Origin of the sequence: Vibrio proteolyticus NBRC 13287, assembly GCF_000467125.1 — a bacterium.
In the GTDB taxonomy this organism is placed as follows: domain Bacteria; phylum Pseudomonadota; class Gammaproteobacteria; order Enterobacterales; family Vibrionaceae; genus Vibrio; species Vibrio proteolyticus.
In genome coordinates this window covers 57,672-110,357 of the sequence record NZ_BATJ01000020.1, presented here as the reverse complement: position 1 = coordinate 110,357, position 52,686 = coordinate 57,672, and the positions used below count along the sequence as shown (strand labels likewise).

Below are 52,686 nucleotides of genomic sequence, written 5' to 3'. Positions count from 1 at the left end.
CGTTTTTCCCCGTTATTTTGGTCTTCGAGCAAACGAAGCCCGGTTGCTTGAAATCCCTACGGCTTTGCCACCTCTTTCAGACCCCAGCCATCATGCTGGGGTCTTTTTGTTTGTGGGCCATCCACTTCTCCGCCACGGATTATAAGCCCAGGTTTAAAAATTTGGGCTTTTTGACGTTTTGATAAAGTTCCGGCCTTGGGTCGAAAGCGTTCCACCGAAATGGTTATCTCACCGCCCTGATTGATTTTGGAGCTCTTTAGGAGCGTGTGTACGTAGGTGCTACTTCAGAACTGCTATCCAGTTTTGTATGCGTCTTTGTATGCGTCCTACTGAACGCTGTTCCAGTTGACCCTTTCTATGGGAGATTCTGATGTGTACGATGGGGGGGGGGGGCGATAGGCGCACAATCCAGGCACATTCGTTAGTGGAGCTTGTCCCATATCGAGGGAGCTAAAGTAAGGCTTAGTTAGCGGTTTATTCGAGCTGTCTATGAGTGAGAATAAACTCTATGCAGAGATAAGCGTAGAAGAGAATAGCAAGAGTAGGTTAACTGTAGGTACTGGTGTTGGATATTGATAGGTAATAAAAAAGCAGCCAAGAGGCTGCTTTGTTTATGTCGAGTTACGATTCCGTTTGCTGCGTGGACGCTGCGGCTTGCCGCTCTTGCTCCATTTTCTTCTCTTCAGCTTTGGCTTTTTCGATCATCGGGGTGATGGTTGACCCCTGAACCAGAATCGAGAACACCACCACGGCATAGGTCATGACCAGGATGATCTCTTTAACATCAATTAACTTATCTTGAATCACCCAAATGCCTGACGGAATTGATAGCGCCATCGCCAACGCCAGGCCTCCTCGTAAGCCTCCCCAAGTCAGAATGTTGATCGACCAAGGGTTGTATTTGCGGTAGCGTTTAAAACCAATGTAGGACAGAAACACACTCAGGTAGCGTGCGCACAGGACCAAAGGAACGGCAAACGCCATCATGATCCAGTCTTCTTTGTGGAACTCAAACAGCAGCATCGACATACCGATCAACAAGAACAGCACACCATTTAAGAACTCATCCACCAGTTCCCAGAAGTGATCCAAGTGGTCTTCACTCTCCTTTGAGAAACCAATAAAACGTGTCCAGTTACCGATCATGATGCCAGAAACTACCATCGCAAGTGGGCCTGAAACGTGGATGTATTCTGCAAAAGCGTAACCGGCGGTTGGGACGCCGATCGTCAACAGCAGTTCCATTGAGTGGTCGTCGGTCGCGCTGATCAGGTAGTGGAATAGCAGTCCCAGAGCAAACCCGTAGGCGATACCGCCGAGCGCTTCCTGAACAAACAACATGGTCACACTGCCAACCGTCGGTGTTTCTGAACCAAAGGCGATGGTAAACAAGGTAACGAAGATCACCAGACCAAAACCGTCGTTAAACAAGGATTCGCCTTCAATCTGGGTTGAAATGCGCTTTGGCGCATCAAGCTTTTTCACAATCGCCAATACCGCTATCGGGTCTGTTGGGGAGATCAAAGCGCCGAACAGCAGGCAGTAGACTAATTCGAAGTGAATACCGATAAACTGGCAGAAGCCATAGAGAACGAAGCCAATGAAGAAAGTCGAGAATAGCGTTGCACCCAGAGCGAGAATGGTGATTTCCCACTTTTGATCTTTCAGATTTGGCAACTTGATGCCGAGACCACCAGCGAACAGCAGAAATCCGAGAATGCCCTTAAGTAGAAAATCTTCAAAGTTGATACTTGAGACCGTTTTTGTGGCGATCTCAGTCAGGTGAAACCAGTTATTCTGACCAGCAATCAATATCAATAATGAAAGGACCATGGACCCGGCGGTGATCGCGATAGTAGTTTGCATTTTGCCAACCTTGCTGTTGACAAACGCTATCATCATCGCTGCTGCCGAAAGAAAGCAAAGCGTGTAATAGACCGACATTAGACTTCTCTTGATGTAACAAATTATGAACGGGAATTTTCGGCTGATGCTGACTAAATAGCAAACACTTTTTGGCCTTTCTGAGTGATTTGAAAGATAGTTATAGAATAGTCATATTTTGTATTTTTAGACGTCTAGATTTCTATTGTGGCTGTGATAGGATGACAAAATAACAACAAGGAATGAGGCGGTATTGTGGGAAGCAACGTAAGACAACAGATTGAAACTCAGTTAGCACAGCGAATTCTGCTGATCGATGGTGGTATGGGCACCATGATCCAAGGGTACAAGCTGGAAGAGCAGGATTACCGGGGAGAGCGTTTTGCAGAGTGGCACAGTGATCTGAAAGGGAACAACGACCTGTTGGTGCTTACACAGCCTCAGTTAATTAAAGAAATTCACTCGGCTTATCTTGAAGCCGGAGCAGACATCCTCGAAACCAACACGTTTAATGCCACCACCATTGCTATGGCTGATTACGACATGCAGTCACTGAGCGAAGAGATCAACTTCGCGGCGGCTAAGCTGGCGCGTGAAGCGGCCGATGAGTGGACAGCGAAAACACCGGATAAGCCGCGTTTTGTCGCCGGGGTGCTGGGCCCAACTAACCGCACCTGTTCTATTTCGCCGGATGTGAATGATCCGGGCTATCGAAATGTCACCTTCGATCAGTTAGTGGCAGCCTACTCAGAGTCGACACGCGCCCTCATCAAAGGAGGGAGTGATCTGATCCTGATCGAAACCATCTTTGATACGCTCAACGCGAAAGCCTGTGCGTTCGCCGTAGAAAGCGTGTTCGACGAATTGGGGATGCAGTTGCCGGTGATGATTTCCGGCACCATCACTGATGCTTCCGGACGCACACTGTCAGGTCAGACAACCGAAGCCTTTTACAACGCGCTGCGTCATGTCCGTCCTATTTCGTTCGGCCTGAATTGTGCCCTTGGGCCGGATGAATTGCGCCAGTATGTTGAAGAACTGTCACGCATTTCTGAAAGTTACGTCTCTGCTCACCCGAACGCGGGGTTGCCGAATGCTTTCGGTGAGTACGATCTTTCGCCTGAAGACATGGCGCAGCACGTCCAGGAGTGGGCGCAGAGCGGTTTCCTTAACCTGATTGGGGGGTGTTGTGGTACCACGCCGGAGCATATCCGTCGTATGGCGAAGGCGGTCGAGGGCGTCACTCCGCGCGCGCTACCCGAACTGAACGTGGCGTGTCGTTTGTCAGGGCTAGAGCCACTGACGATTGAAAAAGAGACTTTATTTATCAACGTTGGTGAACGCACTAACGTGACGGGCTCAGCCCGCTTCAAGCGACTGATCAAAGAAGAGTTGTATGACGAAGCGCTAGACATCGCCCGCCAGCAGGTTGAAAACGGTGCTCAAATCATTGACATCAACATGGACGAAGGAATGCTGGAGGCTGAGGCTTGCATGGTCCGTTTCCTCAATTTGTGTGCTTCGGAGCCGGAAATCTCGAAAGTGCCGATCATGGTCGACTCTTCCAAATGGGAGGTGATTGAAGCGGGTCTGAAGTGTATTCAGGGCAAAGGGATTGTCAACTCCATCTCACTGAAGGAAGGCAAAGCGAAATTCGTTGAACAAGCGAAACTGATCCGCCGTTACGGGGCTGCCGTTATCGTGATGGCCTTCGATGAAGTGGGGCAAGCCGACACCCGAGAGCGCAAGCTGGAGATCTGTACCAATGCGTATCGGATCTTGGTCGATGAAGTTGGCTTCCCGCCAGAAGATATTATCTTTGACCCGAACATCTTTGCCATTGCAACGGGGATTGAAGAGCATAACAACTACGCGGTCGACTTTATTGAGGCAGTGGCCGATATCAAACGTGATTTGCCGTACGCGATGATTTCTGGCGGTGTGTCCAACGTTTCGTTTTCTTTCCGTGGTAATAACTATGTGCGCGAAGCGATTCACGCGGTGTTCCTCTACCACTGTTTTAAAAATGGTATGGACATGGGCATCGTGAATGCCGGCCAGCTAGAGATTTACGATAACGTTCCGGACAAGTTGCGTGAGGCGGTTGAAGATGTGGTTTTGAACCGACGTGACGATGGTACCGAACGCTTATTGGATATCGCCGCCGAATACGCCAACAAAGGTGTTGGTAAAGAGGAAGACGCTTCAGCGCTCGAATGGCGCAACTGGCCAGTGGAAAAACGTCTTGAACATGCGTTGGTTAAAGGGATTACCGAGTACATTGTCGACGATACTGAAGAAGCGCGTGTGAAGGCGACAAAACCGCTAGAGGTGATTGAAGGTCCATTGATGGATGGCATGAACGTGGTCGGTGATCTGTTTGGCGAAGGCAAAATGTTTCTGCCGCAGGTGGTGAAATCCGCGCGGGTAATGAAGCAGGCAGTGGCCCACCTTGAGCCGTTTATTAACGCCGAGAAGCAGGCCGGGTCTTCCAACGGTAAGATCCTGCTGGCCACGGTGAAGGGCGATGTTCACGACATCGGAAAAAACATCGTCGGCGTGGTTTTGCAGTGCAATAACTACGAGATCATTGATCTGGGGGTCATGGTGCCGTGTGAACAGATCCTCAAAGTCGCCCGTGAGGAGAACGTCGACATTATCGGGCTGTCCGGTCTGATCACGCCGTCATTGGATGAAATGGTTCACGTGGCTAAAGAGATGGAACGTCAGGGGTTCGAGCTACCCCTATTGATTGGAGGGGCGACCACCTCGAAAGCGCATACGGCCGTCAAGATCGAACAGAATTACCATCAGCCTGTGGTGTACGTCAACAATGCGTCGCGAGCGGTCGGGGTATGTTCTTCGCTGCTTTCTGATACCTTAAAACCCGCGTTTGTGGAAAAATTGCAAGCCGACTACGACGTGGTGCGCGATCAGCATGCCCGCAAGCGTCCCCGCACTAAACCCGTGGCGCTCGACGCGGCGCGCGCCAACAAAGTGGCCATCGACTGGGAGAGTTACACGCCGCCGGTACCGGCTAAACCCGGTGTGCATGTGTTTGATGATTTTGACGTGGCAACGTTGCGTCGTTACATCGATTGGACGCCGTTCTTTATGACGTGGTCATTAGTGGGGAAATATCCGGCGATTTTAGAGCATGAAGAGGTAGGGGAAGAGGCTAAACGCCTGTTTAAAGACGCCAATGACTTACTCGATCGCGTGGAAAAGGAAGGGTTGCTCAAAGCCCGTGGGATGTGTGCGCTGTTTCCTGCGGCCAGTATTGGTGATGATATTGAAGTGTACACCGATGAGTCGCGTACTGAGGTGGCGAAAGTCTTGCACAACCTGCGTCAGCAAACGGAGAAGCCGAAAGGGTTTAATTACTGTTTGTCGGATTACATTGCACCTAAATCGTCGGGTAAAAAAGATTGGATCGGTGCTTTTGCCGTGACGGGCGGTATTGGCGAACGTGAACTGGCGGACAAGTTTAAAGCGCAGGGCGACGACTATAATGCGATCATGATTCAGGCCGTCGCGGATCGCCTGGCCGAAGCGTTTGCCGAATATCTGCATGAACAGGTTCGCCGCGAGATCTGGGGCTATGCGCCTGGGGAAAATCTCAGTAATGATGAGCTGATACGGGAGAAGTACCAAGGCATTCGGCCAGCGCCTGGTTATCCGGCGTGTCCGGAGCACACCGAAAAAGGCACTCTGTGGGAACTGCTCAATGTCGAAGAGATGATTGAGATGTCTCTGACGACGAGTTACGCGATGTGGCCTGGTGCCTCGGTCTCTGGCTGGTATTTCTCTCATCCGGACTCCCGTTATTTTGCCGTCGCTCAGATCCAGGATGATCAGGTCCAGAGTTACGCAGAGCGTAAAGGTTGGGATACCGTGGAAGCGGAGAAGTGGTTGGGGCCGAATATCAACGGTTAAATCGAGAAAAGGTCACCATCAGGTGACCTTTTGTTTGGTTACGCTTGATGTTCGAACAAATCATGATGCAGTTTCTGGATCACACTGCGTGACTCATGAGCATCCACTAAAAAGCAGAGGTTGTGGTCGCTGGCGCCGTAACAGATCATCCGCAGATTGTAATCTCCCAGCGTACTGAACACTTCTTTTGCATAACCCTTGGTTTCCATATGATTACCAATCAGGGCAACCAGACACAGGTTCTGCTCCACTTCCACCGTACATAACTCTGCCAGCTCTTCACGAACATCCTGTGGCAGTTGCGGTGCACCGCCGGCGGTATCCGTTTTATCCAGCGTCAGAGAGACGCTGATCTCCGAGGTGGTGATCAGATCGACGGAAATTTTGTGTTTGGCCAGGATTTCAAATACTTTCGCCAGAAAGCCGTAGGCATGGAACATCTTAGCGCTGCGCAATGTCACCATGGTTTGATTGCTGCGCAGCGCCAGTGCCCGGAACTGCGGAGAGCTTTCGACTTGCTGACGAATCCAGGTGCCACCTTTTTCTGGCTCTTTTGATGAGCCGACAAACACCGGAATACCGTGTCGCAAGGCCGGCAGCAAGGTGGATGGGTGGAGTATCTTGGCGCCGAAATTGGCCATTTCAGACGCTTCGCTGAAGCTGATCTCCGCAATCGGTGCGGCCTTTTCTGCGATGCGTGGATCTGTGGTGTAGATCCCCGGGACATCGGTCCAGATTTCCAGGCCTTCCGCTGCCACGGCCTCGGCAATCAATGCAGCGCTGTAATCACTGCCACCGCGGCCAAGAGTGGTAGTATTGCCGTCCTGATCCGCGCCGATAAAACCCTGAGTGACGACAACATGCTCCGCGCACAGTGGAACCAGATGCGTTTTAGCCAGTGCGGCAATCGTGGCGACGTCAGGTTCAGCGCGGCCATAGTGGCTGTCGGTGCGCAGGACATCGCGAATATCAAAACGCACTGCTGGGATCCCACGCTCACGCATCAGTTGAGCCAATATATGCGTCGACATCAGTTCGCCACAGGCCACCAGATGATCGGTCAGTTTAGTGGTAGCCTGAATGGACGCCGCTTCGGCAAGGCTGGTGATAGTATCCAACAGGCTGTACACCTCGGATGCCACTTCGGTTGGCTGGCTTAACTGGGACAGTATCGCGTCGTGAATAGCCGCCAGTTGTTGTAGTAAATGGGCTCGGTGTTCTTGGTCCTGAACGCCATGCGCCAGCTCCACCAATAAATTGGTGACGCCAGAGCAGGCGCTACTGACGACCAGTTTGGTGTTCGGATTGTTTTCGATGATGGCCGCACAGCGGCTCATGGCTTCAAAGTTTGCGACACTGGTTCCGCCAAATTTGGCAACGTTAAATGCGCTCACAGCATTTCTCCCACGACTTCCTGAAAAATTATTCACTGATGACTGCCAATGGCAATCGAACATCCTGTATCTGAAGAGAGTGGTAGAGCCAAAAGAGAGGTAAAATTATAATGAATTGATGACCTCAGAAGCTCTTCACCAGACGGTGCTGGTGACAGTTGCTGGGACTCAACCCAAGTCAACCGACAGATCTGATCCACAACTCAGAACTACCTCGGCACTGCTCCCCCTGAGTATGTCGTGTTGGAGTTGAGGCTCCACAACATACCTGCCTGGGCAGTGCTCCTCTTCTGCATAAAGCTTAATCATTGAACGGGTTTGCTGAAACAATGTCAATCAATAATTCAACCGGAATGAAAATTTTTGTTAACGAATTTGTGACACTGGTTTGACCTGCCGGAAAGAGGGCGGATTGCTGCCGATGACTATTTCGATTAAGGTGAAAAGTCATGACCAGTCACGCAAGGAGCGAGCATGTCGATTCAAAGCTTTATTCCCCCTCACCGTATTCTGATGGGCCCGGGGCCGTCGGATATTTCTCCACAGGTCTTGCAGGCCTTGAGCCGCCCGACCGTCGGCCATTTAGACCCGCTGTTTATCCAGATGATGGATGAGCTCAAGCAGCTGCTCAAATACGCTTTTCAGACAGAGAATGACTTTACTATTGCGGTATCGGCCCCAGGCAGTGCCGGGATGGAAGCGTGTTTCGTCAACCTGGTCGAGCCCGGAGACAAAGTGATTGTCTGCCGCAACGGGGTCTTTGGTGAGCGTATGCGCGAAAACGTGCTGCGTGCTGGTGGTGAAGCGATACTGGTGGACGACGAATGGGGCTCGCCCGTGTCGGTAGATAAAGTGGCGCAGGCACTGAGCGATCATCCTGATAGTAAAATTCTGGCGTTTGTGCATGCAGAAACCTCAACCGGTGCCCTGTCGGATGCTGAGGCGTTGGGACGCCTGGCCAAGCAACATGGGGTATTGACCATAGTCGATGCGGTGACGTCGCTGGGTGGTGTGCCGTTGAAAGTGGATGAGTGGCAGTTGGATGCGGTCTATTCCGGGAGCCAGAAATGCCTTTCTTGTGTACCCGGCTTGTCGCCGCTGACGTTTTCACCCCAGGCGATTGCGAAGATTCAGTCGCGTCAGACCCCGATTCAGAGTTGGTTCCTGGATCAGAGTCTGGTGTTGGGGTATTGGAGCGGAGAGGGGAAGCGCAGCTACCACCACACAGCCCCCGTGAACAGTTTGTATGCGCTGCATGAAGCTTTGCTTATCCTCAAAAATGAAGGGTTGGAGCAAGCCTGGCAGCGTCACCGCGTAATGCACGACAAACTGAAATCGGGCTTGGAAACGTTGGGCTTTGAGTTTGTGGTTGACGAAGCGCACCGCTTACCCCAACTGAACGCGATATATGTGCCGGCGCACATTGATGAAGCTAAAGTCCGGGCACATCTGTTGCAACAGTACAATCTCGAGATTGGGGCTGGTCTTGGTGCGCTGGCAGGAAAGGCGTGGCGGATTGGTCTGATGGGCTATGCTGCCCGCAACGAGAATGTTGCGTTATGTCTGCGGGCTTTAGAAGAGTCACTCACTGTGTGACGGATGACGGAACGTAAAAAAGGGCGGTACATACCGCCTTTTTTATTCTCTGCTACCTTGTGTGGCAACGGAATCAGACCTTGTCTGGTGGGACTGGAGCTGGTCGAAATCCTGGAGAGGAAACAGGTACAGCGCTTCGTTTAAGGTTTGTTTGGCCCGGCTGTCGTCGCCCAGCCCCTGATAGGCCAGGATCAGATTGCGGTAAAATACCGGGCGGGGTTTGTGCCGGATGATTTGTTGTGACCACTGAATATACGGGGTGATCAGCGCGGGATCCTGACGTGTCAGACCAAGCTGGAGATAGCTGCTGTAAACGTCCCAGTCAAATCTGTCTTTCCATACCACAGGGTTACTGATCCGGCGCAGAATCTCCGGGTTTTTCGGCTTGGAGTGTTCAAACTGCGTCAGAATGTAGTTGGTGTGCAGGGCGCTGAGCATGTACACGCAGGTGACCACCGGCAGTACCAGACTGCTGACTCTGAGCAGTGCTTTGGTGATATTGCTAAAGCGAATGGCTTTATAGCGGGCAACGCGTTGATCGACCCAGAACAGCAGGATGACAAACGTCAGCCAGTGAATTGCTGAATGATAAAACGGGTATTCGAGTTGAGAGTGCAGCACTATCGGCACAAACAGAGCAAACATCGCAGTGCGGGTGCCCTTTTTGGCGGTATAGATACGAAACAGCACCATCCCTGCGGCAAACACGATGCCTATCAGTGGCAGCAGCCCGCCTTCAGCCGACCAGAACAACAGTTCATTGTGCGGATGATCCATGGCGGGTAGGCCTGGCGGATAATCCGGATTCAACTGGTGCTGACGTGCGGTGTACAGCATGTACTGGGACTCAAACCGGCCATAACCGTAGCCGGTAAAAGGCTTTTCAATCACCATGTCCAGTGTTTGAGGGAAAGTGTAACGACGGGGGCTGTCGAGGTCCGCTTTGTCCGACATCAACGAGTCACTGCCCTGCAAGTAGCCGGCAATAAGTCCCAACACGATTCCGAGAAACAGTGAAATTAGCCAGCCCACCATCCGGCGACGAGTCGCATAGCGGTAGAGGTAGGGCAAGATCAGCGCAGTGGCCAGAGCAGCACTGAGCCAACCCGTACGTGAGGCCAATACCACTAGGAGCGGCACGGTCAATAGCGGAAGTGCATACAGCAGGTTGGTGGCGCTGAGTTTATTGTGGTACTTGACTGGCTGGCGCGACAGTAGATAAGCGGACAACACCAGCCCGGTCGCGAGAAAGCTCGCCATCACATTGGGCTGTTGAAAAATGCCATAAGGCCGGTTGGCGATCGTGTCATAGCCAAATGGGTTGCCCGGCGACAGCAGGAAATACTGAATATAACCCAGCAGGGCTTCGATGGTGACGGCGATAACCACCAACCACAACAGACGCAATTTATGTTTATTGCTGAGCTTGAACTGTTGTAGCGCGACGAACAGCAGGTAACCCGCCCACAGGCCAATCAGACGGCCGGTGGCGTACTCGGGCAGACTATCCGGAAAAAAGATTGGCACCGTGAGCAGTAAGCAACTGACCAAAAGACCGATGGTCAGCTTGGAATAGCGCAGTCTCTGGTTACTACCAAGCTGATAAAGACCCAGCGCCGCAGCAATACTGAACGCCATCCAGGTCGTCGGGTTGAACGAAAGCGCCAGCCCGGCACCGCCAGGGTTGGGCGTGAAAATGTGCATCGCGACGACAAACATGACGGCCAGAGCTGCCATAAAGCGCTTATTGAGTGGGACACTGGGCGTTTCCGGCTCCAGTTGTGTTCCGCTGAGGTGTACAGTTGCCATAGTCGTTAAATCACTGATAAAAACAAACCAGCGCAGGAGACGCTGGTTTGGTTACTTTACCGTTTTTTTCTACTTCAACATAGGCTTGAGGAAGCGGGCGGTGTGCGATCCTTCGACTTGTGCCACATCTTCTGGTGTCCCCTGGGCAATGATCTGCCCGCCGCCCTGGCCGCCTTCGGGCCCCAGATCAATGATCCAGTCAGCGGTTTTGATCACATCCAGGTTATGTTCGATCACCACCACGGTATTGCCGTGATCGCGCAGGCGGTGCAGGACTGTCAGCAATTGCTGAATGTCATGGAAGTGTAGCCCTGTGGTCGGTTCGTCAAGAATGTACAGGGTTTTGCCGGTATCGCGTTTGGACAGCTCCCGAGCCAGTTTGACCCGCTGAGCTTCACCACCGGATAACGTGGTGGCCGCTTGGCCGAGGCGGATGTAAGACAGGCCCACATCGATGAGCGTTTGCAGTTTACGGGCAATGGCCGGAACCGGATCAAAGAAACCACGTGCGTCTTCAACGGTCATTTCCAGCACTTCATCAATGGTTTTTCCTTTGTAGCGCACTTCCAGTGTTTCTCGGTTATAGCGCTTGCCTTTACACACATCGCAGGGCACGTACACATCCGGCAGAAAGTGCATTTCGACCTTGATAACCCCGTCACCCTGACAGGCTTCACAGCGACCACCGCGGACGTTAAAACTGAAACGGCCCGGTTTGTAGCCGCGCGAGCGGGATTCCTGAGTCCCGGCAAACAGCTCGCGGATCGGGGTGAAGATCCCGGTATAGGTTGCCGGATTGGAGCGCGGCGTCCGGCCGATCGGGCTCTGATCAATGTCGATGACTTTATCGAAATGTTCCAGGCCTTTGATGGCCTTGTATGGCGCCGGCGTGGCGGTGGTGGCGCCATTGAGCTGGGTGTGCGCGATTTTAAAGAAGGTGTCATTGATCAGAGTGGATTTACCCGAGCCGGACACGCCGGTAATGCAGCTGAACAGACCAACCGGAAGCGACAGATCGACGGCTTTGAGGTTATTGCCGGTTGCGCCCAGTAGCTCAACCGTTTTCTTGGCATTTCGTGGCGTGCGCTGCTCAGGGATGGCGATCTGCTTGTCACCGCACAGATACTGGCCGGTCAATGAGTCTGGGTTAGCGATGATCTCATGAACAGTGCCTTCTGCCACGACCTGACCGCCGTGCACCCCGGCGCCCGGACCAATATCGATCACGTGATCCGCCATGCGAATGGCGTCTTCATCATGCTCCACTACCAATACGGTGTTTCCTAGATCGCGCAGGTGCGTCAAGGTGTTGAGCAAACGTTCGTTATCTCGCTGGTGGAGGCCAATCGAGGGTTCATCCAGTACGTACATCACGCCAACCAGCCCTGCGCCAATCTGACTGGCAAGCCGGATGCGTTGCGCTTCTCCGCCTGAGAGGGTTTCAGCACTGCGCGACAGGTTGAGGTAATTCAGGCCGACGTTGACCAGAAAATGCAACCGGTCATTGATTTCTTTCATCACTTTTTCGGCAATCTGGGCACGCTGGCCTTCCAGTTGCAGGGATTGGAAAAAGGCCAGTGCATCGGCAATGCTCAGTTCAACGATCTGGGGCAGCGTGGTGTCCTGGATAAAAACGTTACGCGCTTCCAGCCGCAACCGGGTGCCGTCACAACTGCTGCACGGTTTGGTGGATATGTATTTTGCTAACTCTTCGCGTACTGAGTTTGATTCGGTATCACGGTAGCGGCGTTCGAGCGTGTTGAGGATACCTTCAAAAGGATGACGTTTGACGCGGATATCACCGCGATCGTTGACGTAATTGAATTCTATCTGAGTACGCCCGGACCCTCGCAGGATGATTTCCTGTGTTTTTTTCGGTAGGGAGGTAAAGGGGGCGTGCAGATCAAAGTCGTAATGGTCAGCCAGTGATTTGAGCATCTGGAAATAATAGAAATTTTTCTGATCCCAGCCCCGAATGGCGCCGTCTGCCAGACTGAGCGATTCATCCACGATCACCCGGGCTGGGTCAAAGTATTGCTGTACACCCAAGCCGTCACAGGTCCCACATGCACCGGCCGGGTTATTGAACGAAAACAGGCGTGGCTCCAGCTCTCGCATGCTGTAGCCACAGTGCGGACAGGCAAAATTGGCCGAGAAGACAATTTCCTCTCCGTCGCCATCCATTGGGGCAACCACGACGATGCCGCCGGACAGCTCCAGTGCGGTTTCAAAGGACTCCGCCAGGCGTTGCTGTAAATCATCACGAACTTTGAAGCGATCCACCACCACCTCGATGGTGTGCTTTTTATGCAGTTCCAGTGGTGGGGGATCGGACAGATCGCAGGTTTCGCCGTCGATACGTGCGCGGATAAATCCCTGCGCCGCCAGATTCTCCAGCGTTTTGACGTGTTCACCTTTCCGCTCTTTGACGATTGGGGCCAGCAGCATCATACGGGCACCTTCCGGCAGATCCAGTACCTTGTCGACCATCTGGCTGATGGTTTGTGCGGTCAGCGGAACCTTGTGATCCGGACAGCGAGGCTCACCCACCCGGGCGTACAGCAGACGCAGATAATCATACACTTCGGTGATGGTACCGACAGTGGATCGCGGATTGTGTGAGGTGGATTTTTGCTCTATCGAAATGGCCGGTGACAGGCCTTCGATATGGTCCACATCGGGTTTTTCCATCAGAGACAGGAACTGGCGGGCATACGCAGACAGAGATTCAACGTAACGACGTTGACCTTCTGCGTATAAGGTGTCAAAGGCCAGGGAAGATTTACCCGAGCCGGATAAGCCGGTAATGACGATCAGCTTGTCGCGGGGAATCGTCAGGTTGACGTTTTTCAGGTTGTGGGTTCTGGCACCACGAACTTCAATCTTATCCATCTTCTGTGCTCTGTGAAAAATTGAGTTCGCCAAGTATTACATAGTGTGAGAAATGTGCAAAGGAATACTGTATAAAAAAACAGTCAAAGAAAAAGGCGGCTCAGAGAGCCGCCTTCAGTTAGTTTGTTGAACAAGCAGGAATTACTTCTGTTCTTTTTGCGTGGTTTGTTTACCCAATGTAGAGACTTTGCTGTCTTTCAGGTACAGATTTTCGTAGCAGTAGTTGGTTGCTTCGATATACCCTTCCACGCTACCACAGTCAAAGCGGTGGCCTTTAAATTTGTACGCCAGAACACAGCCCGCTTTCGCTTGCTTGAGCAGCGCGTCCGTGATTTGAATTTCGCCACCTTTACCAGGTTCGGTATTTTCGATCAGTTCGAAAATATCCGGCGTCAGGATGTAGCGGCCGATGATTGCCAGGTTGCTTGGTGCGGTGCCCGGCTCCGGTTTTTCGACCATGTCATCCACGCGGTAGATGTCATCTTTGATCATTTCACCCGAGATTACCCCGTACTTGTGAGTCTCTTCGGCTGGCACTTCCTGAACGGCAACAATCGAGCAGCGGAATTGTTTAAACAGCGCGACCATCTGTGCCAGGACGCCTTCCTGTTCATTGACACACAGGTCGTCGGCCAGAACAACGGCAAATGGTTCGTCACCCACCAGTTCACGACCAGTCAGAATCGCGTGGCCCAGGCCTTTCATCTCGCGTTGGCGGATGTAAGTGAAGTTCGCGCTGTCGATGATGTTGCGGATATCGACCAGAAGCTCTTCTTTATTGGTGCCGCTGATCTGGTGCTCCAGCTCGTAGTTCTTGTCAAAGTGATCCATGATTGCGTGCTTGCCGCGACCGGTAACAATACACATCCCGTTCATACCAGCGGCAATGGCTTCGTCAACGCCATATTCGATCAGTGGTTTGTTCACCACTGGCATCATCTCTTTAGGCATAGACTTGGTGGCGGGGAGGAAGCGTGTACCGTAGCCAGCTGCCGGGAAAAGGCACTTTTTAATCATGTGAGAAAACCCTTTAAAATATCGTTGTTCTGAGTACCGCCGAACCTTACCACGAAATGGATGAATAGATAATGAATCGTGACGCGAAAGTCTCTTTGACCTGCAAAAAGTGATCAACCCAACAAATTTTGGTCTGCCCAGGCAATGGCCTGAACCCGATTTTTGACCGACAGTTTTTTGAAAATCTGATACAGATGGGATTTGACCGTGTACTCACTGATAAACAGACTCTCGGCAATTTGTTGATTGGAGGCGCCGGTTTGCAGACAACGCAGAATTTGCAGTTCCCGAGCGGTAATGTCGACGGTAGCCGGTGCGGTATGACTTGCAATCACGTGACGATAATAATGCAGTAACTGGCTGGTGACTTTTCTTGGCAGCCAGTTCTGACCGTTAATGATCTCGCCGCAGCCCCGTGCGATCGCGTTAATCTCATCATTTTGATAAAACAGCCCTTTCAAATTGCCAAACGTCAGCAGTTCCTCGGTGGGCAGGCGCTTTTCGACATTAAAGATGATGGTTTCATAGTTTTTGTTGGTCAGTGGCAGACCACGAACTTGTTGTCTGAGGTGACGGTGGGTCTGATAATCCAGCATCAGAATTTTGTGCCGGTGTTTCGGTGCAGCCTGCATCAATTCCGCTGGCTCAATGCGTGGAATGGTTAATCCTAACGTGGCGGAAACGCGGTCAATGACCGGCATAGGCTGCTGTTTATCCGCGCATAAAAAATAAATCGTCCGTGTGTAGTCGGCTCTGCGCATAGTCTCTCTCCATGAGAAGTTGTTAAAATGGAGCGCTAAAATGACGCATGCCTGGCGAAAGTTCTATTGGTGTTCAAACTTTTGCGTTGGGTTTCATACAACCAGGTAATGCATAATTTTATTAATAGCGGAGCAGTATGAATCGGGTCTAAAAAATGAACACATCACACCGCGCGGGGAATCCGTTCCGCGCACACTACGAATGAGTTGTACCAGGATGAATCCGTGGTATCCTAATGCGCTATTCTTTATACAGACAGATGAAACAAGACGGAGCAAAACATGGCCAGCCGTGGAGTGAACAAAGTTATATTAGTCGGTAATCTGGGGAATGACCCAGAGATTCGTTACATGCCAAGTGGCGGTGCAGTGGCCAACATTACAGTGGCTACGTCGGAAACATGGCGTGATAAAGCGACTGGCGAACAGCGTGAAAAAACCGAATGGCACCGTGTGGCGTTGTTTGGCAAGCTGGCCGAAGTGGCTGGTGAATACCTGCGCAAAGGGTCTCAGGTTTACATCGAAGGTCAGCTGCAAACGCGTAAGTGGCAGGACCAAAGTGGTCAGGATCGTTACACCACTGAGATCGTTGTTCAAGGTTTTAACGGTGTGATGCAGATGCTGGGTGGTCGTGCTCAGGGCGGTGCGCCAGGCCAGGGTATGGGACAACCTCAGCAACAGCAAGGTGGTTGGGGACAGCCTCAGCAACCCGCAATGCAACAGCAGCAACCACAACAGCCAGCACAGCAACCGCAACAGGCTCAGCCTCAATACAATGAACCGCCGATGGATTTTGATGACGATATCCCATTCTAAGCGCTTGATTAGCAAAAAAAGCCGCGGATCCCGCGGCTTTTTTATATATTAAACAAGACAATCATGTATCCCGCTGCCGATGTGGCAGCCGGCACGCTTTACCGGGGAAAAGGAATTCTGCGCACATGAGGTACACGCCTACCTTAAAACTGAGCACGCGCTTGGTGGCTTTCGTCACCGTGATAGTAATCAGTGCTATGTTCATTTTATTCATCGGTGGAACGCTGTCGTTCAAGCGTGTCGGGCAGGAATATCTGGATCACTATCTGCAGGGCATTGTTGAAGTGGTCGATAAAGAGATGGAAGATCCGGACGCCGCGTATTCAATGCAGCGCTGGATGCCTAAAATGCTGCAAGCTTCGAACATCATCGAAATGCAGCTCTCTTCCCCTGTCGGTGTAGTTTATCGCTTCAAAGATACCTCCTCACGCATTGATGAGCAGTTGTTGTACGAAAAGTCGTTTGCTTTGGAGCGCAACAGTGGCTATCAGATCGCATTTAAAGCGCTGCCACCGTATTTGGGTTACAGTTACTCACTCGAAGCATTGTGGTCTATTACACTCGCGGTGGCTTTGGTGATTTTCTGTCTGATGCGAGGCGTTAAGTGGCTGAAGGAGCAGTTATACGGCTCTGAGCTGCTGGAAGAGCGCGGGCGGATGATCCTGGCTGGTCGGGTCGAAGAGCACGCCAAAGGCGATGAGCGCGAATGGCCATACACCGCCAGTGAAGCCTTGGATATGCTGATCGAAGAATTACAGGACGCGCGGCAAGAGCGCAGCCGCTTTGATACGTTTATTCGTTCACAGACGTTTCTCGACCAACTGACCGGTACCGCGAACCGGGTGTTGTTTGACAGTAAACTCGAGTCAACTCTGTCCGAAAGCGGAGCCTACGGCGGGGTGATGCTATTGCGCATCAACGACTGGGATTCCTTGTGCGAGGAAAACGGTAAGAAAGCCGCCGATGATTTCATTGTCGATGTCGGTGAGGGGCTGTCGAATGTTCTGCAGCGTTACCCGGACGTGATTCTGTCGCGTTATTACGATGCCGACTTCGCTATTTTTATTCCACATCAGGGCGCGAAAGAAGTCGCTACCATTGCCTCTAACTGCCTTAAACAACTGGAAAAGATCACACCTCCGCCTCCGATTGACGTTGAGGACTGGTGCCACATCGGGGTCAGTATGTATCAGGAAGGGGAGCGCAGAGGGCGCATTCTTGATGAAGCCGAAACGGCGCTGAAAAGTGCGCAGCTGCAACGAATCAACACCTGGAGTCGTTTTCAGAAAAGCGCCAACGCCAATCTGGAACGTGGCAGTGTCCGTTGGCGGACCTTGTTTGATCAAGTGCTGACTCCCAGTAAGCTGCAAATCTATCAGCAGCCGTGCTACCTGTTAACGTCACACAAAGAGTTACAGTTAGAACACCATGAGCTGTTTGCCCGCATTGATGATCCGGAGCGCGGGATTCTGAAAGCGTCCCGATTTAATGCTGCGATCGAATCGGTGGGTTATGAAACCATGCTGGATAAAACGGTATTGATCTCTGTGATCCGCCATATCAAACAGTCGCCACAGCGTAAGCCGCTATCGGTGAATCTGTATGTCCAGCCATTTGCGGATAAATCTTACTTTAAATGGTTCCGCGATGAGCTGCTGCAGTTGCCAATGGATCTGCGTGGCATGCTGACGTTTGAGTTTTCGGAGGCCCGTCTGGTCAAACATCTTGATTACATGCGCCCGGTGATCCGAATGATCGCTGGTATCGGTTGCAAAGTGTGTGTCGGTCAGGCCGGACGCTCGATCGTCAGTACCTATTATCTGAAAGATCTTAAAGTGGACTTCCTTAAGCTGCATCGCAGTTTGATCAAACAGATCGATCAACGCCATGAAAATCAGTTATTTGTCCGCAGCCTGATTGGCGCCTGTAAAGGACTGAAAACTCAGGTTATCGCGGTAGGCGTCGACAGCAGGGAAGAGCAGGATGTGCTTATCAGCCTTGGGGTGGATGGGTTGCAGGGGCGTTATCTGGCGGCGGAAACGCCCATGTTGCCTGAAATCAGCCCAACCCCGGTCACACGGCGTGACACCAGTAGCGCGAAAGTCCAGCCCGGTAGACGAAACCGCTGGCGGCGCAAATAGCCCCATCAGTGGTGCCTTATACTGTGCGGGTTGTCACTCTGGGTTTCGAATAGCAGTGCGTTTCCAGCTGCGAGCGTGGAACGCTGCTCATAACAATCAGCCTCGAGCGGTATGATGCTCCGCGATTTTTTGTTAGGGTGCGGGCATGCCTTCTGAGGTGGCGTCAACGTGGTTCGTGTGTTCGCCACCGACAGTCAGCGGATTATCAACTGCGAGCCGAGGAAACGTGCCAATGAATCAACACTTGGGATTTAGCCTGATAAAACTGACGGTGATGCTGATGATCCTGGGAATTCTGACGGTGATCGCCGCCCCGCGCTTTTTGAATCTTCATTCTGAGGCTCGAATGTCGGCATTAGAGGGACTCAAAAGTGCTATGCAAAACGCAGCCGGCGTTGTGCATGCACAGGCTGAACAGACTCCGCAGGCAACGCGATCTGCAGTCACTATGAGCCTGAATTCGGGCTCGCAAGTGGTCGAGATGGTGTTTGGTTATCCGGCAGCCACGTCAGCCGGAATTGGTCACGCGGTGGCGGGTCTGAGCGACACCGCTACCTGGCGGGTGGTGTCGACGTCGGCCACATCGATTAGCTATGGATTTCGTGACGATAGCGAAAAAGCCTGTGTCGTGCGCTACGTGCAGCCCTCAAGTGCGGGCGAACCACCTCAAATTATCACCTCGAATGCTGAGCAGTGCTGATTCATAAGGCCGCCTGATAGTCATCTTTCCGAGCGCGATGATATTCACCGCCGGTCATAAGCGTATGCGTTGTCTGCGTCACACCCGGTGCAGCGGATTGCTACGCGATCAAGGCAGATTTTTCCGATTAGGTTAGGAATCTGTTAGAAATTGAGTGTTTCAGCCCATGTTTCCGCTTCAATGCCTTGCTGTGATGGCGAGGCATTGGTACATTTAGTGCAATTTTCATCTTCTAATTCTTGCAGGACGAGCGAAGAAATATGTTCAAAAAACTTCGTGGCATGTTTTCAAATGACCTATCGATTGATTTAGGTACTGCCAACACTCTTATTTATGTTAAAGGACAGGGCATTGTTCTGGACGAACCCTCAGTAGTCGCCATCCGTCAGGACCGTAACCGGACGGGAAAAAGTGTAGCCGCAGTTGGTCATGCCGCCAAGCAGATGCTGGGCCGTACGCCGGGTAATATTTCTGCTATTCGTCCAATGAAAGACGGTGTGATCGCCGACTTTTATGTTACGGAAAAAATGCTGCAACACTTCATTAAACAGGTGCATGACAACAGCATTTTGAAACCAAGCCCGCGCGTACTGGTGTGTGTGCCTTGTGGCTCCACTCAGGTAGAGCGCCGTGCGATTCGTGAATCGGCACTGGGCGCTGGTGCACGTGAAGTGTACTTAATCGATGAGCCAATGGCGGCCGCGATCGGTGCTGGCCTGCGTGTTTCAGAACCGACCGGTTCTATGGTGGTCGATATCGGTGGCGGTACGACGGAAGTGGCGGTGATCTCGCTGAACGGTGTGGTGTATTCCTCCTCGGTGCGTATCGGTGGTGACCGTTTTGATGAAGCTATCATCAATTATGTTCGCCGTAACTACGGTAGTCTGATTGGTGAAGCGACCGCAGAAAAGATCAAACATGAAATCGGCTCGGCATACCCGGGTGATGAAGTTCAGGAAATTGAAGTGCGCGGCCGTAACCTAGCAGAAGGTGTGCCACGCAGTTTCAGCCTCAACTCAAACGAAATTCTGGAAGCGTTGCAAGAGCCTCTGACGGGCATCGTCTCCGCGGTGATGGTTGCGCTGGAACAGTGTCCGCCTGAACTGGCGTCCGACATTTCAGAAAACGGCATGGTACTGACCGGTGGTGGTGCTTTGCTGAAAGACATCGACCGTCTGCTGACGGAAGAAACAGGTATTCCGGTTGTTATTGCTGAAGATCCCCTCACTTGTGTGGCTCGTGGCGGTGGTAAAGCGCTGGAAATGATCGACATGCACGGTGGCGATCTCTTTAGCGAAGAATAATAACGATGTCGATCCGGGCTGACCGAGCGCCGGATCCTGAAACCGGAATAGGGGATCTCTATAGATGAAGCCGATTTTTGGCAGAGGACCTTCCCTGCAACTTCGCCTGTTTCTTGCGGTCATCGTATCAGCCAGCCTTATGCTGGCTGATAGTCGTTTAGGTGCTTTCGCCAACGTACGCTTTTTGCTCAATAGCCTGGTCGCGCCAATCCAGTACGCGGCCGATCTTCCCCGGGTGATGTTTGACGATTTTTATGAGCGACTCAACTCCCGTCAGGAATTGATGGAATCCAATCGTGGACTGAAACAGGAAGTGCTGCGCCTCAAAAGTGAGCTGATCCTGTTGGACCAGTACCGGGAAGAAAACCAGCGTTTTCGTAAACTGCTGGGCTCGTCGTTTGTCCGTGATGAGAGAAAAGTGGTGACGGAAGTGATGGCGGTGGATACCTCCCCATATCGTCATCAGGTGGTGATCGACAAAGGTCAGATTGATGGCGTATACGTTGGGCAGCCAGTGATCAATGAAAAAGGCATTGTGGGTCAGGTAACATTTGTGTCGGCGCACAATAGTCGGGTACTGCTGTTGACCGACAGCAACAGTGCCATTCCTGTGCAAGTTATACGCAATGATATCCGGGTGATCGCGTCCGGTAATGGGAAAATTGACCAGATTCAGCTTGAACATATTCCGACCAGCACTGACATTCAACAGGGCGACCTATTGGTGAGCTCTGGACTGGGCGGCGTGTACCCGGAAGGTTATCCGGTGGCGCATGTTTCGAAGGTCGAGCGAGACACTCAGCGCGAGTTTGCGTCCATTGAGGCGGATCCGGTGGTGGATTTCGAACGTTTGCGGTACCTACTGCTGATCTGGCCCAATGGCTCGAAACCTGAAGCGGCCGGTCTGACAACCAGCAATGAGCCGCCACAAGCTCAGCCGGAGGCGCAAGATGGGCAATAATACGTTAAGCAGCCGCCTGGCAATCTGGCTGACCTTTCTGATCGCGTTGGTGCTGCAGACCATTCCCTGGCCGGGCGTGCTGGATTTGGTTCGACCGTCCTGGTTGCTGCTGGTGACCTGCTATTGGGTGCTGGCACTGCCACATCGGGTCAATGTCGGTACTGCGCTGATTCTGGGGCTGTTGTGGGACGTGCTGCTGGGCTCTACGCTGGGCATTCGCGGCATGATGATGTCGATTGTGGTCTATCTGGTGGCATTAAACTTTCTGGTGCTGCGTAACATGGCACTGTGGCAGCAAGCATTGGTGATTGCTTTGCTGTCGATGTTACTGGATGTACTGATTTTCGGTGGTGAATACCTGATCCGAGACATCACGTTTAACACTATGTCGCTGTGGAGCGGGCTGGTTAACTGCATTCTTTGGCCGTGGTTATTCCTGTTGCTGCGTCGCATTCGACGTCACTGGCATGTAAGATAATGAATATAGTATTAGCGTCCGGCTCTCCGCGGCGTAAAGAACTGCTGGCTCAGCTTGGCTATCAGTTCCAGGTAATGACCACGGATGTGGAAGAGCAGCGGCAGCCCGGCGAAGCGCCACTGGATTACGTGCGCCGCTTGTCGCAAGACAAAGCGCTGGCGGGAGTGACGCTGGCAGGGGCTGTGATGGCAGCCCCGGTGGTGATTGGCTCCGACACCATCGTCGTTCAGGGCGATGAGGTGTTGGAAAAACCGCTCGACCTGGCCGATGCCAAGCGTATGTTGCTGGGGTTATCCGATACACGCCACCAGGTGATGACCGCGGTCACCGTGGCCAATAAACAGATGCATAAATCGGTCGTTGTGACGACCGATGTGTGGTTCAAACCCTTGTCTGAAAAAGAAATTGAACAATACTGGCAAACGGGTGAGCCATGCGATAAAGCTGGCAGTTACGGCATACAAGGACTGGGTGGAAAATTTGTAACCAGAATTGAGGGCAGCTTTTACGCTGTTGTGGGTTTACCTCTATTTGAAACTGACCAGCTTCTGCGCGAATTCTTATAAATTAAAAATTGAGGTGCTCTCATGAGTGCAGAACTGCTGATTAACGTGACCCCGAGTGAAACTCGTGTGGCCATGATTGAAGGCGGCGTCCTTCAGGAAATCCATATTGAACGTGAAGCAAAACGAGGCATTGTTGGCAACATCTACAAAGGGAAAGTGAGCCGGGTTCTGCCGGGTATGCAGGCCGCTTTTGTGGATATCGGTTTAGACAAAGCGGCGTTTCTTCACGCCTCTGATATTGTCCCTCACACCGAATGCGTGGCTGAAAACGAAAAGCAGCAATTTCAGGTCCGCGATATCTCCGAACTGGTTCGTCAGGGACAGGATATCGTGGTCCAGGTGGTCAAAGATCCGCTCGGTACCAAAGGGGCACGGTTGACCACGGACATCACTCTGCCCTCCCGTTATCTGGTCTTCATGCCAGGCGCCAGCCATGTTGGTGTCTCGCAGCGAATTGAAAGCGAAGAAGAGCGCGAGCGCCTGAAGAAAGTGGTGATGAACTACTGCGATGAGCACGGCGGTTTTATCATCCGCACTGCGGCAGAAGGCGCATTTGATAAAGAGCTCTCTCAGGACGCGGCGTTTCTGAAACGCCTGTGGTCGAAAGTGATGGAGCGCCGCTCTAAATACAAAACCCGTTCGACATTATATGGTGAGCTTGGATTGTCTCAGCGTATCCTGCGCGACTTTGTCGGTACAGACCTGACAAAAATTCTGGTCGACTCACGTACGGAGTATGAAAACCTACAAGAATTCACCTCCGAATACGTCCCTGAGCTGACCGATAAGCTGGAATTGTACGAAGGCGACAAGCCGATTTTCGATATGTACGACACCGAGAATGAAATCCAACGTTCGCTGGAGCGGAAGGTGGAACTCAAATCCGGTGGTTATCTGATCATTGATCAAACCGAAGCCATGACCACGGTCGACATCAACACCGGTGCGTTTGTCGGGCGGCGGAATCTAGAAGAAACCATCTTCAATACCAATGTCGAGGCGACGCAGGCGATCGCGCGTCAACTGCGTTTGCGTAACCTAGGTGGCATCATCATCATCGATTTTATCGATATGGCATCGGATGAGCACCGTAAGCGGGTACTTACCTCACTAGAAGTCGCCTTGAGTAAAGATCGGGTGAAAACCAACATCAACGGCTTTACCCAGCTTGGCCTGGTTGAAATGACCCGTAAACGTACCCGCGAAAGTATTGAACATGTGCTGTGTTCTACTTGTCCAACTTGTGAGGGGCGTGGCAGCGTTAAAACCGTGGAAACTGTGTGCTATGAAGTCCTGCGTGAAATCACCCGGGTCAATCGTGCTTACGATGCCGACAAGTTTGTGGTGTACGCCTCACCGGCCGTCGCGGACACGTTGCAGGGCGATGAATCTCATGCGCTGGCGGAACTGGAAGTGTTTATTGGCAAGGAAGTGCGCATCCAGGCGGAGCCACTTTACAGTCAGGAACAGTTTGATGTGGTTATGATGTGATGGAAATTGTGTGAATCCTGGTGTTACCCGCTTATCGCGTTTTCTTCTTTGGTTAGTCGTCACTTTACTGGTGACCCTTGCCGTGGCTGTGACCGCTTTGCGGATCATGTTACCTGAGCTCAACCGCTATCAAGTTCAGATTCAGAACATGGTCAATGAAGCCACCGGGCTTGAATTTCATATTGATAATGTCAGTGGATTCTGGCGTAACACACACCCATCCATTTCCCTTCAGGGCTTGAAGGCAGAGCAGCCAGAGGGCTCAACCGTCGGTTTTTCGGCAGACAAAATTGAAATTGAGTTTGACCTGATCCAGTCGCTGATGCAGATGCAGCCAGTGATCGCTGAACTGACGACCTACCAGCTGAAACTGGATTTGCGCCGCGTCGATCTGTTCTCTCAGCGTCAATCTGATGCCACTGACAGCAAAGACAACCGGGTACTGCAACGTCTGGATAACTTGTTCTTGCGCCAGTTGGATGACTTTTCACTGCTCCATTCCGCGATTCAGTACCGCTCTGTGGCCGGCGAAGAGCGCCAGCTCGATATTGAGAAGCTGCGCTGGAAGAACAGTGGCCGCCGCCATCGCGCTGAAGGGGTGGTCAGCATTGCGGAAAAACACATCAACTCGCTGTCGGTGAACGCCGATTTTATTGACCATGGCTCGTTGCAGGATGTGTCCGGTGAGTTTTATGTCGGGGCCGAGAATCTGCGCATTACGCCGTGGCTGACCACCTATCTGCAGACACAGACGGGCATTGACAATGGTCAAATCAGCTTCAACAGTTGGGTAACGCTTGAGCACAGTCATCCGCAGGATGCGTATGTCGAGTTAAAGCCGTCAGACATCAGCTGGCGGGAAGGAACGCGTCATGACCTGATGCTCGAATCCGGCATATTCCAACTGGTTCCTTCGCAAAAAGGCTGGCAAGTAAGCGGGCATTCACTTCGAGTGCGCACCGATGACAAAGCATGGCCGGAATTGGATGTGGCGTTTAACTGGCAACCGGACAAATGGCGTCTGAACGTCTCGCAACTGGATCTGGCTGCGATCGCTCCGCTGGTGAAGTTGGCACCTGACTCTGACCAAACCTCGCTGTTGATTGATCAGCTCCAGCCGGGGGGACTGGTTGAAGACTTGCGCATCGCCATGGGGAAAGACCGCGATTCTTTGCAATACTCGGCGCGTTTGAGTGACGGATCGCTGGCACAATGGCAACTGCTGCCTGAACTGCATCACCTGTCGGCCACTCTGACTGGGAATGCCCGCCAGGCGCACGCCCGATTATCATTAATTGATGATGTGTTGCCGTATGGCGAGGTCTTCCAGGCTCCGCTCAATATTAAGCAAGGCGCAGTAAACATCGTCTGGCAAAAGCAGAGCAGCGGCTGGTCGTTGTGGGCTGATAAAGTCACGGTCGCAACCCCGGATTTACAGGTATTGGGGGCGTTTCGTCTTGATTTTCCTGAGGATCAGAGTCCGTTTTTGTCTTTCTACGCTGAAGCGGATCTGTACAACGCCGGTCAGACCTGGCGTTATTTGCCCACGCTGGCGTTAGGACGCACGCTGACCGATTATCTCTCGACCGCAATACAGGCCGGTCAGGTCGATACCGCCAAGCTGGTATGGTACGGCGCACTCAATGATTTCCCCTATCATGAGCATAATGGTGTCTTTCAGGCGTGGGTGGGTCTGAAGCACGCCAAGTTCAGTTTTGATACGGCCTGGCCGCCAATCACCAACCTGCAACTGGATCTGTTGTTCCACAACGATGCCATGTACCTCGATTCGCATGACGCCACGCTGATGAACGTGAAAGCGCAGCGGATCACTGGCCGCATTCCCGAACTGGCGGAAGGGGGGCACATTGAGATTGAAGCCAGTGCCATGGCGCAAGGGAACGATTTACGCGATTACATGACCGCCACGCCGCTGGTGGACTCGGTGGGCGCAGCACTGACTGCAGTGCAGGTGGATGGTGAGGTCAAATCTGCGTTTCAGCTCAATATTCCATTTGACGGCGATAAAGAGCCGCGCGCCTGGGGCTGGGCTGATCTGACAGACAATCATGTGGAAATCGATGCACCGGCGATGACGCTGGAAAAAGTTTCGGGTCGGATCCGCTTTGACAACGACGTGGTCCAGGCCGCGGGGCTGGCCGCTGGCTTGCTCAAGCAGCCCGTCTCTATTGACTTCAAAGGTGAAAGTGCGGCGAACGGATATGACGTGAATATCGATGTATTGGGCGATTGGAAGATCAAGCCACTCAGCCCTTATCTGGGATCTCGCTGGACGCAGCCACTGACGGGACATGCGCCGTGGACGATGGATCTCAATATTCAGCTCAATGATGTCGGCTTCACTTATCAAATTGATACGCAGGCGGATTTACGTCAACTGAGCAGCCGTTACCCCTATCCACTCAATCGAGACGCAGGCACTGCGGGCAAAGCGCGTTTGCAGGCATCAGGTAATCAACAATCAGTCACCGCCAGGTTGTCGCTGCCGTCGGCCAAATATCAGGCGGAAATCGACATCGGCAAAGATAAGCCGGTGTTGCAAGCCACCAACCTGGTGCTGGGCAGTGGCAGTTTTAAGATCAGCCCGGTGGTGGGGCATCAGGCGCAAGTGCGTACCGATAAGTTGAACCTGGATGAGTGGCTGGCCCTACTGGGTCATTCGTCTGACGCTCAAACGGCGTCGTCACAGCAGCAGAAGGCAGAGGCTGTGGAAATACCATTGCCTGAACGGGTTGATGTCAACGTTGCGGAGCTGACGCTGGGCGGGATCGACTGGCACGACGTTAACTTTGATGCTCGTAAGAAGAACCTCACCTGGTATATGTCGCTGGACAGTCAGGAAGCCAAAGGCGAAGCCAGCTACCTGCAGCCCTACGATCTGAGTGTGGCTCTGGAACGCCTGCATGTGTACATTCCTGAGCTGGAGAACAAGCAGAAGTCAGAAACCAGCCTGTTCCGGGGTCAGGAAGAGGGGGCATCACTGATCTCTGACTTTGATCGCGAGTTTCACGATCTGATGCCCAACCTGACTCTGAATATCGACGATTTCTGGTTGCAGGGCTACAAGGTGGGCAAGTTGACGATGGATTTGCAGCGCACTGGCGATCAACTGGAGTGGAAACAACTGACGCTGCAAAGTGGCAACAACAAAGTGGCGATCCAAGGCGCCTGGTCACTGACCGATACCAGTAGCCACACCAATTTCAACCTTGATATGCAAGGGCAGAATAACTCAGAGTTGATGGAGCGTTTCGGCATCAGCTCCGGCATCCAACAGGCTCCGTTTGAGCTGTCCGGTAATATCGACTGGGATGGCGCGCCCTGGTCGATGAGGGTTGATACGCTCAAAGGCAACATCAAAACCAAACTGGGCAAAGGCATGGTGTCGGATGTCAGCGGCGCGGCGCGTCTGCTCGGTCTGTTCAGTCTGGATTCGATCATTCGCAAGATGCAACTCGATTTTTCCGACGTGTTTGACAAAGGCATGGCGTTCAACTCGATTTCCGGCAGCGGTGAGATCCGCAACGGCATTTTTGTCACTAATGACATTAAGATGGACGCGGTGGCGGGCGAGATGAAGATCAAAGGCATGGCCAACCTTAATACCCGGATGGTGGATGCCGAAGTTAACTTCACGCCGGATATTACCTCCGGCATACCGGTATTAACCGCGTTTGCAGTGACACCGCAGACGGCGTTGTATGTGTTGGCCATAACCACGGTGCTTTCCCCTGTTGTGGAAGTCTTTACTCAGGTAGATTATGAAGTGAAAGGGCCGCTGGACTCGCCGACGGTGAAAGAACTGTCGCGCAGTAAAGGTGAGTTTAAACTGCCGGAATCACTGCGGCTTAAAAGTAAAGAGTAAGGAGGACGCATGGAGCGCGTCGGATTGATCCAGATGACCTCAGGTGCGGACCCTGAGCAAAATATTGACTTTGTGGCGGCGCAGCTGCCCGGATTGGTGGCGCAAGGCGTCCAATGGGTGGTATTGCCAGAGAATGCGCTGGTGTTTGGCTCGCGAGCCGATTATCACCGTCACGCCTATCCACTTGGTGACGGGCCACTATTCGGGGCGATGGCGGCTCTGGCGCGCCAGCATGCCATCTGGATCGTGGTTGGCAGTATGCCAGTGCGCCGAGCGGAGGGCGTCAGCACCACGTGTGTGGTGATAAATCCGCTCGGGGAACCCGTAGCGTACTATGATAAACTGCATATGTTTGATGTCGATGTCGCCGATGGCCACCAACATTATCGGGAGTCGGAAACCTTTATACCGGGTAATCAGGTGAGTACCACCTCGACACCTTTTGGCAAACTTGGTCTGTCAATCTGTTATGATGTGCGTTTCCCCCATTTGTATGCGGAGCTGGTGGATTTGGGTGCTCAGATCCTGCTTGTTCCAGCGGCGTTTACCGCGGTCACCGGTGAGGCGCATTGGGAAACGCTGTTGCGTGCCCGAGCGATTGAGACGCAGTGCTGGGTGGTCGCCGTTAATCAGACAGGCACCCATCAGGGTGGCAGAGAAACCTGGGGACATTCAATGGTGATTACACCCTGGGGTGAGAAAGTCACCGATCTTGGCCGGCAGGCAGGTGTAGGCATCGCCGACATCGACCAGGCACAGGTCGATAAGCTTCGAACCGCCATGCCGGTTCAGCAACATCGCCGTTTCGCCAATCAGTTTCAACCTAAATAAGAGCAGAATATGACGATTAACCGCATTGAAGATGCACTCCTGAAACCGGCCGGTCTGACAGAGCAGGACGTTGCCGCGACTCTGGCAAGCATCACGACCCGCGCTGTAGACTACGCTGACATCTATTTTCAATCCAGCTGGCACGAGTCTCTGGTACTGGAAGACAGCATCATCAAAGATGGTTCATTCAATATTGATTGTGGCGTTGGTGTCCGCGCTGTCTCCGGCGAGAAAACCGGCTTTGCCTACTCTGATCAGATTCAACTTGAAGGGTTAAAACAAAGTGCCCAGGCCGCCCGGGGGATTGCACAACAAGGTCAGAATGGTCAATTGCAGGCGTTTCGCCGTCATGATAACCAACAGGTGTACGCGGCTGTTAACCCGTTAGAATGTTGGGAGAAACAACAGAAAACTCAACTTCTGAAAGCGCTGGATGCGTACATCCGGACCAAAGAACCGTTGATTAAAGAAGTGTCAGTCAGCCTCAGTGGTGTCCATGAACAGGTGCTGGTGGCTGCAACCGACGGAACCTATGCTGGCGATATCCGTCCGCTGGTGCGTTTATCGATCAGCGTGCTGGCACAAAAAGGCGATCGTCGTGAGCGCGGCAGCGCCGGTGGTGGTGGTCGCTTCGATTACAATTATTTCCTCTCGGATCTCAACGGCAGTCAGATTGCGTACCAGTACGCAGACGAAGCGATCCGAATGGCGCTGGTGAATCTGGAAGCCGACGCCGCGCCTGCGGGGGCGATGCCAGTTGTATTGGGTTCTGGTTGGCCGGGAGTACTGCTGCACGAAGCTGTCGGACACGGCCTGGAAGGGGACTTTAACCGCAAGGAATCGTCGGTCTTTTCCGGCAAGATGGGCCAGAAAGTCACCTCAGATCTGTGTACCATTGTGGATGATGGCACTTTGACGGATCTGCGAGGCTCACTCAACATCGATGATGAAGGAGTCAACGGCCAGTACAACACGCTGATTGAAAACGGGGTGCTCAAAGGGTACATGCAGGACAAACTGAATGCGCGCCTGATGGGTGTCGCACCGACGGGTAATGGCCGTCGTGAGTCTTATGCTCACCTGCCGATGCCGCGCATGACCAATACCTACATGCTGCCAGGTCAGCACACGCCGGAAGAGATCATCTCGACGGTGAAAAAAGGCCTGTATGCGCCGAATTTTGGTGGGGGCCAGGTGGACATCACGTCTGGTAAATTTGTTTTCTCTGCCTCTGAAGCGTATCTGATTGAAGACGGAAAAATTACCCGTCCGGTGAAAGGCGCGACGTTAATTGGCTCGGGCATTGAAGCGATGCAGCAGGTATCGATGGTGGGCAACGATCTCAGCATTGACCGGGGCGTGGGTGTTTGCGGCAAAGCCGGGCAGAGTGTGCCTGTGGGGGTTGGACAACCGACGCTGAAACTCGACTCGCTGACCGTCGGCGGAACGGAATAACAAAAAAGCTGCGCAGAGCGCAGCTTTTTTTTCGTTCAGAGCCTGTCAGGAATCAGATGTCGTCCCGCTCGATAGGGCAGCTCATACAACGCGCACCACCACGGCCACGGCCCAGTTCGTTGCCCGGGATGGTCAGAACCTGAATGCCGGCTTTATCATACTTCTCGTTGGTGTAGACATTGCGCTCGTAGCCAATTACCACACCCGGTTTGACGGTGAGTACGTTGTTGGCGTCATTCCATTGCTCACGTTCCGCTTCGTAATTGTCACCGCCGGTGGTGATGATTTTGAGGTAATCCAGTCCCAGCGCCTCTTCGATCGCGTGCACGTAGCTCGGTGCGCTCTGCGCCTGGATGGTGCCATCGTCTTTAGGCGTCAGACGCCAGGTCGCGAGATCTTTGCGCATGATTTCCGGATACACCGAGAACGTATCAATATCCATGTGGGTCATTACGGTATCCAGGTGCATGCACGAACGGTGTTTTGGCAGTTCCACTGCGATCACTTCTTTGGCTTGTCCATGACGGAATAGGTTGGCCGCCAGGTTCTCAACCCCTTGCGGAGTGGTGCGCTCGGAAATACCAATCAAGACAGCTCCATTACCAATCACCAGTACGTCGCCGCCTTCAATGTTGGCGTTGTCGTAATGCAAATCTTCATCACCGAAGTACTTAATGAAGTCCTGGCCGGCAAAGACCGGGTGCCAGCGGTAGATCGCCCGCAAATGGTTGGTTTCACGTTGACGAGCCGGTTTCATCATTGGATTGAGTGACACGCCACCGTAGACCCAGCAAGATGTATCACGGGTAAACAGATGATTGGGTAGCGGTTCAATGACGAAATCCAGTGGACGGTGCATGCGAGGCAGCATTGAGGCGGAATCCAGCTTAAGTTCAGAATACGCCAGACCACCCAGTAAGACGGTGGCCAGATGCTCATTATCCATTTCTGACAGATAACGACGCAGTTCGCTGGCAAAGGTTGGGCCGTAACGGAAATCAGAAATCTGGGTGTCGAGCAGCCACTGTTTGGCTTCTGCGATGGCCAGTGTTTCCACCAACAGATCGTGCAGCAGCAGAACTTCCACGTCCTGAGCGCGTAAGGTGTCGGCGAAGGCATCATGCTCTTTGCCTGCCGCTTCGACCGCCAGTACATCATCAAACAACAGCTCATGGCAGTTTGATGGTGTTAAGTGGGTGAGGGCGCGTTCTGGGCGATTCAGCAGCACTCGGCGCAGTTGACCGACTTCAGATCCAACGTACAACTTACTCATTTTGTATCCTTACTCTTATTCCAGCCCGTATTTATGACAAGCTTAACGGGAAGATGCAAGTTGATTAATTGAAGCTTTTATCTAAAGTTTGTGTTTTTTGTTGGTGTATATTTTTCTACGGTGTGTTTTTTTGATTGTTATTGAAATTTTATGTGTTTTGGTGCCGGTTGTGGAAAATGCGTGACTATGCGTACTTGGCCCAAGGTGCAATAGCGTAGATATCAATGCAAATGAGAATAGTTATTCAATATTTGAGATGAATAGCAAGTTTTATCTAAATTTTATGCAGATAAGTGGGCGAGAGCTGTATTCATCCTGAACTGATATTCACGCACTTTTTCGCCATCCGATGCGGTTTTGACCGCAAAATAAAACTCTGAATGCGTCATTTTGGCTAAAAATGTTAATTTTTTGTGTATTTGCACGCGGTTCTTTTCCGCTCTGCGCGCCTGGTGCGCTAAAGATCCGGATCATTCGGGTTTCGAGGTGGTAATTCCACGCGATCCATGCCATATTTCGTCGCAATTCAAATGATCCTTTTTACTGTCTGGAGCACCTTATGTCGCATGAAGATGAATACATGTCTGTGGAAGAACTGATCGAGATTCAAAAAGAAGATACTCGCGACATCATTCAGGCCTTGTTGGAAGATGGCAGTGATCCAGATGCGCTGTATGAGATCGAACACCACCTGTTTGCGGAAGATTTTGATACGCTGGAAAAAGCGGTCGTCGAAGCATTTAAGATGGGGTTCGAAGTACTTGAAGCGGAAGAAACTGAAGATGAAGACGGCAACAAACTTTTGTGTTGCGACGCGACTATGGAATCGGCCCTGAATGCTGAAGCGATTGACGCTCAGGCGGAAAAACTGATTCACCTTGCCGAAAAATACGACATCATCTACGACGGATGGGGTACCTACTACGAAGGTGAAGATGCTCTGTACAACGACGAAGATGAGGACGAAGAAGACGCTTAATTGTCTTGGTCGAAAATCAATGGATACCAGCCGATGTCGGCTGGTATTTTTTTGTCTGTCGACAAACTCATGTCCTTATGGAATGAGATTCATTATACTTTTAACCTTTCATTCAACGATGTTTTGATATCATGCAGCTAACACTGGCCGGTCTCTGGCAACTTTCTCCGCTCACCGATCTCTCCATTCCTCAGGACGACATCACGTTTCCCGGACCGCTGAGCTGTGTCCTGCCATCATCGCTGAGTGAAGCGGACATTGCCCGTCAAGAATGGCACCTGATGCACGACATTGAGGTTGATGACGCTATGCTGGCGTTTCCAGCCGTGGATCTGGTGATCACGGGGATCGATTTTCATGCCGAAGTTCGCGTTAACGGCGTGGCGGTGTTTGATTGTGACGCGACCCACAATGAGTATCGCAAGGAGATTCGGCCGTATCTGCAGCGTGGCCGCAACCGGTTTGAAATTCTGTTTCTCCAAGAAGAAGATGACTGGCTGATCGATGACGAGCCAGCCACGCCGCTCTGCCCGTTGGGAGAAAGTGCTTACCGGATTAGTGATGCGCGCATCGGGGTTTGGCAAGTGCCGTATTTGCAGTTTATCCGCCATGTGCGTCTTGAACACATTACCACGGAACAAATCTGGCATTATGGGGGCGGGTGTGAATTTCTGGTCGACTTGCACTATCAGACCTACACCCCTGGCCTGGTCTCAGCGTCCGTCAAGTTTAACGGCATGACTTATCAGTTGCCGATAGATGTTCGCAGCGACCACGCCAGTGCACTGTTTCAGGTTGAGGCGCCGATCTATGTTGACCCTCTTCATCCGATGCCCGAGCAGCTCTATCTGCTGGAAATCATGCTCGACGGTCAGAGCCGGCGTTTGCACATCGGCCTGAGCGAAAATCAGTGTGTAACGCACTACCCAGTGTAGAGATCAGTGCGTGCAAACCAGACTGAATGACTGTTTTGATGACTGCTTACGTTGCCAGAAGGTCTCATGGAAATAGTACGCACAGGTATTAATGGTTGGTTCAATCGCCGCCATGATGCCACCGACAAATGCGTCACCAGTCAACACGTATACCACGCTGAACGCCACACTGAAGTGCACCACGGCGAAGCTGGTGGTTTTGATCCGTGCAGATCGGGCGAGTGTTTTTAGTGAGGAAAATGTGTTCCACGCTTTTTCGTGAAAGTAGAACGCCACCGTGTTGACCATAGGTTCAATCATCGCGATCAGGCTGCCTACAATGATATCTCCGGTCAGCACGTACGCCACGGTGAATGCGATAGTAAAATGAATCGTTGCAAAACTGAGCGTTTTTTTCATAGTGAATGCCTGATGAGTGGTTGTCTCGATATGACTATTATTGATAATCATTCTCATAAAATAAAATGGAATATTTCAATAATATCAATAGGCAAAAACTATTAATGTAGCGCTGAATAAAAAAGGCGCCTACTGGCGCCAGATTGGTTTCAGCCCTGTGGTTTCACCACGAGCACATTGATAGGTGAGCTCTGAACCACTTTGCTGGCCACAGAGCCAAGCATGACTTTGTCCATTTTGGAACGCTTGTGACTTGGCATCACGATAAGATCCGCACCGAGTTTGTCCGCGTAGTCGAGGATGGTTCGGTAGGCTTTTCCTTCAGCCACATGGATCTGGTACACCACCTCATCATCTATCTGCTTTTCCGCAAACTGTTTTAGTTGGGCTTTCACATCGGCTTTCATTTTCTTGGCAGCGTCTTTGGGGAAGTAAGTTGCGACCATCGACATGTGAATCCCCGGTAATACCGTCAAAAGATGCACTTCGGCGTTGGAATGTTTGGCGTGCCAAACCGCCAGTTGAACGGCTTTATCGGAAAAGCCTTTTTCATTGAGGTCAACGGGAACCAGGATTTGTTTAAACATAGGTCATTCTCTTGTCGGGTGGCTTGTGCCACTTGATCCTTTGTGTCAGGCTCCGGCTTGCGGAGCCTGATTCTGTTATGCGCTGACCGGTATACGACGTGCGCGACGTTTCTGATTCAGACCCAGAGCGATCAAGATCAACAAGGCCGGAATGAACACCCACTCTTTCATCGGACGATCTGCTTCTTGAACGATCGACTCGATCTCCCAATCAAAGTCAATACCGGCCGCTTCTGCTGGACTACCGAATTCCACCATATCGACCAGCATTTTGCCGTCGCTTTGAGTCAGAGTCAGTCCCATCGAGCTGAGACGCGCTTTGGCGCTGGTGGCCTGTTCGTCAAACGGCAGGCTGACGATTTTCTCAATGTGTTCACCTTCGAGATTGTCGCCACTGACTTTCAGTTCCAGCGATTGTCCTACATGCAGTTGTTCGACAACTTGCGCTATCTCAACGCCTGGGGTAATAACCTTCGCTGGGTACACCATGTCCCACCAGAAGCCCGGACGGAAGAAGGAAAAAGTCAGAACCAGAAGCAGCAGAGTCTCCCACCAGCGGTTCTTGGTGAACCACCACCCCTGAGTGGCTGCGGAGAAGATCAACATGGCGATGATCGAGGAGATCACCGTGAGCATCAGATGCCACCAACTGTCGATGCCGATCAGCAACAGCTGGGTATTGAAGATGAACATGAACGGCAAAATGGCGGTTCGGATATCGTATGTGAAACCCTGAATACCGGTTCGGATCGGATCCGATTTGGCGATCGCGGCAGCGGCGAAGGCCGCCAGACCTACCGGAGGCGTATCGTCGGCCAAAATACCGAAGTAGAACACAAACAGATGCACCGCGATCAACGGAATGATCATGCCGTGCTGGGCGCCCAATGTGACGATCACCGGAGCCATTAGTGTTGACACCACGATGTAGTTAGCGGTGGTTGGCAGGCCCATGCCCAGAATCAAACTGATCACCGCGGTAAACAGCAGCATCAAGATCACACTACCGCCAGAAATGAACTCAACGAAATCGGTCATTACCAGACCAATACCGGTTAAGGTCACGACACCGACGACGGTCCCAGCGGCGGCGGTCGCCACCCCGATGCCGATCATATTGCGCGCACCGGACACCAGACTCTCTGCCAGATCAACAAACCCGGCTTTGGTCTGTTCCCCCATGTCGTTGCTCTGGTTAAAGATCGCCATCAACGGACGCTGGGTGATCAGAATAAAGATCATAAACACGGTTGCCCAGAATGCGGACAGGCCCGGTGAGAAACGCTCGACGGTCAGACACCACACCAGAACCACGATAGGGAGCAGGTAATGCAGGCCGGACTTGATCGTCGGGCCGGAATCAGGCACTTCTTGAATATCGGCGTCGATTTCAATATCGCCCTCGTGGGCAAAGCGCGATGAGATACGTACCAGCAAAACGTACGCGATAAGCAGCACTGCGGTGACAATCGGAGTGGCGGCGGCGCCAAAGACGTCCTTGGTCCAGCCCACGCCATAGTAAACCAGTGCGCTGAGCACGCACAGCCCCAAAATGGTACCGGTAAATGACAGCATGCTTTGCAGCAGCGTCGGATTATGACGACGTGGCAGGCCGGTCATGCCCGCTTTGCATGCTTCCAGATGAACGATGTAGATCAGGGCGATGTAGGAGATCAGCGCGGGCAGCAGCGCAGCTTTGATCACTTCAACGTAAGAAATACCCACGTATTCCACCATTAGGAAGGCTGCAGCGCCCATGATCGGTGGTGTGAGCTGTCCATTGGTGGACGCGGCAACTTCTACAGCACCAGCTTTGGTGCCCGGAAAACCGACCCGTTTCATCAGCGGAATGGTGAAAGTCCCGGTGGTCACGACGTTAGCAATCGAGGAGCCAGACACTAGGCCAGACAGACCGGAGGCCACCACGGCGGCTTTGGCCGGGCCACCACGCATGTGACCTAACAAGGAAAACGCTACTTTGATGAAGTAGGCGCCAGCACCTGCGCGCTCAAGCATGGCCCCAAACAGAACAAACAGGAACACGAACGAGGTAGAGACGCCCAGGGCAACCCCAAACACCCCTTCGGTCGTCAGCCACAAGTGTGACATGGCTTTGTTCAGGCTGGCCCCTTTGTGGGCGATCACATCGGGCATATACGGGCCGCCGAAGGTGTACAGCAGGAAGACGGCGGCGACGATCATCAGCGGTGGACCGAGCGCACGTCGGGTGGCCTCAAGCAGCAGCAACATACCAATCACTGAAACGACAATGTCCAGTGTGGTAGGGGCCCCAGAGCGCCCAGCCAGCTCCGCATAGAACAGGTAAATATAGGCCGCCGAGAAGCTGCCAGCCAGCGCCAGCACCCAGTCGATCAGAGGGATATGATCACGGGAAGAGTGCTTCAACGCCGGATAGGCGGTGAACGCTAGAAAGATGGCGAAGGTCAAATGAATAGAGCGAGCCTGGGTGTCATTGAGGACACCAAAGTCAAAAATGAACGGTAGAGGTGAAGCGTACCAAAGCTGGAAGAGTGACCAGCACAGCGGTACAAACCACAAGATGCGGCCCGGAATGCCACTTGGATTACGGGCTCCGGTATCGGACTGAGCCACCATGTCTTGCACATCTTGCGACGAATGATTTGTCTGCGTCATGTACTTTATCCTTATTATAAACGGTCCTGCCTGTCAGTGTTTGGACCACGACTTTGCCACTACTCAGTGTAGTGGATTGAGAGCAAGTTGTTTTCTCAGGTTGTACGAAAGGTGGCTTTCCAAAAGGAAGAAAACCAAAGGTATGAGGATGGTAGGGAGGTCTGGCGACCTCCCCGTCAGCAGGGCTGAATTACTTCAGCAAACCCACTTCTTTGTAGTATTTTTCCGCACCCGGATGCAGAGGGATAGACAGACCGGCTTTCACCATGTCTTCTTTTTTCAGGTTGGCGAATGCCGGGTGAAGACGTTTGAAGGTATCAAAGTTTTCGAATACCGCTTTCGCCACATTGTAAGCCACGTCGTCGGACACGTCGGTGGATGTCACCATAGTGGCGGCAACACCAAAGCTCTTCACGTCTTTATCTGTGCCACGATACATGCCGGCAGGAACCTTGCTGTAAGCGTAGTATGGGTTGTCTGCGACGATCTTGTCGATCTGTGGGCCAGTCGCAGGTACCAGTTTCGCGTCACAAGATGTGGTGGCCTCTTTAATCGAACCGTTCGGGTGACCAACCATATAGATAAATGCGTCGATTTTGTTGTCGCACAGGGCTTGCGAGCGCTCAGAACCTTTCAGCTCTGACGCCAGTTTGAAACTGTCGTTGGTCCAGCCCATGGCTTCCATCACCACGCCCATTGTCGCGCGGTCACCTGAGCCTGGGTTACCGATGTTGACACGTTTTCCAGCCAGATCGGTCACGTTCTCGATGCCTGAGTCTGCACGAGCGATGATGTTAAAAGGTTCGGTGTGCAGAGAGAACATCGCGCGAAGTTTTTTGTATGGGCCTTGCTCGGCAAACTTACTGGTGCCGTTGTAGCCGTGGTATTGCCAATCTGACTGAACGATACCGAAATCCAGCTCGCCGGCGCGAATGGTATTGACGTTGTAGATCGAACCGCCGGTTGACTCTACCGAACAACGGATGTTGTGATCCTTACGGCCTTTGTTCACCAGCTTACAGATCGCCCCACCAGTCGGGTAGTAAACGCCGGTGACGGAACCGGTACCAATCGTGATGAATTCCTGAGCGTTAACCGCGCCTGCACCCATTACTGCGGCTGCAATCGCACCGACCTTAATCAAATTTTTAAATGCCATGAATTTCCCTTCCTTTATTTATTATTAACCCACCGCAAGTGTAGTCGCTGGGGGAGTTTCCCATACTGGAAACGGCATCTTTTTCAAATCCGCGAGTTGAAAAAGTGCCTGAATAATAGCAAAAAATTGGCAGATAATTACAAGGATGTTAAAAAATATAGAGAATTGGGCTAAAATGTAAGCAGATTTGCATGGCGAAAATATGGGCTAATTCTCTTATTAATCATCAGTTTATGATTAACTAACCAGCAAGCCTTTGATTTTTAAAGATGTGATATAAGTCACGCGTTAAAAAATTGGCGTGACTTATATGAAAGAGCGGAAAGTGGAATTTATCCAGTGTATTCAAACAGTTCACATACGGACTGAAACAGTTGCTCTGTGGTGACGTTCAGGGTCGGGGTAATGAAAATAGTGTCATCACCCGCGACGACACCCAGAATGCCTTCCGACTTGCCGAGCGAATCCAGCAGACGGGCAATCAACTGCGCCGCACCCGGACCAGTGTGAATGACCACCAGGGCTTGGTTATGGTCGACATCCAGTACCAGTTCACGCAGCGAGCTGGAGACCGTCGGAACGCCTAATTCGGCTGGCAGACAGTAAACCATCTCCATTTTGGCATTGCGCGTACGTACTGCACCAAATTTGGTCAGCATACGTGAGACTTTGGACTGGTTGATGTTCTCAAAGCCTTCGTGCTTGAGCGCTTCAACAATGTCGCCCTGAGAGCCAAAGCGCTCTTCTTTCAACAGCGCTTTAAACGCGCGGACCAAATTATCTTGTTTCTCTGAATTACGCATAGTTCTTCTTCTGCTTCGGAAAATCAGCTGGTGCATATTTTCGCATAGTCATGCACTCGGCGCCAAACCCAGGTGCAAAACTGTCTAACACATCACTGTAAACTTTCACCACTTTACTGAGAATTATCGATGTAACTCTTTGTCATTAAGGTAATTAATATGATAATCACCGCTGTCGGTGTAGCACGAAAAAGTGGAGTTGCGCAAAGTCGCAAAGCTGACGTTAATTGATTGTAATCAACTTGTGATTGCTATAGGTTGAGTGCAGCTGTTTATATAGAATGCCCTACAAGAATGTAATAAGAGATCTACTCTCAAGGAGAACTACAATGAAAGTAGCTGTTATTGGTGCCGCTGGTGGCATCGGTCAAGCCCTAGCCCTTCTTCTTAAAAACCGCCTTCCTGCGGGTTCTGATTTAGCCCTGTACGACATTGCTCCGGTTACGCCAGGTGTGGCGGCCGATCTGAGTCATATCCCAACGCCTGTATCGATCAAAGGTTACGCAGGTGAAGATCCAACGCCAGCACTGGAAGGTGCAGACGTGGTCCTGATCTCTGCAGGTGTTGCGCGTAAGCCGGGTATGGATCGTGCGGATCTGTTTAATGTGAATGCCGGTATCGTAAAATCACTGGCGGAAAAGATCGCGGTAGTATGCCCAACGGCGTGTATCGGTATCATCACGAACCCAGTCAACACCACAGTGCCAATCGCAGCTGAAGTGCTGAAAAAAGCAGGTGTATACGACAAGCGTAAACTGTTTGGTGTGACAACGCTGGACGTGATCCGCTCGGAAACGTTCGTCGCTGAACTGAAAGACAAAGATCCAGGCGAGATCCGCGTGCCTGTGATCGGCGGCCACTCGGGCGTGACAATTCTGCCTTTGTTGTCTCAGGTCGAAGGCGTTGAATTTACCGCAGAAGAGATCGATGCTCTGACCAAACGTATCCAGAATGCGGGTACCGAAGTGGTGGAAGCGAAAGCGGGCGGCGGCTCGGCAACTCTGTCTATGGGTCAGGCGGCGTGTCGCTTTGGCCTGTCTCTGGTGAAAGCACTTCAGGGTGAACCTGGAGTGGTGGAATGTGCTTATGTTGAAGGTGACGGTCAACACGCGCCGTTCTTTGCACAGCCAGTGAAACTGGGTAAAGACGGGGTGGATGAAATCCTAAGTTATGGCGCCCTGAGCCAGTATGAGCAAGCTGCGCTGGAAGGTATGTTGACAACGCTGCAAGGCGATATTGAGACCGGTGTTGAGTTTGTTAAATAAGCCAGTCTAACCGTGTGTTGCAAGCCGATCCTGTGGATCGGCTTTTTTGATCCTGATGATCGTGTATGGCGTAAACTTAAAGGGAACCCCAAGTCATGCGTTGCGGGAGGGAGAGATGGACATAGCGCAAATTAGAAAAGGCATGGTGGTGGAGTGTTCACAAGGTGTGGGGACCGTACTGGTGGTCGACCGTGAAACTCAATCGGTGTTGCTGGAAAAACAGGACACTCATGAGCAACTGGCCGTGGATGCCGGAGAGATCGAATTTAACCCACAACTGCACACTGGCTGCGAACGCTATTACTGAGCCACAGATACCATAAAGGGGAGCCTGGCTCCCCTTTACTCTGGATGTCGTACCGCTGAGTTACTTGCTGCGGTTGACCGACAAATGAGCCAGAGCGATCAACGCTTGTTTGTATTCTGAGTCGGGCAGTACCGCCAGTTCGGCAATCGCTTTATCCGCTTCTTGCAGCGCTTTTTGCGTGGTGTACTCCAGAGAACCGGCCTGGTCCATAACCGCCAGAATGTCGTTCAGTCGTTCCATTCCGTTAGCTTTCTCTATCGCTTCCCGAATCATGGTGGCTTGCTCGGCGTTACCATGACGCATGGCGTGCAGCAGTGGCAGTGTCGGTTTTCCTTCTGCGAGGTCATCGCCGACGTTTTTGCCCATTTCTTCGCCGTCAGAGCTGTAATCCATCACGTCATCAATCAACTGGAATGCAGTGCCCAGGTACTTGCCATAGTTCTGCAGAGCCAGTTCGATCTCTTGCGATGAATCGGTCAGAATGGCACCAATTTGGGTGGCGGCTTCGAACAGACGAGCGGTTTTTGAGTAGATGACCTGCATGTAACTCTCTTCGGTGGTGTCCGGATCGTTGCAGTTCATCAGTTGCTGCACTTCACCTTCGGCGATCACGTTCACCGCATCACTCATCAGTTTGAGGATCTTCATGGATCCCAGTTCCGTCATCATCTGGAACGAACGGGTGTAGATAAAATCCCCGACCAGTACGCTGGCTGCATTGCCAAACGCCGCATTGGCGGTCGCTTTGCCCCGGCGCATATCGGACTCGTCCACCACGTCATCGTGCAAGAGTGTCGCCGTGTGGATGAATTCAATGAAGGCCGCTGCCATGGTATGGCCGTTGCCCTGATAACCCAGTGCGCGAGCGGACAAGACCGCCAAAAGGGGACGCAGACGCTTACCTCCCCCACTAACGATATAAAAACCGAGCTGATTGATTAGAGAAACGTCAGAGTTAAGTTGGGCTTGAATTGTTTCATTCACTTTTGCCATGTCGTCGGCAGTAAGCGCTTGGATAGCTTTAAAATCCATTGTAAATCCGGCTGAGGTTAGAACCCATAAGGTCTTTTATCTACTTTAATTCTTGAATAATACACTAAAAAACGTTGATAAATACATTGCTTAAAGGCATGATTGCGGCACTTTTCTTTGGCGATTAGCTTTTCGCCAATTTTTTCAAAATATGGCTTGTCATAGGGGCATCCTTTCTGTAGAATCTGCGCCCTATTGATGATTAGTTTAGCGCACACCCTCATGAAAAGGCTGTGCGGAAAAAGCGGAGTAAAATATGTACGCTGTTTTCCAATCTGGTGGTAAACAACACCGTGTAAGCGAAGGTCAAACTCTTCGTTTAGAGAAATTAGACGTTGAAACTGGCGCAACTGTAGAATTTGATAAAGTTCTGCTGGTTGCTAACGGTGAAAACATTCAAGTTGGTGCACCTCTTGTAGAGGGTGGCAAAGTTGTTGCTGAAGTAGTACAGCACGGTCGTGGCGATAAAGTTAAAATCGTTAAGTTCCGTCGTCGTAAGCACTCTCGTAAGCAACAGGGTCACCGTCAGTGGTTCACTGAAGTGAAGATCACTGGTATCAACGCTTAATCTAATAGGAGAGTTTAACAATGGCACACAAAAAAGCTGGTGGTTCTACTCGTAACGGCCGCGATTCAGAAAGCAAACGTCTTGGTGTTAAGCGTTTCGGTGGTGAATCGGTACTAGCAGGTAACATCATTGTTCGTCAACGTGGTACTAAATTCCACGCTGGTAACAACGTTGGCCTAGGTAAAGACCACACTCTGTTCGCTCTGACTGACGGCAAAGTTAAGTTTGAGACGAAAGGTCCTAAAAACCGTAAATTCGTAAGCATCGAAGCTGAATAATTTAGGTTTCTAGCTGAATTCAAAAGCCCTGCCGATTCGGCGGGGTTTTTTATTTATACAGAGAGCAAAGACCTTAGACCCTAGACCCTAGCAAGCGGGGAGACTGGGATCTACAGTCTAAGGTTTACTAGACTTATATTGACTTCCCACGCAAACGAGTGGAGGAAAAATGAAGTTCGTTGATGAAGCGGTAATTAAAGTTCAGGCAGGCGATGGCGGCAACGGTGTCGTCAGCTTCTGGCGTGAAAAATTCGTTGCGAAAGGTGGCCCGGATGGTGGCGACGGTGGCGACGGTGGTGATGTTTACATCGAAGCCGATGAGAACCTTAATACCTTGATTGATTACCGCTTCCAGCGCTTCTATGAAGCGGAACGCGGTGAAAATGGCCGCGGTGGTAACTGTACCGGTAAGCGCGGTAAAGACAAAGTCATGCGTGTTCCGGTGGGGACGCGAGCGGTCGACATTCATACCAATGAAATTGTCGGTGAAGTGGCTGAGCACGGCAAAAAGGTCATGGTGGCGAAAGGTGGCTGGCACGGACTGGGTAACACCCGTTTTAAGTCTTCGGTCAACCGTGCGCCGCGCCAAAAGACAATGGGTACCAAAGGTGAAGTGCGTGAACTGCGGCTGGAACTGTTGCTGCTGGCGGATGTCGGTATGCTTGGTTTGCCAAACGCGGGTAAGTCAACCTTCATCCGTGCGGTATCGGCGGCCAAACCTAAAGTGGCGGACTATCCGTTTACCACGTTGATCCCGAGCTTGGGTGTGGTGAGTGTGGTCCCTGAAAAGAGCTTTGTGGTGGCGGACATTCCGGGTCTGATTGAGGGCGCTGCGGACGGCGCGGGCTTGGGCATTCGCTTCCTGAAGCACCTGGAACGTTGTCGTGTTTTGCTGCATATGATCGATATCATGCCGATCGATCAATCCGATCCGGTTGAAAATGCGCTGACGATCATCGATGAGCTGGAACAGTACAGTGAGAAACTGGCGGATAAACCACGTTGGCTGGTTTTCAACAAGGTTGATCTGATGCCGGAAGAGGAAGCGGACGAAGTGATCCAACGGATCCTCGACGCTCTGGGCTGGGAAGAGCAATACTTCAAGATCTCTGCGGTGAATAAACAGGGCACCAAAGAGCTGTGCTACAAACTGGCGGACTTCATGGAAACGCTGCCGCGCGATGTGGAAGAGCGCAGTGATGAAGAAAAAGTCGAGTTTATGTGGGATGACTACCACAAAGACGCGATGGCCGGTGACAATGTGGTCACCGAAGATGACTGGGATGATGAAGATTGGGACGACGAAGAAGATGACGGGCACGTTATCTACGTTCGCGACTGATTGAAATCCGTTAAAAAGCCGCAATGTCTATTGCGGCTTTTTTGTGTCTAAATCATGATTCTGACTGATGTTTTCAGGCACAATAACGCGATACCTAAATGGAGTTAGAGACACACTATGGCATCGGAACAGCGGGCGGTGTCCCGTTTAATTGCCCAGGCCGGGCAAATGTTACTGGCCCATGGCGCAGAGAGTACGTTGGTGGGTGATATTATGCGTCGTATCGGACTTGCGAGTGGCATGAATGAGGTGGAAGTCTCGTTGTCCGCCAGCTCGCTGGTGATCACCACGGTGTACGACGGGCATTGTATTACCACTGCCCGGCGTTGCCCGGATCGTGGCATCAACATGCGTGTGGTCACACAGGTACAACGGATTTGTATCATGCTCGAGCGTGGCATCATTGATCCGCCGATGGCGCAGCACAAATTGGAGAAGATCAGCCCGGCGCGTTACAACCGCTGGTTGGTGCTGGTGATGATTGGCTTGTCCTGTGCTTCGTTCAGCCGGCTGGCAGGCGGTGACTGGAGTGTGTTTACGATGACGTTTCTCGCTTCATCGGTTGGTATGGTGGTGCGCCAGGAGATCGGTCACCGCCATTTCAATCCACTGCTCAACTTCACCGCAACAGCCTTTGTCACCACCGTGATTTCCGCTCAGGCGGTGACATTGCAAATTGGTAATCGCCCTGAACTGGCGATGGCGTCGTCCGTACTGATGCTGGTACCGGGATTTCCATTGATCAATGCCGTTGCTGACATGTTGAAAGGCTACATCAATATGGGGATTGCACGGTTTACCATGGCCAGCTTGCTGACGTTGGCGACGAGCTTAGGTATTGTGGCTGCGATGACGCTGATCGGCGTATGGGGGTGGTGAGATGCTGAGTTGGACGCTGTTGCTGGGATTACTCAATGACATGTTTTTTGCCGCCATTCCGGCGGTGGGATTTGCTCTGGTGTTTAATGTGCCAGTGCCGGCACTCAAGTACTGTGCATTGGGCGGCGCGCTGGGGCACGGTGCGCGTTATCTGATGATGCAGTTTGGCATTCCGATTGAGTGGGCGACGTTTTTTGCCGCAACGTTGGTGGGAATGATCGGCGTGCACTGGTCGCACAAATTCCTCGCCCACCCGAAAGTGTTTACTGTGGCAGCATTGATCCCTATGGTGCCTGGGGTGTTTGCGTTTAAAGCCATGATTGCTATGGTCGAAATCAATCATCTGGGCTATCAGCCAGCCTTAATTGCGACGCTGATGGAAAACTTTCTCAAGGCGATGTTCATTATTGCCGGTCTGGCGGTTGGTCTGGCCGTTCCCGGGCTGTTATTCTACCGTCGTCGACCGATTGTTTAGATAGGAAAAGTTATGATCATCAGTATGATTGCCGCGATGGCAGAGCAGCGTATCATTGGCAAAGACAATCAAATGCCATGGCATTTACCTGCGGATTTCGCCTGGTTTAAGCGCTGTACGTTAGGCAAGCCGGTGGTGATGGGGCGCAAAACGTATGATTCAATTGGCCGTCCTCTGCCGGGACGGATGAACATCGTTATCAGTCGTGATGCATCGCTTATCATTGACGGCGTGACCACCGTGACCTCAATTGAATCGGCGCTGGAAGCCGCTGGCGATGCGGAAGAGGTGATGATTATCGGCGGCGGTAGCATCTATCGGACTTGCCTGCCGCAAGCTGACAAATTATATCTGACGTTCATTGACACCCAAGTGGATGGTGACACCCGGTTTCCTGATTGGGGAGAAGCGTTTGAAGAGATCCACAGTGAAGAGTATGCCCGGGATGAGAAAAACGCTTACGATATGCGTTTTACCATCTGGCAACGCCGTTGATGTCATCGCCCACCCCTCCGGTGGGCGTAATCTCAGGCGGTCGTCAGAGCAGGTTGATGGAACCAGCGCTGATCTTCCCAACGGAGCATCGTGAGGCTGCCGCCCCAGACACAGCCGGTATCGAGTCCGATCACACTTTCTCCCTGATAACCTTCCAACGCCGCCCAATGACCAAACAAAACCGGTTTTGCCAACTGAATGCGTTGCGGTAAACGGAACCAGGGCATCAGTTCCTGGGGACTGACCTCGTTAGGGGGCAGCTTACATGCCATGTCGAGTCGTCCGTCCGGCAAGCAAAAGCGCATCCGGGTATACGCATTGATGATGTAACGATAACGCTCCAGCCCTGATAAGGTCGGCTGCCAGAAATCCGGCGTGTTGCTGTACATATGCTCAATTAGCCAAGGCCAGTGTTCACTGCGTAGCACGTGCTCTACTTCTCGGGCGCACTGACGCGCGGTATCCAGATCCCATTGCGGGGAGATCCCAGCATGGGCCATCACAAACTGATCGTGTTCCGCCAACAGGGGCTGTTGACGCAACCAGGCCAGCAACTCGTCGCGATCCGGTGCGTCGAAAATCGGCTGGGTTTGATCTTTCTTTTTGACTTTGTGGATCCCAAGCGATACGGCCAGAAGATGCAGATCATGATTCCCCAGTACCACGGTCGCGTTGTCGCCCAGATCGCGTACAAAACGCAGTGTCTCAAGGGATTTGGGGCCTCTGGCCACTAAGTCACCCGCCAGCCATAAGTGATCGTTGTCCGCGCAAAAGCCGGCCTGAGTCAGCAGTGCCTGCAACTCATCAAAGCAACCTTGAATATCACCAACAATATATGTCGACACAGCAACTCCGTTCGGTTAGTTCAGCACATTCGGTACCGCCAGGCGGAACGGATCGATTTCAGCGCTGAATTCCACGCCTTTACTGTCGTGCATGATGTACTGGCCTTGCATGACGCCGACCGGGGTTTCCAGTGCCGTTCCACTGCTGTAGGTGTATTCGTCGTTGCCGTCGATAAACGGCTGCTTGCCGACAACGCCTTCACCTTCTACCGACATTTGTTTGCCGTTAGCATCGGTGATTAACCAGCGTCTGCTGATCAGCTGCACGGTTTCTGTACTGAGGTTTTTAATCGTGATCATGTAGGCAAACACATAGCGCTGCAGTTCCGGATTGGATTGCTCGGCGATGTATTTGGTGTGAACCTGAACTTTGATGCAAGGTGAGGATACGTCCATGGCAACTCCTTACTTGTCTTAACAGACAAAAGCCGATAGCAGTGCTATCGGCTTGATGATGCAATTATTGGTGGTGAGCGTCCAGCCAGTTGGCCATCGCGACAAACTGCTCCAGAGTCAGATTCTCCGGACGAACGCCTGAGTTGATGCCCAGTTGTTCAAACTCGTTGTCACCCAGCAGGCCTTTGTAGCAGTTTCGCACGGTTTTACGGCGTTGATTGAAGCCTTCGCGGCAGACGCGATCCAGCCATTTGAGACTGGTGGCCGGGTGCGGTAGATCTTCATAAGGCACCAGACGCACAACCGCTGAATCTACTTTTGGTGGCGGGACAAACGCCGTTGGTGGCACTTCCAGTACAGGCATGACTTTACAGTAGTACTGCGCCATGACGGTCAGGCGACCATACGCTTTGCTGCCAGGGCCGGCGGCCAAGCGGTTGACCACCTCTTTTTGCAGCATAAAGTGCATGTCCTGAATGTCTTTATGGAACTCAAACAGGTGGAACATCAGCGGCGTAGAGATGTTGTAAGGCAGGTTACCGAAAATACGTAACTTGTTGTTTGGCTTGACCAGTTGTGTGAAGTCAAAGCGCATGGCATCGCCTTCATGAATGGTCAGTTTGTCTGCCAGTTCCGGGTGGTTGCGTAAACGCTCCGCCAGATCGCGATCGAGTTCAATCACGGTCATCTTATCGATTTCGCGGCCAACCGGTTCGGTAATAGCGCCCAGGCCCGGGCCGATCTCAACCAGATTCTGGCCTGGTTTTGGGTTGATGGCTGAGACAATGCCATCAATGATATACGGATCGTTCAGAAAGTTTTGACCAAAACGTTTACGCGCTTTGTGCCCTAAATGGACATCATTTCTCATAGTCATCTCAAAAAATTAATTCGGTTGCTTTTCTACTAATTCAATAGCGTGTGTCAGTGCTGTTCTAAAGCTCCCTGTGTCCGCTCGTCCTGTCCCTGCCAGATCGAGAGCGGTACCGTGATCGACCGAAGTTCTTATAAAGGGTAGACCAAGGGTGATATTTACTGAACGGCCGAAGCCTTTAAACTTCAGAACCGGCAACACCTGGTCGTGGTACATGCCCAGTACGGCATCGGCCTCGTCGAGGTATTTCTGGTTGAAGATCGTATCCGCCGGCAACGGGCCGACCAGATTCATGCCATGTTCGTCGCGCAGCCGCTCCAGTGTCGGAGAGATGGTTTCGATCTCTTCCATCCCCAGACAGCCGTCTTCGCCAGCGTGTGGGTTCAGTCCGCAGACATATATCTTGGGTTGCTCAATGGCAAATTTCTCAACCAGATCCTGATGCAGGATATGAATGATTTTTTCCAGACGTTCGCTGGTGACGGCTTTAGACACATAGGCCAATGGAATGTGAGTGGTCACCAGTGCCACACGCAGCCCTTCGGTTGCCAGCATCATTACTACCAGCGGTGTTGCTGACTTTTCCGCGAAGAATTCTGTGTGTCCGCTGAACGCAACGCCTGCCCGGTTGATCACCCCCTTGTGCACAGGGCCGGTGACAATAGCATCAAATTCACCGCTCATACAGCCCAAAGCGGCTCTTTCCAGTGTTTTTAATACGTAGTGACCGTTGGCTTCATCCAGTTGTCCAGTGCTGCAAGGCGCTGCCAGAGGAATATGGTCCACCACCAATGAGCCTGCGGTTTGCGCCACAGGAGCTTTGGCAGCATCGTAGTCGAGCAGCTTGACCTCAACGCCAAGTTGCTTGGCGCGCTCGGCCAACAGCGACTTGTCGGCACTGACGACAATCTGGTGTTCCCAGCTTTCTGTTGAGAGAGCCAGCACCAGATCCGGTCCAATCCCCGCCGGCTCACCGGCGGTCACCACGATTCGTTTAGTTGTTGCCATCGTTTTCGTCATTCAGTTGTTCAACAAAGGCACTGGCCCGCATTTCTTGCAGCCATGCACTGGCTTCTTCATTGAATTTACGATTAAACAAAATTCGGTAAGCTTTGTTTTTCAGCGCAGCATCGGTGCGGTCAACCTGACGACGCGCCATTACTTCAACAATGTGCCAGCCGTGTACGGTTTTGAATGGCTCACTGATTTGCCCAATTGGCAGAGTTTCGACCTGATGCTTGAATTCTGGTACGTACAGATCCGGGGTTTGATAGCCCAGGCTACCGCCCTGAGCGGCCGAGCCCGGATCCTGACTGTACTGTTTCGCCAGTTCTGCAAAGCTGGCTTTGCCTTCTCGAATTTGACGGATAAAGTCATTCAGCTCTTTTTGTGCCCCCTCATCGCTGAGGATGACGGTCGGCTTGATCAGAATGTGGCGCGCGTTGACTTCCGTTACTGCCACTGTCTCCAGACCTTTCACGTCGTCGATTTTCAGAATGTGGAAACCGACACCGCTGCGAAACGGTCCGATAATCGTGCCTTTGCTCTGAAAGCTGATTTGATCGGCAAAAATGGTTGGCATCTCTTCTTTGCGCATCCAGCCCCAGTCACCGCCTTGCAGTGCTTTTGGTCCTTTCGAGTAAGTGTATGCCATGGTTGCGAAGTCTGCGCCGGATTTGAGTTTCGCGACCAGATCGTTGGCTTGTTTCTCAACGTCGGCTTTATCGACGCCTTCGTCGACGCGCAACTGGATATGGGAGATTTTATACTGCACCGTGGCATTGGTTTCCTGAGCCAGCAGGTTTGCCAGGTTGTCTACTTCGGCCGGTAAAATATTGATGCGGCGACGAACCAGCGCATTGCGCGCTTCACTGGCGGCGATCTCTTTACGGATCTGCTCACGGTAATCCGCCCAGGTCAGACCTTCTGCTGCCACAGCCGCCTGCAGTTGCTCCAGCGACTGGTCGTTTTTCTGCGCAATGTCACCAATGGCTTGGTTGAGACGGTTGTCGTCAACACGCACACCGATACGCTCTGCTTCTTGTTGCTGAATGGTGTCCATGATCAGCTTCTCGGTCACCTGTTCTTTCAGGACCGAATCTGGTGGCAGGGTTTGCGCGTTTTTCTTGGCATTGGCGCGAATGGTTTTCATCGCTGAGTAGATGTCACTTTGCAATACCACACCGTCGTTGACGATGACCGCGATCTGATCCAGCTCACGCGGTGCAGCGTGGGCCAGGGTCACTGTGCAGGTTGTCAGCAGAGTGATGAGGGTAGCTTTCCAGGATTTCATTTATCGTCCTATCTATAAAACCGGTCTGCCTGTGAGGCAGACCGAGATCATTAGTTGTTCAAGAAGAATGGGCGGCCGTAGCCCAGAGCATTGCCAGCACCGCTGACACCAGTTGCACTGGAGTCTGATCCGACTGAGGTACCGAAACCGATGATACCGAAGTTAACACTGAAGTTGTTCTCATATTCAGGATCTGCGTCTGGGTAAGCACCGAACGATGGGTCCCATTTACGCAGCTGGTTACTGTAGGTAAAGCCGATGTACCAGCAGTCTGAACGGTAGTTCAGGTTAGCCAACCATTCGATGTCTTGATCTATGGTCAGGTCGTAGAAGTACTGAGCACTGGCCGACCAGTTGCGGTTCAGCTTGTAACTGCCCAGCAGACCGAGCTGGGAGATGCCGTCTTTGGTGATGTTGTCGGTGTTAAAAGTGACGGTTTCATCAATGTAGTCTTTATCGACGTAACGGTAGTTGGTCTGCACGTAGCCCGCATTGAAACGGTATTCCAGCGTGCTGTTGGCGGACTGAACCGAGCTGGAGTCGATGTCATACTGAATCCCACCATGGTAGAACAGCGCATCTGCATAGTTGAAGTCCATCTCTACTGCCCAAGCGGAGTAGTTGGTGTCTTCATCGTTGTTGCTGTCTTCGTAAGGGGATGAATCTTTCGTGCCTTTGTCCAGGAAGAAAATCTGACCAAACGAGATATTTAGACGCTCTTTGTAGCCATCATCGAAGAAACGCGTGGTGGCCCCGTAACTGACCTGGTTGGCTGGTGCGATGTAGTCGACACTGCTGTACTTACGGCTGCGGAACAGACCATAGTAGTCAGTTTGCAGCAGCGTGGTGTCGTACCAGCCGATGTTGTCCTGTTTTTCGTTCGGCACGTACAGATACTGAACCTGAGGTTCCAGCGTCTGAGTGTAGCCATCAATAAAGGTGGTGCCGCGCTCAAGGACCACACCGGCATGGGTGCGGAACTGCGGGATCACCCGGGTGAGGTTCTCGTCCAGATTCTCGTACGCCTCATTGGTGCGATCCACTCCTTCCAGATCCTGATGGTAGTATGTGGTCAGCAAGCGCGCTTCTGTGGTCCAGGTACCCCAGGTGTTGCCCACCGGCACGGTCAGACCCGGCTCAATATGGACGCGGGTGGCCGACGGCTTGCCTCTGGCGTCGGTATCAAAACGTGAAATGCTGCTCAGCATGTCAAAGTCCAGATAACGCATCAGCTCAGGTGAGTAGTAGTTAAACGCCAGCTGTGGCATCAGACGATACGGCTGGTTGGTGTTGGTCGGGTCGTCGGTCAACAACTGGAAGTCCCGCACCAGTACTGACGCGTCCCAGTTGTTGGAGCGGTACGTCGCTTCGCCTTCCTGGATCAGCTGGCCGTCTTCACGGTTACCTATGCTGGAGTCAACGTCGGAGAAGTAATCAATGTCACTGACTTTGGAATAATCAATGTCGAATTTCCACGCTTGACGGAAAATACCGCTGTGACGGTACTGGATACCCCAGCGATCGCCTTTTTCCTGGTATTTCTGATCATCCGGCAGATATTCAAATTCGATGCCACCTTTACCCAGCACGTTGAGGTAGCGGAACTCGCCGTTCAACTGTGTGCCGCGCTCCGACATGTATTTGAACGTGGTGGTTAAGTCGTACTGTGGATGGATGTTCCAGTAAATTGGCACCTCCATCTCGTAACCGTCGCTCGAACCGTACGAGACGGTCGGGTATAGGAAGCCGGTTTTACGCGTGTCACCGATCGGCACGGTCAACCAGGGCAGATAAAATACCGGCACGTTCTGGATTTCAAAACGTGGGTTGTAGAACGTGGCCTGTTCTTCATTCTGATCAACGTCGATGCTGGTGGCGACCATGCGCCACGCGTTGTCACCGTCTGGGCAGGAGGTAATCGAGCCGTCTTCAATCTCGTACACGGCTTTGCCAGTTTTGGAGATGTAGACCGCATGACCGCGGCCCGGCTCACACAGGAATTTGTACTTGGTGTTCTCTAAGGTCACCTGATCCGTGTTGAGATCGTTGGTGGCGCGATCGGAGAGACCTTTTAGTTGGCCATCGCTGAAGTTAACGTTACCTTCAGCGACCACGATGTTCTCTTTTTGGTGCAGGGTGACGTTATCTGCAATAATGCGTTTCTTACCTTGGGTGACAACCACGTTACCGCTGTAGGTCGCTTTTTCGCCGTTTACTGCTTCCAGCGCATCCGCTTCAACGTTAATTGGTTGTTCGTTCGGGTTTTCGGGGTCTGGCTGATTGATCAAGCATTGATCTATAGCGGGCAGTTCCTGCACACTATCCTCTACCGTCGCTTCGGCTTGAGTCGGAGGCACAAAAAAAGCAGCACTGATTGAAGCGGCCAATAGGGTTAGGGGAAAACGTGGCATCGAGTTTTACTATCCTGTTGAACTTGATTTCTTCGGTGAATAGGTGACCGAATGTTAAATAAATCGGCCCTTATCATAAAGTAATTTGAAGCTTACGGCACTATCAGACCACTGAACCACAGAAAAATTCATAGATTGAGAGCACATAAATGCAGATTTTTGGCAAAATCCTGGGCGGTTTTTTTGGTTTTCTTTTCGGGGGACCGTTTGGCGCCATACTGGGGATCTTCATCGGCCACCAGTTTGATAAAGCCCGCCGCATGAGTCAGGCGGGATTCCGTACCGGCGCATTCGGTTCGGGGCCAAGCCAGACAGAAAAACAAGAAGAATTCTTTAAAGCAGCGTTTGCGGTGATGGGACATGTGGCCAAAGCCAAAGGCCAGGTGACACCGCAGGAGATCGAACTGGCGACCATTATGATGGATCGCATGAATCTGCACGGTGAGCAGCGCCGTGCAGCGCAGGACGCTTTCCGTGATGGCAAGAGCCCGGATTTTCCGCTTGAAAGCACGCTGGAG

At 52.1% G+C, this 52,686-nt stretch carries 43 protein-coding genes and 1 riboswitch (1 of these 44 cut by a window edge); of the genes, 24 read left to right on the top strand and 19 right to left on the bottom strand.

The window, feature by feature from the left end; all coding sequences use genetic code 11:
* Positions 1-621 precede the first annotated feature (621 nt).
* A complete protein-coding gene (locus VPR01S_RS18410; protein WP_021706883.1) occupies positions 622-1,944 on the bottom strand; it encodes a cation:proton antiporter in 1,323 nt (440 codons plus the stop codon).
* Between the two features lie 195 nt (positions 1,945-2,139).
* Between VPR01S_RS18410 and metH the strand changes: the two genes are divergently transcribed.
* Complete coding sequence (gene metH / locus VPR01S_RS18405) at positions 2,140-5,820, top strand: methionine synthase (RefSeq protein ID WP_021706882.1); 3,681 nt, start codon at positions 2,140-2,142, stop codon at positions 5,818-5,820.
* 38 nt (positions 5,821-5,858) lie between these two features.
* Here metH and lysC read toward each other — a convergent pair whose 3' ends face one another.
* Positions 5,859-7,214, bottom strand: coding sequence for a lysine-sensitive aspartokinase 3 (gene lysC / locus VPR01S_RS18400; RefSeq protein WP_021706881.1), 1,356 nt, complete (start codon positions 7,212-7,214; stop codon positions 5,859-5,861).
* Between the two features lie 120 nt (positions 7,215-7,334).
* Positions 7,335-7,512, bottom strand: a riboswitch (Lysine riboswitch).
* Between the two features lie 176 nt (positions 7,513-7,688).
* Between lysC and VPR01S_RS18395 the strand changes: the two genes are divergently transcribed.
* Complete coding sequence (locus tag VPR01S_RS18395; RefSeq protein WP_021706880.1) at positions 7,689-8,810, top strand: pyridoxal-phosphate-dependent aminotransferase family protein; 1,122 nt, start codon at positions 7,689-7,691, stop codon at positions 8,808-8,810.
* Between the two features lie 42 nt (positions 8,811-8,852).
* On the opposite strand, the gene VPR01S_RS18390 is transcribed toward VPR01S_RS18395, so the two are convergent.
* The 4 genes from VPR01S_RS18390 to VPR01S_RS18375 form a co-directional block, all read right to left on the bottom strand.
* On the bottom strand, positions 8,853-10,619 hold the full coding sequence (locus tag VPR01S_RS18390) for a PglL family O-oligosaccharyltransferase (protein ID WP_021706879.1): 1,767 nt from the start codon (positions 10,617-10,619) through the stop codon (positions 8,853-8,855).
* Between the two features lie 69 nt (positions 10,620-10,688).
* Positions 10,689-13,511: an excinuclease ABC subunit UvrA gene (uvrA, locus tag VPR01S_RS18385; protein ID WP_021706878.1), complete on the bottom strand. Its 2,823-nt coding sequence runs from the start codon at positions 13,509-13,511 to the stop codon at positions 10,689-10,691.
* A gap of 141 nt (positions 13,512-13,652) precedes the next feature.
* Positions 13,653-14,528, bottom strand: a complete 876-nt coding sequence (galU, locus tag VPR01S_RS18380) for a UTP--glucose-1-phosphate uridylyltransferase GalU (RefSeq protein ID WP_021706877.1) — start codon at positions 14,526-14,528, stop codon at positions 13,653-13,655.
* 113 nt (positions 14,529-14,641) lie between these two features.
* Positions 14,642-15,289, bottom strand: coding sequence for a LuxR C-terminal-related transcriptional regulator (locus VPR01S_RS18375; RefSeq protein ID WP_021706876.1), 648 nt, complete (start codon positions 15,287-15,289; stop codon positions 14,642-14,644).
* Between the two features lie 282 nt (positions 15,290-15,571).
* On the opposite strand from VPR01S_RS18375, the gene VPR01S_RS18370 reads away from it, so the two are divergent.
* The 11 genes from VPR01S_RS18370 (at position 15,572) to tldD (ending at position 29,918) form a co-directional block, all read left to right on the top strand.
* Positions 15,572-16,105: a single-stranded DNA-binding protein gene (locus VPR01S_RS18370; RefSeq protein ID WP_021706875.1), complete on the top strand. Its 534-nt coding sequence runs from the start codon at positions 15,572-15,574 to the stop codon at positions 16,103-16,105.
* A gap of 125 nt (positions 16,106-16,230) precedes the next feature.
* Positions 16,231-18,246: an RNase E specificity factor CsrD gene (gene csrD, locus VPR01S_RS18365; protein WP_021706874.1), complete on the top strand. Its 2,016-nt coding sequence runs from the start codon at positions 16,231-16,233 to the stop codon at positions 18,244-18,246.
* A 232-nt stretch (positions 18,247-18,478) separates the two neighbouring features.
* A complete protein-coding gene (locus VPR01S_RS18360; protein ID WP_021706873.1) occupies positions 18,479-18,946 on the top strand; it encodes a type II secretion system protein in 468 nt (155 codons plus the stop codon).
* Between the two features lie 260 nt (positions 18,947-19,206).
* Entirely contained in the window at positions 19,207-20,250 is a 1,044-nt protein-coding gene (locus VPR01S_RS18355) for a rod shape-determining protein (RefSeq protein WP_021706872.1), read from the top strand.
* Between the two features lie 64 nt (positions 20,251-20,314).
* A complete protein-coding gene (gene mreC, locus VPR01S_RS18350; RefSeq protein ID WP_021706871.1) occupies positions 20,315-21,211 on the top strand; it encodes a rod shape-determining protein MreC in 897 nt (298 codons plus the stop codon).
* Positions 21,201-21,689: a rod shape-determining protein MreD gene (gene mreD / locus VPR01S_RS18345; RefSeq protein ID WP_021706870.1), complete on the top strand. Its 489-nt coding sequence runs from the start codon at positions 21,201-21,203 to the stop codon at positions 21,687-21,689. Before mreC ends, mreD begins: the two co-directional genes overlap by 11 nt.
* Positions 21,689-22,255 (top strand): Maf family protein, encoded by a 567-nt coding sequence (locus VPR01S_RS18340; protein ID WP_021706869.1) that lies wholly within the window; start codon positions 21,689-21,691, stop codon positions 22,253-22,255. Before mreD ends, VPR01S_RS18340 begins: the two co-directional genes overlap by 1 nt.
* Positions 22,256-22,276: 21 nt before the next feature.
* Entirely contained in the window at positions 22,277-23,746 is a 1,470-nt protein-coding gene (gene rng, locus VPR01S_RS18335) for a ribonuclease G (RefSeq protein ID WP_021706868.1), read from the top strand.
* Positions 23,747-23,756: 10 nt separating this feature from the next.
* The gene (locus VPR01S_RS18330; protein WP_021706867.1) at positions 23,757-27,632 is read left to right on the top strand and encodes a YhdP family protein; all 3,876 of its coding nucleotides are present in this window, start codon (positions 23,757-23,759) and stop codon (positions 27,630-27,632) included.
* A gap of 9 nt (positions 27,633-27,641) precedes the next feature.
* Positions 27,642-28,463 carry a carbon-nitrogen hydrolase family protein gene (locus tag VPR01S_RS18325; protein WP_021706866.1) on the top strand — a complete coding sequence of 274 codons (822 nt, stop codon included), beginning with the start codon at positions 27,642-27,644 and terminating at the stop codon, positions 28,461-28,463.
* A 9-nt stretch (positions 28,464-28,472) separates the two neighbouring features.
* Positions 28,473-29,918 (top strand): metalloprotease TldD, encoded by a 1,446-nt coding sequence (gene tldD / locus VPR01S_RS18320; protein ID WP_021706865.1) that lies wholly within the window; start codon positions 28,473-28,475, stop codon positions 29,916-29,918.
* A gap of 52 nt (positions 29,919-29,970) precedes the next feature.
* Here tldD and arcA read toward each other — a convergent pair whose 3' ends face one another.
* Positions 29,971-31,191: an arginine deiminase gene (arcA, locus tag VPR01S_RS18315; protein ID WP_021706864.1), complete on the bottom strand. Its 1,221-nt coding sequence runs from the start codon at positions 31,189-31,191 to the stop codon at positions 29,971-29,973.
* Positions 31,192-31,750: 559 nt separating this feature from the next.
* Here arcA and rraB point away from each other — a divergent pair.
* Together rraB and VPR01S_RS18305 are read left to right on the top strand one after the other, a co-directional pair.
* The gene (gene rraB, locus VPR01S_RS18310; RefSeq protein ID WP_021706863.1) at positions 31,751-32,170 is read left to right on the top strand and encodes a ribonuclease E inhibitor RraB; all 420 of its coding nucleotides are present in this window, start codon (positions 31,751-31,753) and stop codon (positions 32,168-32,170) included.
* A gap of 131 nt (positions 32,171-32,301) precedes the next feature.
* On the top strand, positions 32,302-33,105 hold the full coding sequence (locus tag VPR01S_RS18305; RefSeq protein WP_021706862.1) for a glycosyl hydrolase 2 galactose-binding domain-containing protein: 804 nt from the start codon (positions 32,302-32,304) through the stop codon (positions 33,103-33,105).
* 3 nt (positions 33,106-33,108) lie between these two features.
* Here VPR01S_RS18305 and VPR01S_RS18300 read toward each other — a convergent pair whose 3' ends face one another.
* The 5 genes from VPR01S_RS18300 to argR form a co-directional block, all read right to left on the bottom strand.
* A complete protein-coding gene (locus VPR01S_RS18300; RefSeq protein WP_021706861.1) occupies positions 33,109-33,504 on the bottom strand; it encodes a DUF2061 domain-containing protein in 396 nt (131 codons plus the stop codon).
* A gap of 149 nt (positions 33,505-33,653) precedes the next feature.
* Positions 33,654-34,091, bottom strand: coding sequence for a universal stress protein (locus VPR01S_RS18295; RefSeq protein WP_021706860.1), 438 nt, complete (start codon positions 34,089-34,091; stop codon positions 33,654-33,656).
* 75 nt (positions 34,092-34,166) lie between these two features.
* Entirely contained in the window at positions 34,167-36,746 is a 2,580-nt protein-coding gene (locus VPR01S_RS18290) for a TRAP transporter permease (RefSeq protein ID WP_021706859.1), read from the bottom strand.
* A gap of 190 nt (positions 36,747-36,936) precedes the next feature.
* Entirely contained in the window at positions 36,937-37,905 is a 969-nt protein-coding gene (locus tag VPR01S_RS18285) for a TAXI family TRAP transporter solute-binding subunit (protein WP_021706858.1), read from the bottom strand.
* Positions 37,906-38,237: 332 nt separating this feature from the next.
* On the bottom strand, positions 38,238-38,708 hold the full coding sequence (argR, locus tag VPR01S_RS18280) for a transcriptional regulator ArgR (RefSeq protein WP_021706857.1): 471 nt from the start codon (positions 38,706-38,708) through the stop codon (positions 38,238-38,240).
* Positions 38,709-39,037: 329 nt separating this feature from the next.
* On the opposite strand from argR, the gene mdh reads away from it, so the two are divergent.
* A complete protein-coding gene (gene mdh / locus VPR01S_RS18275) occupies positions 39,038-39,973 on the top strand; it encodes a malate dehydrogenase (protein WP_021706856.1) in 936 nt (311 codons plus the stop codon).
* A 115-nt stretch (positions 39,974-40,088) separates the two neighbouring features.
* Entirely contained in the window at positions 40,089-40,280 is a 192-nt protein-coding gene (locus VPR01S_RS18270; RefSeq protein ID WP_040903103.1) for a hypothetical protein, read from the top strand.
* Positions 40,281-40,340: 60 nt separating this feature from the next.
* Here VPR01S_RS18270 and ispB read toward each other — a convergent pair whose 3' ends face one another.
* Positions 40,341-41,312 carry an octaprenyl diphosphate synthase gene (gene ispB, locus VPR01S_RS18265; protein ID WP_021706854.1) on the bottom strand — a complete coding sequence of 324 codons (972 nt, stop codon included), beginning with the start codon at positions 41,310-41,312 and terminating at the stop codon, positions 40,341-40,343.
* A 256-nt stretch (positions 41,313-41,568) separates the two neighbouring features.
* On the opposite strand from ispB, the gene rplU reads away from it, so the two are divergent.
* The 6 genes from rplU to folA all read left to right on the top strand — a co-directional run bounded on the left by rplU (position 41,569) and on the right by folA (position 45,349).
* Positions 41,569-41,880 (top strand): 50S ribosomal protein L21, encoded by a 312-nt coding sequence (gene rplU, locus VPR01S_RS18260; protein WP_021706853.1) that lies wholly within the window; start codon positions 41,569-41,571, stop codon positions 41,878-41,880.
* A gap of 20 nt (positions 41,881-41,900) precedes the next feature.
* Positions 41,901-42,158, top strand: coding sequence for a 50S ribosomal protein L27 (gene rpmA, locus VPR01S_RS18255; RefSeq protein WP_021706852.1), 258 nt, complete (start codon positions 41,901-41,903; stop codon positions 42,156-42,158).
* A 169-nt stretch (positions 42,159-42,327) separates the two neighbouring features.
* Complete coding sequence (gene cgtA / locus VPR01S_RS18250; RefSeq protein ID WP_021706851.1) at positions 42,328-43,500, top strand: Obg family GTPase CgtA; 1,173 nt, start codon at positions 42,328-42,330, stop codon at positions 43,498-43,500.
* A gap of 117 nt (positions 43,501-43,617) precedes the next feature.
* The gene (locus VPR01S_RS18245; protein ID WP_021706850.1) at positions 43,618-44,379 is read left to right on the top strand and encodes a threonine/serine exporter family protein; all 762 of its coding nucleotides are present in this window, start codon (positions 43,618-43,620) and stop codon (positions 44,377-44,379) included.
* A 1-nt stretch (position 44,380) separates the two neighbouring features.
* The gene (locus VPR01S_RS18240; RefSeq protein ID WP_021706849.1) at positions 44,381-44,854 is read left to right on the top strand and encodes a threonine/serine exporter family protein; all 474 of its coding nucleotides are present in this window, start codon (positions 44,381-44,383) and stop codon (positions 44,852-44,854) included.
* A 12-nt stretch (positions 44,855-44,866) separates the two neighbouring features.
* Positions 44,867-45,349: a type 3 dihydrofolate reductase gene (folA, locus tag VPR01S_RS18235; protein ID WP_021706848.1), complete on the top strand. Its 483-nt coding sequence runs from the start codon at positions 44,867-44,869 to the stop codon at positions 45,347-45,349.
* 32 nt (positions 45,350-45,381) lie between these two features.
* Here folA and apaH read toward each other — a convergent pair whose 3' ends face one another.
* From apaH to lptD, 6 genes are all read right to left on the bottom strand, one after another.
* The gene (gene apaH, locus VPR01S_RS18230; RefSeq protein ID WP_021706847.1) at positions 45,382-46,194 is read right to left on the bottom strand and encodes a bis(5'-nucleosyl)-tetraphosphatase (symmetrical) ApaH; all 813 of its coding nucleotides are present in this window, start codon (positions 46,192-46,194) and stop codon (positions 45,382-45,384) included.
* 15 nt (positions 46,195-46,209) lie between these two features.
* Positions 46,210-46,590, bottom strand: a complete 381-nt coding sequence (apaG, locus tag VPR01S_RS18225) for a Co2+/Mg2+ efflux facilitator ApaG/CorD (protein WP_021706846.1) — start codon at positions 46,588-46,590, stop codon at positions 46,210-46,212.
* A gap of 64 nt (positions 46,591-46,654) precedes the next feature.
* Positions 46,655-47,461, bottom strand: coding sequence for a 16S rRNA (adenine(1518)-N(6)/adenine(1519)-N(6))-dimethyltransferase RsmA (gene rsmA / locus VPR01S_RS18220; RefSeq protein WP_021706845.1), 807 nt, complete (start codon positions 47,459-47,461; stop codon positions 46,655-46,657).
* A gap of 15 nt (positions 47,462-47,476) precedes the next feature.
* Positions 47,477-48,472: a 4-hydroxythreonine-4-phosphate dehydrogenase PdxA gene (pdxA, locus tag VPR01S_RS18215; protein WP_040903102.1), complete on the bottom strand. Its 996-nt coding sequence runs from the start codon at positions 48,470-48,472 to the stop codon at positions 47,477-47,479.
* The gene (gene surA / locus VPR01S_RS18210; protein WP_021706843.1) at positions 48,459-49,757 is read right to left on the bottom strand and encodes a peptidylprolyl isomerase SurA; all 1,299 of its coding nucleotides are present in this window, start codon (positions 49,755-49,757) and stop codon (positions 48,459-48,461) included. Before surA ends, pdxA begins: the two co-directional genes overlap by 14 nt.
* 50 nt (positions 49,758-49,807) lie before the next feature.
* Entirely contained in the window at positions 49,808-52,168 is a 2,361-nt protein-coding gene (gene lptD, locus VPR01S_RS18205) for an LPS assembly protein LptD (RefSeq protein WP_021706842.1), read from the bottom strand.
* 149 nt (positions 52,169-52,317) lie between these two features.
* Between lptD and djlA the strand changes: the two genes are divergently transcribed.
* A protein-coding gene (gene djlA / locus VPR01S_RS18200) for a co-chaperone DjlA (RefSeq protein ID WP_021706841.1) crosses the window boundary here: on the top strand, positions 52,318-52,686 show its start. It continues 480 nt past the right edge of the window; 369 of the gene's 849 nt are visible here — the first part of the coding sequence; its start codon is at positions 52,318-52,320; the stop codon falls past the right edge of the window.

Excerpts from the sequence above, each read along its gene's own strand:
- VPR01S_RS18410 (WP_021706883.1), bottom strand. The coding sequence starts at position 1,944 with ATGTCGGTCTATTACACGCTTTGCTTTCTTTCGGCAGCAGCGATGATG.
- VPR01S_RS18395 (WP_021706880.1), top strand. The coding sequence starts at position 7,689 with ATGTCGATTCAAAGCTTTATTCCCCCTCACCGTATTCTGATGGGCCCG.
- VPR01S_RS18390 (WP_021706879.1), bottom strand. The coding sequence starts at position 10,619 with ATGGCAACTGTACACCTCAGCGGAACACAACTGGAGCCGGAAACGCCC.
- uvrA (WP_021706878.1), bottom strand. The coding sequence starts at position 13,511 with ATGGATAAGATTGAAGTTCGTGGTGCCAGAACCCACAACCTGAAAAAC.
- galU (WP_021706877.1), bottom strand. The coding sequence starts at position 14,528 with ATGATTAAAAAGTGCCTTTTCCCGGCAGCTGGCTACGGTACACGCTTC.
- VPR01S_RS18375 (WP_021706876.1), bottom strand. The coding sequence starts at position 15,289 with ATGCGCAGAGCCGACTACACACGGACGATTTATTTTTTATGCGCGGAT.
- VPR01S_RS18370 (WP_021706875.1), top strand. The coding sequence starts at position 15,572 with ATGGCCAGCCGTGGAGTGAACAAAGTTATATTAGTCGGTAATCTGGGG.
- csrD (WP_021706874.1), top strand. The coding sequence starts at position 16,231 with ATGAGGTACACGCCTACCTTAAAACTGAGCACGCGCTTGGTGGCTTTC.
- VPR01S_RS18360 (WP_021706873.1), top strand. The coding sequence starts at position 18,479 with ATGAATCAACACTTGGGATTTAGCCTGATAAAACTGACGGTGATGCTG.
- VPR01S_RS18355 (WP_021706872.1), top strand. The coding sequence starts at position 19,207 with ATGTTCAAAAAACTTCGTGGCATGTTTTCAAATGACCTATCGATTGAT.
- mreC (WP_021706871.1), top strand. The coding sequence starts at position 20,315 with ATGAAGCCGATTTTTGGCAGAGGACCTTCCCTGCAACTTCGCCTGTTT.
- mreD (WP_021706870.1), top strand. The coding sequence starts at position 21,201 with ATGGGCAATAATACGTTAAGCAGCCGCCTGGCAATCTGGCTGACCTTT.
- VPR01S_RS18340 (WP_021706869.1), top strand. The coding sequence starts at position 21,689 with ATGAATATAGTATTAGCGTCCGGCTCTCCGCGGCGTAAAGAACTGCTG.
- rng (WP_021706868.1), top strand. The coding sequence starts at position 22,277 with ATGAGTGCAGAACTGCTGATTAACGTGACCCCGAGTGAAACTCGTGTG.
- VPR01S_RS18325 (WP_021706866.1), top strand. The coding sequence starts at position 27,642 with ATGGAGCGCGTCGGATTGATCCAGATGACCTCAGGTGCGGACCCTGAG.
- tldD (WP_021706865.1), top strand. The coding sequence starts at position 28,473 with ATGACGATTAACCGCATTGAAGATGCACTCCTGAAACCGGCCGGTCTG.
- arcA (WP_021706864.1), bottom strand. The coding sequence starts at position 31,191 with ATGAGTAAGTTGTACGTTGGATCTGAAGTCGGTCAACTGCGCCGAGTG.
- rraB (WP_021706863.1), top strand. The coding sequence starts at position 31,751 with ATGTCGCATGAAGATGAATACATGTCTGTGGAAGAACTGATCGAGATT.
- VPR01S_RS18305 (WP_021706862.1), top strand. The coding sequence starts at position 32,302 with ATGCAGCTAACACTGGCCGGTCTCTGGCAACTTTCTCCGCTCACCGAT.
- VPR01S_RS18300 (WP_021706861.1), bottom strand. The coding sequence starts at position 33,504 with ATGAAAAAAACGCTCAGTTTTGCAACGATTCATTTTACTATCGCATTC.
- VPR01S_RS18295 (WP_021706860.1), bottom strand. The coding sequence starts at position 34,091 with ATGTTTAAACAAATCCTGGTTCCCGTTGACCTCAATGAAAAAGGCTTT.
- VPR01S_RS18290 (WP_021706859.1), bottom strand. The coding sequence starts at position 36,746 with ATGACGCAGACAAATCATTCGTCGCAAGATGTGCAAGACATGGTGGCT.
- VPR01S_RS18285 (WP_021706858.1), bottom strand. The coding sequence starts at position 37,905 with ATGGCATTTAAAAATTTGATTAAGGTCGGTGCGATTGCAGCCGCAGTA.
- argR (WP_021706857.1), bottom strand. The coding sequence starts at position 38,708 with ATGCGTAATTCAGAGAAACAAGATAATTTGGTCCGCGCGTTTAAAGCG.
- mdh (WP_021706856.1), top strand. The coding sequence starts at position 39,038 with ATGAAAGTAGCTGTTATTGGTGCCGCTGGTGGCATCGGTCAAGCCCTA.
- VPR01S_RS18270 (WP_040903103.1), top strand. The coding sequence starts at position 40,089 with ATGGACATAGCGCAAATTAGAAAAGGCATGGTGGTGGAGTGTTCACAA.
- ispB (WP_021706854.1), bottom strand. The coding sequence starts at position 41,312 with ATGGATTTTAAAGCTATCCAAGCGCTTACTGCCGACGACATGGCAAAA.
- rplU (WP_021706853.1), top strand. The coding sequence starts at position 41,569 with ATGTACGCTGTTTTCCAATCTGGTGGTAAACAACACCGTGTAAGCGAA.
- rpmA (WP_021706852.1), top strand. The coding sequence starts at position 41,901 with ATGGCACACAAAAAAGCTGGTGGTTCTACTCGTAACGGCCGCGATTCA.
- cgtA (WP_021706851.1), top strand. The coding sequence starts at position 42,328 with ATGAAGTTCGTTGATGAAGCGGTAATTAAAGTTCAGGCAGGCGATGGC.
- VPR01S_RS18245 (WP_021706850.1), top strand. The coding sequence starts at position 43,618 with ATGGCATCGGAACAGCGGGCGGTGTCCCGTTTAATTGCCCAGGCCGGG.
- VPR01S_RS18240 (WP_021706849.1), top strand. The coding sequence starts at position 44,381 with ATGCTGAGTTGGACGCTGTTGCTGGGATTACTCAATGACATGTTTTTT.
- folA (WP_021706848.1), top strand. The coding sequence starts at position 44,867 with ATGATCATCAGTATGATTGCCGCGATGGCAGAGCAGCGTATCATTGGC.
- apaG (WP_021706846.1), bottom strand. The coding sequence starts at position 46,590 with ATGGACGTATCCTCACCTTGCATCAAAGTTCAGGTTCACACCAAATAC.
- rsmA (WP_021706845.1), bottom strand. The coding sequence starts at position 47,461 with ATGAGAAATGATGTCCATTTAGGGCACAAAGCGCGTAAACGTTTTGGT.
- pdxA (WP_040903102.1), bottom strand. The coding sequence starts at position 48,472 with ATGGCAACAACTAAACGAATCGTGGTGACCGCCGGTGAGCCGGCGGGG.
- surA (WP_021706843.1), bottom strand. The coding sequence starts at position 49,757 with ATGAAATCCTGGAAAGCTACCCTCATCACTCTGCTGACAACCTGCACA.
- lptD (WP_021706842.1), bottom strand. The coding sequence starts at position 52,168 with ATGCCACGTTTTCCCCTAACCCTATTGGCCGCTTCAATCAGTGCTGCT.